Below are 57,193 nucleotides of genomic sequence, written 5' to 3' on the forward strand. Positions count from 1 at the left end.
GGTGGTCGACTGCCAGATGGATTTTACGCGTAACGGCACTTAGCCTTGGCCCAACTGTCTAGCACGCCTTGGTTTCAGGGAAGGAGTTGGCGATGGCCACCGCGCTCGATGTCGCTGCGTACATCACCGCCACTCATGGCGTCCAAGGTAAGGTCCGACTCCAGAAGCTCTGCTATCTAGCACAGGGTTGGCACTTGGCGTGGCAAGGCCGGCCCCTGTTCGATGATCCCCTGGAAGCCTGGGTGCATGGTCCGGTGTCCAAGGCAGTGTGGCGTTCGACCACTTATGGCGAAGGCAATGGTGAGCCGGCGTCGTTAAGTCCGCGCGAGAAGGAAGTCATCGACAGCGTGGCGGATTTCTATAAACATTTCAGTGTGGATGATCTAGTAGAATATAGTCATAATGACGCGTGGCGGGCGGCTCGCGGAGACCTTGGGCCCAAAGATCGGGGAAACCAGACGCTTAGCAATACTGACATCTACAGGTCTTTCGCCAAACGAGTGCTGCTTGGGTGTGAAGCTCCTAAGAAACCTCGGGTTATCAAACGTCTTGATGGCAGATCCTTTGCCGAGTCAATGGTAAGGGTTGATGAAGAACACAGGGAAATCCTGAACCTTCTGGCGACGGTTTAAGGAATGCTCAGTTCAGTAGATCTGGACGATCCTTCCTCGGTAACTGCCTTACTGATGGAAAAGTGCCTGGATGTCAATAGACGATGTGGAACTCGACTCACTCCGCAAGGTGCTGCCGAGAACTTTACCGGGCCCCATTGGTAAACCCCAACGGACTGGAATCTGCTGTATATTCGACACTCTTCCCTCCGTTCTCGGCGGCAGAGGATGAAAGGCTGCCCGTAGAGTTGGCCGCCGCGCTTTTCTACAAGATTTCCCGAGGCCATTTCTTCCTTGACGGTAATAAGAGGACGGCGTGGTTGGTCTCTGTCTCATTTCTCCGCGAAAAGGAGTAAGGGTCGTTCCTCCGGCGGCTAAGGATGCCAAGGACCTGGTTGAGCGAGTAATTCGCGATCCCAGACGGCCTCACGGGCGAGTCCGGCATATCGACGTCGATGACCGCCGACGGCCTCATCGAGGACCGCGACACGCTGCGCGATACTCCCCCGGACATCCTGCTCACCAACTACAAGATGCTCGACCAGCTGCTGCTGCGCGATGAGGACGTCGCGCCGTGACGTTGTTGCTGCGTCGGCTGAGGTCGACGCTGCGCCGGTGGCGATCTCTGCCACCTTGGGCCCGGACGAGGACGGGGACCTGTTGCTGGACTTTACCCGGACCATCTTCGGCGAGCAGCTGGACGCCTCGGCCGTCGTCGGCGAATCTCTGCTCACGGTCGATCAGTGACGAGAAACCATCGCCGTGCGCGACGGCGACCCCTGCCGCTGTCCTTTACTACTCGCGGCCTGGGCGAGCCGGAGAAGCGCGACGCCTTGCAGCGCGAACGGGCCTTGCTCTACGTAGCGTCGTCGCGCGCCCGCGAATCCCTGGTAGTGACTTCCAGCCCGGAGTCCTCGGAGCTGTCGACGAGCTAGCCGGCTAAAGGGGCTGGTCGGAAACCATAAGGTTGGACAAATTGGGAAGTGGAATAACTTATCAGGCGATAGGGTAAGGGCTATCAATCCCCCGTTCGCCTCCATAGAGGAGACCACCATGAAGAAGGTCCTGCGGAGCGCTGGTGTGCTCGCGGCGGCACTGATGCTGCTGCTCTCCGGCTGCTCCCCCGACGACTCCCCTCCGACCTCCCCCGACACGACCGCTGCACCCGGCGCCATCGGCGCCGTCGACCTGTCCAACCTCCACCCCTTCGGCGTCCCCGTCGAAGCCCCGGGCGTGACGCTGACCGTGACGTCCGTTACCCGCAGCCCGGAGCTTCAGCTATGGGCGGACGGCGTTCGACGCGGCTCGGCACCGCATGAAACCACGACCGCACAAGACGGCGCGGAGTTCTTCTCCGTGACCACGACGGTGGAAAACACCGGCCCCGCCCCGATGGATCTCAGCTGCGGCTACGCCATCGACGCTGCTCTGTTCAACGACAAGGCCCAGCGCTACGCGCCGGTGGAGGACCTCTCCCGGCTCATCGACACCCCCGAGTGCAACGCGGAGCTCAACCCGGGCATGTCCGCCACCATGACCTGGGCTTTTGAGATCCCCCGCGGGGTGACCATGCGTGCCTTCGGCTTCTTCCACCCGGAGCTGGCCTACGGCGACTACACTCTCGTGGACCTATCGAAAGCAAAAACCACCGCGACAACCACCGCGAAGGCGACGACAACCAAGACCCCGAAGACAGTCACGAAACGCTCCACGACGGTGAAGACCACGGTGACCACCACCGAGTCGGTTCCGGGCGAGTACCACGACCCCGAGGACATCGCCGACGCGGAACCGACGGACGTCGAGGACCCCTGGGGCTCCCCCGACGGACCTTCCGACCCCATTTATCCCAATGGCGGGTCGGAGATCGTCTCTTGTGGTGATCCGGCGGTGGTGCCACCGGGCACCACCTTCTACGCTGACGGCACCGCGGGGTGGACGCAGTACTGCGCGGATCTGATGGGAGGCTAAGCCAGCTCGACCCGGCAATACCGGTATGTGGCGGCACCCACCGCCACAATGATCATGCCCACGCTGCTAGCCACTGGCCACTGCCAAGTGATGTCGGTGACGCCTTGCGAAAAGCTGGTGATGACATAGGTTAGGCCCAGCGGCGAGGCATGACCTCGCTGGGTCCAGATCGCGGACACCAAAATCACGAGGTAGATGCTAAAACCGGCGGCCAATGGCGCACCGAGCCCCCGCAGCCCGGCCGAGGCCAGGAATTGGATCGCGTGAATCACCCCGATCTGCACCACCCACACCAGGCTCGCCAGGACGAAGGGGGCAAGCGGCGCCGATGGAAACACCACGACCGTGCCTACCCAGGCCACCATCGCGGCTCCGAGGGCTAACGCAAGCGCGAAAAACGCACTGGTCGCCGCGGAGCTGAGCAGGTAATGGCTGCGGCGTACGCTGCCGGGGAACATAAAGGGAATATCGCCGTGAGAACGAAGCGCGTGACAGCTAAAGGCGTTCGTGGCGATGAGCACCATGGTCAGCACCTGAGTGAGGTTCTTCACCCAACTGGCGGCGGCCTGGCGCCACGACGGATCGGGCAGCGTGGATTCGACGAGCGCCTGGACTTCCGCCCCGCCGAGTGCGCTGATGATCTGCGGCGTGTACAGCGCCAATACCCCTGGAGTTCCGGCCAGGACGATGACCACCGCGACGATCGCCCACGTGCCGCCGGAGCGCAGCAAGCGAATGAGGTGATAACGCCAGATCAAAGCGAATGCCGATGTGGTCATGATTTGCCGCCTGCTGTAGTCGTCAGTTCGGTGAATACGGCGTCGAGGCCGCGCCGGGTCGCCGTGATGCTCGCTGTGGGGTCGAGTCCTCGAATCGCTTGGGCCGCGGCTTCGGCGACATCGGCGCGCACCTGCACGGTCAGTTCGGAGTGTGTGGCCTCGGCATCGTCGAGCACCTCCGCTAAAGGCCCTTGAGCCAGCAATTCGCCGCGATGGAGGATACCGACGTGGGTGGAGACGCGGGCGACGTCGGCGAGGATGTGGGAGGAAAACACCACCGTGACCCGGCCGTGAAGCTCGCGCAGCAGGGCGAGGACATCGGCCCGCCCCATAGGATCAAGCGCACTGGTGGGTTCGTCCATGAGCAACAACCTGGGGGCGGTGACCAGTGACGCGGCGATCCCGAGGCGTTGCTTCATGCCTCGGGAGAAGGAACCGACCCGCCCCGGTGCGCGGTCGAGGTTGACGAGCCGGAGCAGGTCACCGGCACGCTCGGCGGCGAGGTCCGGGACTACCCCACCGAGCCGAGCCAGGGTAATGAGTGCATCCTTGGCCTGAAGCCATGGGCTGATATCGGGCACGTCGGGCAGATAGGACACCCCGGGTATCGGCGCCGTGGGAAAGGCGCCCCGCGGCCAGCCGAGTACCGTAGCGCTGCCCCCGCTGGCGGCGGCCAGGCCGGTGAGGATGCGTAGCGTGGTGCTCTTCCCGGCGCCGTTGGCCCCGACGAATCCGTAACAGGATCCGACGGGAACCTTAAGGTTTACGGCGCGTAGTACCTCCCGCGCCCCGTAGGTTTTGGACAGGTCTGTGGTAGCGATCGCCAGCTCCATGACCGTTATCCCTGGTAAAGGTTGTCGACGGCGGCAGCGACGCCGCGGGACGTGTCCGCGCTGCGGGTTCGGCGTTCGTATTCCCGCTGTGCGTTTCGCTCCCGGCGCTCACGGTGTGCCATGACGAGAAAGGCGACAGGCCCCACGAGCTGGCCGAAGACAATGGCGCACAACCAGATCGGCCGGCTCAGCCCCGCGATGACGGAGCGAGTATCCCGAAGCAGCACGATAAGCGCCCACACCATCGCCATCAGTTGGATGACGATGAGTACGCCAAGTCCCACCAACGCCGGCGTGGGCAGGCCAGCTAGCTCTTCGACGGTGTTCATGGGTTACTCCTTCGGATTGTTCAGGGCGGATTCGAGGCCGGACAGTGCCGTCTTGATGCAGGCCAGGTGTGTCGCGGCAGTGACCATTGGCCACAGCACGACGGCTCCGGCCACCCACGGTTGGCGGATTTCGGGCTTTTCGGCGGCGCGGTGCATGGCGGTCAGCCAGGCCAGGGCCATCGCCTCCACTCCGAGGAGATCCGCCTGGTTGGCCAGGTGGGTGGCGATTGCGGACTCAGGTTCGTCGCGCTCAAGGACTCGCGGGACGACGGCGACCATCGCCGCGAGCAGCACCGGCGGCAGGGCTCCGCGCCGCCCAGTAGTGAAGCCTTGAGCCACCCCGGATAGTGACCAGCGCACGGGTACCTGCTCTTTGGCGCTGAGACGAAGCGCACTGGCCGCCACCAACGCGCTGGCGACGACGCTGGCAGTATCCACTCCTCGGGTCAACCACGCCGGAACATGGGCGGCGAGATCCGGTAGTGAGTCATCTTCCCGGATGAGGCCGAGCTTCACTGCGACGGCGGCGATGTTGATGTCCCACCCTAACCCGTATTTTCGGGGTACAAGCCAGCGTGGATTTTCGGGTTCGAAGCCGTCGAGGGCGGCGTCGGTACGCCCTAGCCACATCCCGGAAACAGGTATGCCGACCGCGCGCCACTGCCCGTCGTCGTCCTTGCCCCACCACTTCATCGTTCTTGGTCCTTTCTTGTTGATTTCTCCACCGCTGAGTTGAGCACTGCCCACTCGGCCTTTAAGTCCTGTAGGCGGTTCCGGCCTTTGGCTGCGAGTTCGTAGATTTTCCGCGGCGGCCCCACGGGAGATTCCTGCCAGGATGTGGCGACCAGGCCCGTCTTGCGAAGCCGCGCCAGCAGCGGGTACAGGGTCCCCGAGGACACCTCCAGCCCCACTTCGTTGCGGAAGCGCTCCACGAGCTGCCCGCCGTAGGAGGGCTCGACTGCCAAAAGTCCGAGAGTGATGAGCTCGACGGCTCCCTTTCTCAGTTGCGACTCCGCCATCCATCCTCCTTAGTTAACCAGGTACCTTGTAAAACATACTACCGGACACGGCGGAGCTCCGCCAGCCCTAAAGCTTTATCTATCCCGGTAGCCGCTGGCCTTAAGCCAGCTCGACGATCTCCATGTACTCGTCACTCCACAGGTCTTCATCACCCTCCGGCATGATGATGACCCGCTCGGGCTCCAGGGCACGAACCGCACCCGGGTCGTGGGTGACGAGCACCACCGCGCCGGTGTAGGTCTTCAGCGCGTCGAGCACCTGCTCACGGGAGATAGGGTCGAGGTTGTTCGTCGGCTCGTCGAGCAGCAGCACATTCGCCCGGGAGCTCACCAAGGTAGCCAACGCCAGTCGGGTTTTCTCACCACCGGACAGCGTGCCAGCGCGCTGTTCCAGCTTGTCGCCAGAGAACATGAAGGCACCCAGCAAGGAGCGCAGGTTCTGCTCGTCGGCGTCGGGGCAGGCCGCGATGGTGTTCTCCCATACGCTGGCCGCGCCATCGATGGTGTCATGCTCCTGAGCGAAATAGCCGATCTTCAGCCCATGCCCGCTGACGATGCCGCCCTCTCCGTCGGTGCGCTCCACGCCGGCCAGAAGTTTGAGCAGCGTGGTTTTGCCGGCGCCGTTGTAACCCAGCACCACCACGCGCGAACCCTTATCGATGGCCAGGTCCACACCAGCAAACACCTCCAGCGAGCCGTACATCTTGGTCAGACCCTTGGCGTACATGGGGGTCTTGCCGCACGGCGCCGGCTCGGGGAAGGAGATGTGGGCCACCTTATCGGCCACGCGGACCTCGTCAAGGGAGTTCATCATGCGCTCCGCGCGGGCGAGCATCTGCTTAGCTGCGGCCGCCTTGGTGGCCTTCGCCCCCAGCTTGGCGGCCTGCTTCTGCAACGCCGACGCCTTCTTCTCGGCGTTGGCGCGCTCCCGGCGACGCCGCGCCTCGTCGAGCGCCCGAGCGTCTTTGTACTTGGCGAAGCCCATGTTGTACACGTCGGCCTCGGCGCGCACCGCGTCGAGGAACCACACCTTGTTGCACACGGCGTCCAACAGGTCCACGTCGTGGGAGATCATGATGAGCCCGCCGTCGTGCTTGGACAGGAAGCTGCGCAACCACGTCACGGAGTCAGCGTCCAAGTGGTTGGTGGGCTCGTCGAGCAGCAGCGTGGTCTGCGACTTTCCCGAACCGTTCGTGGCAGCGAAGAGGATCTGCGCGAGCTCAACACGCCGGCGCTGACCGCCCGACAGCGTCTTCAGCTGCTGGTCGAGCACCCGCGGCGGCAACCCCAGGTTGTCACAGATTTGGGCCAACTCAGCGTCGGCCTCGTAGCCGCCGAGCGCGTAGTAACGCTCCTCCATGCGGGAGTACTTCTCAATAGCTCTGTCGCGCTTAGCGCCCTCGCTGGCCGCCATGATCTGCTGCTGCTTGAGCATGGACCGCTTCAGCTCGTCCAGGCCCCGGGCAGAAAGGACCCGCTCGCGGGCGGTGATCTCGATGTTGCCCTCACGGGAATCCTGCGGCAGGTAGCCGATGTCGCCGCTACGCGTCACCGTCCCGCCGTAGGGTTCGGTCTCGCCGGCGAGGATACGCATCGTCGTGGTCTTGCCGGCACCGTTACGGCCCACCAGCCCGATTCGGTCGCCGGGCTGGACGCGCAGGTGTGCGCCCGGCGCCTCCAAGAGGGTGCGGGCGCCAACACGGACTTCGAGGTCGTTGGTGACAATCACTCTCGTGGAGTCTAGCCGGAAAGGCCGAAAAAGGCCTAGACGGAGAAGCCGAGGGCGCGCAGCTGCTCGCGGCCGTCCTCGGTGATGAGGTGCGGGCCCCACGGCGGCATCCACACCCAGTTGACCACGAGGTTATCCGCGCTGGTGTTACCCACGACGGCCGTGAGCGCCTGGTCCTCGATGACGTCGGTGAGCGGGCAGGCCGGGGACGTCAGCGTCATATTCACCACGACGGTGCTGCGTCCCGATTCCTCGGTCTCCACCCAGATGTCGTACACCAGGCCCAGGTCCACCACGTTGATCCCCAGCTCGGGGTCGATGACGTCGTGCAGGTACTCCTCGGCCTCGGCGGCGAGCTTGAGCTGCTCCTCGTTCTGCTCCGGGCGGGCCGTGACAGCGTCGAACGGCGCCGGCTCGTCGGCCTGCGGCGGCTGATTCGGCTCAGTCATCTATTTGGTCTCCTTATCTTCTAAGGCTTCGGCGGTGGCGGCCTGGTAGGCCTTCCACCCCAGCAGCGCGCACTTGACGCGGGCCGGGAACTTCGACACCCCGGCGAAGGCGACGCCATCGCCGATGAGCTCGGCGTCGCCCTCCTCGGTGCCGCGGGAGGTAATCATCTTCTCGAACTCGGCGAGCTTGCCCATCGCCTCCGGGATACCTAGGCCGATGATCTCGTCGGTCATCACCGACGTCGACGCCTGGGAGATGGAGCATCCTTGCGCATCGTAGGAGATGTCTTCGATGCGCTCGCCGTCGTCGGACAGGCGCACCCGCAGGGTCAGTTCGTCCCCGCAGGACGGGTTGACGTGGTGCACCTCGGCGTCGAAGGGTTCGCGCAACCCGGCGTGCTTCGGGTTTTTGTAGTGATCCAGGATGACCTCCTGGTACATGGCCTCCATGCTCATTTACTTCACCCCAAAGAAAGTCTGCGTGTAGTCGATGGCGTCGACGAGCGCATCCACCTCGTCGCGGGTGTTGTACAGGTAGAAGCTCGCCCGCGCCGTGGCCTGCGCGTCGAGGCCCCGGTGGGCCGGCCACGCGCAATGATGCCCGGTGCGCACGCTCACCCCGCGGGAGTCGAGCAACTGGCCGAGGTCGTGCGGGTGCACCCCCTCGACGGTAAAGGAGATGGCCGCACCGCGCTTCTCGGCCGTGGTAGGCCCGGCGATGCGCAACCCGTCGATCTCCCCCAGCCGCTCAAGCGCGTACGCAGTGAGCTCATGCTCGTGGGCGGCAATGGCCGCCATGCCGATCTCGGTGAGGAACTCCACCGCCGCGCCAAGGCCCACAACCTGGCTGGTCATCTGGGTTCCGGCCTCGAAGCGCTGCGGGGCCGGCGCATACGTGGAGCTGTCCATCTTCACGATCTCGATCATCGAACCGCCGGTAAGAAACGGCGGCAGTTCATCGAGCAGCCGTCCGCGGCCGTAGACCACGCCCACGCCCGAAGGCCCGCACATCTTGTGCCCGGAGAACGCGGCAAAGTCCACGCCGAGAGCGTGAAAGTCCACCGGCATGTGGGGCACCGACTGGCAGGCGTCGAGCACCGTCAACGCGCCGACGGCCTTCGCCCGGCGCACGAGCTCCGCGACGTCCGTGATCGCGCCGGTGACATTCGACTGGTGGGTAAAGGCAACCACCTTGACGGTTTCATCGAGCTCTAGTGAATCAAGATCGATCCGGCCATCGTCCGTCATCCGGTACCACGCCAGGCGTGCGCCGGTGCGACGGCACAGTTCCTGCCACGGCACGAGATTGGCGTGATGCTCCAGCTCGGTGACGACGACGGTGTCGCCCTCGCCCACCCGAAGCCACCCGGAGCGGTCATCACCGAGCGTGTAAGCGACGAGGTTGAGGGCCTCGGTGGCATTCTTGGTGAAGGCGATCTCCGAGCTCCGCGCCCCCACGAAGGCGGCGATGGCGAAGCGGGCCGACTCGTACGCGTCGGTCGCCTCTTCCGCAAGCTGGTAGGAACCTCGGTGCACCGGCGCGTTCGTTCCCAGCACGAAGGCCTCCTCGGCACGCCACACCCGCTCGGGGCGCTGCGAGGTCGCCCCGGAGTCGAGGTACACGAGCGGGCGCTCGTCGCGCACCGTGCGCGACAGGATCGGAAACTCGGCGCGGACCGCCTCGACGTCGAGACGACCGTCAGCGCGGACGTAGCCAGCCATTAGACGAGGAACTGCTCGTAGCCGTCGGATTCCAGGCGGTCAGCCAGGTCAGCGCCGCCGGTGGTGACGATCTTGCCACCGGCGAACACGTGGACGAAGTCCGGCTTCACGTAGTTGAGGATGCGCTGGTAGTGGGTGATGAGCAGGATGCCGCCATTGGTCTGCTCCTGGTAGCGGTTGACCCCCTCGGAGACGATGCGCAGCGCATCAACGTCGAGGCCGGAGTCCGTCTCGTCGAGCACCGCAAACTTCGGCTTGAGCAGCCCCAGCTGCATGATCTCGTGGCGCTTCTTCTCACCGCCGGAGAAGCCCTCGTTGACCGAGCGCTCGCCGAAGGAGGCGTCGATGTCGAGCTGCTCGCGGGCCTCGCGCAGCTCCTTGATCCAGTCGCGCAGGGCAGGGGCCTCGCCACGGACGTGGGACACGGCTGTGCGGATGAAGTTCGACGAGCTCACGCCCGGGACCTCGGTCGGGTACTGCATGGCCAGGAAGAGGCCGGCGCGGGCGCGCTCGTCGACTTCCATGTCGAGGAGGTTCTCGCCGTCGAGCAGCACCTCACCGTCGGTCACCTCGTACTTCGGGTGGCCGGCGAGGGTGTAGGACAGGGTGGATTTGCCGGAGCCGTTCGGGCCCATGATGGCGTGGGTCTCACCCGAGTTGATGGTGAGGTTAACGCCCTTGAGGATCTGAATGGGCTCGGCGCCTTCCTGGGTGGAAGCGACCTGGGCGTGGAGGTTCTTGATTTCCAGAGTGGACATGGTGTGTAAAACGCTTTCTGCAGGCTTAAAGGGCGGTCTTCGCAAGCTCGTCGGTGACGCGCTGTTCAAGTTCCTCGCGGATGGTGGGCACCGGGACTCGGGAGATGACTTCCGAGAAGAAGCCGCGGATAATCATCCGGCGGGCGACGTCCTCGGGGATGCCACGAGAGCGCAGGTAGAACAGATGCTCATCGTCGAAGCGGCCGACGGTAGCGGCGTGGCCGGCTCCCACGATCTCGCCGGTCTCGATCTCCAGGTTCGGGATCGCGTCTGCCCGCGCGCCCTCGGTGAGCACGAGGTTGCGGTTGGTCTCGTAGGTGTCCGTCTGCAAGGCGTCGGCGCGGATGAGCACGTCGCCCACCCAGCAGGTCCGGGCCTCGTTGCGCGGGTTGGTCGGATCCGCTTGCAGCGCACCCTTGTACAGAACGTGCGAGCGGCAATGTGGCACGGAGTGGTCCACCAGCAGGCGGTTCTCGATGTACTGGCCAGCGTCGGCGAAGTACACGCCCAGCAGCTCGGCGTCGCCGCCGGGGGCGGAGTAGTTGACCCGCGGGACGATGCGCACGACCTCGCCGCCGAAGGTGGCCACGGTGTGGTGGAAGGTGGCGTCGCGGCCGAGCAGCGCCCGGTGCGCCGACAGGTGCACCGCGTCGCTCTCCCAGTCCGCGTCCACGATGACGGTGAGCTGGGCGTTGTCGCCTACCCGGAACTCCACATTGTCCGCATGCGTGCCGGAGCCGGTGTAGCGCAGCACGACGGTCGCCGAGGCCGACGCGGCGACGTCCACGGTGGTGATGCCGAAGGAGGTGACACCGTCACCGCGGCCGGTGACCTCGATGATGACGGGATCGGTGACCTCCGCCGCCTTCGCGACGGCGACGTAGGTGGCCTCCGTGGCCGAAGTCCACGCCTGGGCAGCGACCCGATCGTTGGGTGCGCTGACCGTGCCGATGCGGGCGTCGTCCTTAGCGACCGTCTCCACGGTCACCCCATCACCGCCGGTGACGGTGACGGCCTGCGTGACAGCCTCGGCGAAATCGCCGTTGTGCAGGCCGCGCAGCTTGCGCAGGGACACGAAGCGCCACACCTCGTCGCGGCCGTGGGGGACGTCGAAGTCATTGACGTCGAAGGAGGCGAAGATGTCGCCCTTGTTGTTGTGGACGGTGGCGTTGGTCACCGTCGCGGCAGGTGTAGTCACTGTTTAGCCCACCGATCCTTCCATCTGCAGTTCGATCAAGCGGTTGAGCTCCAGGGCGTATTCCATGGGCAGCTCCTTGGCGATCGGCTCGACGAAGCCGCGCACGATCATCGCCATAGCCTCCTCCTGCGGGATGCCGCGGGCCATGAGGTAGAACAGCTGCTCCTCGGACACCTGGGAGACCGTGGCCTCGTGGCCCAACGAGACCCGGTCATTGCGGATGTCGTTGTAGGGGTAGGTGTCCGATCGGGAGATGTTGTCCACGAGCAGGGCGTCACATTCCACGTTCGCGGTGCTGTGATGCGCGTTGGGATTGACCTGGATAAGACCCCGGTAGGCGGCCCGGCCGCCCGCGCGGGCGACGGACTTGGACACAATGTTCGACGACGTATGCGGCGCCATGTGCGTCATCTTCGCGCCGGTGTCCTGGAATTGCCCCTCGCCGGCGAACGCCACGGAAAGGACCTCACCCTTGGCGTACTCGCCGGTGAGCCACACGGCCGGGTACTTCATGGTCACCTTGGAGCCGATGTTGCCGTCAACCCACTCCATGGTGGCGCCGGCCTCGGCCTTAGCGCGCTTGGTGACCAGGTTGTAGACGTTGTTCGACCAGTTCTGGATGGTCGTGTAGCGGCAGCGCCCGCCCTTCTTGACGATGATCTCCACCACCGCAGAGTGCAGCGAATCCGACTTATAGATCGGGGCCGTGCAGCCTTCGACGTAGTGAACGTAAGCGTCTTCGTCGACGATGATGAGCGTGCGCTCGAACTGGCCCATGTTCTCCGTGTTGATGCGGAAGTAGGCCTGCAGCGGGATGTCCACGTGCACGCCCTTGGGCACGTAGATGAAGGAGCCGCCGGACCACACCGCGGAGTTGAGCGCGGAGAACTTATTGTCGCCTGCCGGGATAACGGAACCGAAGTACTCCTTGAATAGTTCCTCGTGCTCCCGCAGGGCGGTGTCCGTGTCCACGAAGATGACGCCCTTGGCCTCCAGGTCCTCGCGGATCTGGTGGTAGACCACCTCGGACTCGTACTGCGCGGCCACACCGGCGACCAGCCGCTGCTTCTCCGCTTCCGGGATGCCCAGCTTGTCGTAGGTGTTCTTGATATCTGCGGGCAGGTCGTCCCACGTCTGGGCCAGGCCTTCGGTGGAGCGAACGTAGTACTTAATCTGATCGAAGTCAATGCCCGAAAGGTCCGCGCCCCACGTGGGCATCGGCTGCTTTTCGAAGATGCGCAGGGCCTTGAGGCGCTGTTCCAGCATCCACTCTGGTTCGTTCTTGAGCCCAGAGATGTCCCGGACAACGTCCTCATTCAAGCCCCGACGGGCGGAAGCGCCCGCCACGTCGGAGTCGTGCCAACCATAGCTATAGGCGCCGATGGAATCGATGATCTCGTCATCGCTCATCGGGGATTCCAGGCCGGGGGCCGGTTTCGCCTGCGTCATGATTCGCTCCTTTCGTTCAAAGTCTGATCAAGCGCGTGAAGCGGAATGTTCGTCGTGCAAATTCCGTGGCCGTCCACGATGGACGCCAGCGGCTGAATGTGCAACCCCACTTTGGAGGAGATCACCTGATGCTCGGCCTCGCACAGCTCCGGGTTCTCGGCGGCTACCGAGGAGATCGGGCAATGGTGGTGGCACAGTTGAATGCCCTGCCCGGCCCGGGTCACCGTCACCGCGTAGCCGTGCTTATCGAACGCCTCGGCCAGCCGGCGGGTGGTCTCCTCGATGGACTCATCGGAGGCGTCGGCGGCGTCGATGCCGCCCACCACCTCCTCGATGCGTCGCTGCGCGAAGTTACGCACCGCGTCCGAGCCACCGACGTCGCGCAGCGCGTCGAGCGCAGCGCCGGCGAGGTGATCGTAGCCGTGTCCGAAGGTGGCGCGGCCGGCATCGGTGAGGCGAAAATACTTCGCCGGACGCCCGCGGCCACCGCCAGTCTTGCGTTTGGTGATCTCTGCGAGCCCCTCCTCAGTGAGGATGTCGAGGTGACGACGAACGCCCGCAGCCGACAAATTGAGACGTTCTGCAAGATCCGATGCCGTCACCGGACCGTACTTGAGAAGGATTTTCAGAATGTGACTTCGGGTATCGCCAAGGTCGTGGGTCATGGTCCTCCTTCGCGTCGTGTCCGGCCGCCGTCAGTGGCCAAGGCAGCGTCCCTATAAGTTGTCGTATCAGTTTGTCGGTCTTTTCACAACACTAGTGTTCGTTTAATCGCCGTGCACCAAAGGGTCACCTTTCCTGTTTCCGAGGCCCCCTATCCCGGAAGAACGATGGCCTAGACTGTCTCGGGTGACATCCCGCCTACCCGAGGTTCTCCCCCGCATCGGCGCCGCCGGTTCCCGCTCCGCCGGGCTCCACGGCAGCGACGACGCCCCCGCCTCCCCACCACGGCCGCGGGCCCTCCAGCAGTTTCTCGTCCTGCGCTGGATCGGCACGATGGGCGCGCTCCTCATGGGTGTCGGCGGCCTCGGCGCCGGGGCGCTGCCCGTCATCAACAGCCCCTTCCGGCTTGCCCCCGGGGGTGACCTCATGGCACGGATGCTCCAAGCCTCCTCGTCCATCGTCTTGATAGGGGTGGCGTTTATCGTCCTCGCCTGGGCGCTCATGTGGCGCTATGTCGGAGAAAGCGCAGTGACCACCGGCGCCCTCAAGCGCACCTTCGCCGCTTGGGCGCTGCCCATCGCCCTGACGGCCCCGCTGTTCACCCAGGACATCTACTCTTACCTGGCGCAGGGCTCCATCGTCGCCCAGGGGCTCGACCCCTACGAGGCCGGCCCGGTACAGCTTCTCGGCACCGAACACCACCTCGCCCGTTCGGTGCCGTTCATCTGGGCTAACTCTCCCTCCCCCTACGGTCCCGTCGCCCTCGGCATCGCCGCATTCATCAGCCGGGTGACCCAGGACTCCATCGTCTTTGGCGTCCTCGCCCATAGAGGGGTCAACCTGGCCGCCATCGTCCTCGCCGGCTGGGCCGTGTCCCACATGGCACGCCGCTGCGGGGTTCGCCCCGCTACCGCGCTGTGGCTGGGCCTGCTCAACCCACTCACCCTCCTGCACTTGGTCGGCGGTATCCACAACGAAGCCATCATGCTTGGCCTGGCACTGGCCGGGCTAGAGATCGGCTTCCGAGGCATTGACAGGCTCACCGCCGGGCGGGCCGTGCCGGGATACCTGATGCTCAGCGTGTCACTCTTCCTTATCTCCTGTGCGGGGATGGTCAAGGTCACTGGCTTTATCGGCTTGGGGTTCGTCGGGATGACCTACGCGCACCGGCTGCGTCTGCGTGGCCGCCCCCCTGCGTTGGCCGTGGGGCAGGCCATCGTCGTCGCCACCGTGGGCCTCATCGCCTCCGTCGCTCTCATGACCTGGGTCTCCGGGATCAATCTCGGCTGGGCCACTGGCCAGGGCGGAGCGGCCAGTATCCGGTCCTGGATGTCCATCACCACCGACATTGGGGTCATTTTCGGCTTTATCGGCGAGGCACTCGGACTCGGCGATCACAGCGAAGCGATGCTCATCATCACCCGTGGCGCCGGGCTCGTCGTTTCCCTGGCCTTCCTCGTGCGTATGCTCCTGGCCACCTTCGCCGGGCGCATCCACCCGGTCGGCGGACTGGGGGTGAGCACGTTCGTGCTCGTCATTCTCTTCCCCGTCGTGCACCCCTGGTACATGCTGTGGGCGATCCTGCCGCTCGCCACCTGGGCTAACCGGCCCTTCTTCCGCATCGCGGTGGTCGCCTACTCCACCCTCATGAGCTTTTTCGTCCTCCCCCGCGGCCTGGCGCTGTCGGCGCAGACGGTGCTCACCATTTACCTGCAGGGCGCCGTCGCCGCCGCCATCATCGGCGCCGGAGGGTGGTTCCTACTCAGGCGACTGAAGGTCATAGCCTAAGATCAACCACCGTGAGTACAACTTTCGACGGATCGGCCCTGGAGCTGCGAGATGTGGTGAAGACCTTCGGCGACACCACCGCCGTGGCGGGCCTGAACCTCACTGTTCAGCCCGGCACCGTGTTCGCCCTGCTCGGCCCCAATGGCGCCGGGAAGACGACCACCATTGAGATGTGCGAGGGTTTCCAAAAGCCCACGTCTGGGTCCATCCACGTCCTTGGGATGGATCCGTCGAAGGAACCGGAGCTCGTCCGCGAACGCATCGGCATCATGCTCCAGGGCGGCGGCAGCTACTCCGGGGTCAGCGTCCGGGAAATGCTCGCGCTGGCAGCGTCGTACTCGCGCAATCCTCATGACCCCCAGTGGCTCATCGAATTACTCGGCTTGGAATCAGTTCGCACCACTACTTATCGGCGGCTCTCGGGCGGGCAGAAGCAGCGCCTATCCCTGGCGCTGGCGCTCATTGGGCGACCGGAGCTGGTGTTCCTCGACGAGCCGACCGCCGGGATGGACGCCCAATCGCGGCTGATGGTGTGGGATCTCATCTCCGCGCTTCGGCGCGACGGCGTCACCGTGGTGCTCACCACGCACCTGATGGATGAGGCGGAATCACTGGCCGACGACGTCGCCATCATCAACCGCGGCGAACTCGTGGCCCAGGGAACCCCGGCCGAGCTCACGTCGCTGCACACCGCCCGGATGACCGTGGAAACCGCGGCTCCCCTGGCCATCGACGCAGTGCGCGGGCTGACCCTGCAACAAATCCGGCCCCTGCGGTATCAGGTGCTCGAAGACCCCACCCCCGAAGCCGTCGCGGCCCTTGCCGAAGCTGCCCGCGCCCAAGGAGTGCTCATTCGTTCGCTCGACGTCGATCACCGCAACCTTGAGGACACCTTCCTCGAATTGACCGGCCGCGACCTCACCGGCCTTACGGGCCGCGACGCCAAGGAGGCCACCCGATGACCACCCCCGAGCTGACGCCGGACCTGCCGGCAGGCACCTTCCGGCCCGCCCCGCACCGGGCGTCGCACGCCGCCATGGCGCTCGCCCAGGGCGTCATGGAGACGAAGCTGGTCCTGCGCCACGGTGAGCAGCAGCTACTCAACCTCGTCATGCCCATCGTCATCCTCGTGGCGGCGGTGACCATGCCGGTGCTCGGGGAAGACGCCACCGTGACCGAGATCTTCCCCATGGTGCTCGCCGTTGCGGCGACGAGCGCCGGGTTCACCGGGCAGGCCATCTCCCTGGCCTTCGACCGCCGCTACGGGGCGCTCAAGCGAGTCGGTGCCTCCGGGGTGCCGGCCGCCACGATCGTGGCCGGAAAGATCTTCGCCGTGCTCGCGGTCTCCCTCGTTCAGGTCATCGTGCTGGCCGGCGTCGCCTTCCTGCTGGGCTTTCGGACGTCCCCGGCAGGTGTCGCGCTCGGCGCGGGGATCCTGCTGCTGGGTATCGTCTGCTTCACCTCCCTGGGGCTCCTACTCGGCGGCACGCTGAGCTCCGAGCTGGTCTTAGGCCTGGCGAATCTGCTGTGGGTGGCCATCGTCGGCGTCGTCGGTTGGGTGCTCTTCGAGTTCGGGCTGGCCGCCGCCGGATGGTGGAATCTCGTGCCCTCCGTCGCGCTGGCTGCCGGGCTCGACGCGGCGTTTAGCGGGCACGTGCCGTGGCTCCAGGCCGTGGTCCTCACCGGTTGGTCCGCCGTGGTCTCGCTCGGCTGCGTGCGCTGGTTCCGATTCGACTAATTGACAACAACTTTTGAAGGTAGGAAACGTGTTAGACGCGCTTAAGTCCTGGTGGGCCAAGTTGCCCACCCTCGCCTCCCAGCGCCGGCTGGCGTTGATTCTGCTCATCAGCCAGGGCGCCATCACCGTCACTGGCTCCATCGTCCGCGTCACCGGATCGGGGCTCGGCTGCGATGGCTGGCCCAACTGCCACCCCGGCTCCCTGGTGCCCGTGCCCGGCGCCGCTCCGATCGTTCAGCAGTTCGTCGAGTTCGGCAACCGCCTGCTTACCTTCGTCCTCGCCGCCGTCGCCCTCCTCGTGGCGCTGTCCGTCCACCGCGCCCGGCGCCGCGACGAGATCCTCATCTACGCGTGGATCTCCGGCCTGGGCATCATCGCCCAGGCGGTCATCGGCGGTATCTCCGTCCACCTGGATCTGAAGTGGTGGGCCGTGGCGCTGCACTTCTTGCCGTCGATGATCCTCGTCTGGGTCGCCGCCCTGCTCTTCATGCGCATCAACGAGCCCGACGACGCCCGGCCGGCGCGCATCTTCCCCCACAACATCCGCGTCATCGCTCTCATCGCCGCTATCGCGCTGGCCTTCGTCCTGGTCACCGGCACCATGGTCACCGGCTCCGGCCCGCACTCCGGCGACGCCGGCATCGGTATGGAGGGCCGCCTCGAGGTCAACACCCGCATCATGGCCTACATTCACGCCTTCTGCATGTACTGCTACCTGGGGTTGACCGTGGTCACCGCCTTCCTGCTGCGCCGAGCGTCGGCCCCCCAGCCGGCGCAGCGCGCCGTCCAGGTCCTCATCGGCCTCATCGTTGTGCAATGGGCCATCGGCGTCGCCCAGTTCCACCTCGGAGTGCCGCGCTGGACCGTACCGGTCCACATCGGCATGTCCTCCGTGGTGACTACCTTCACGGCCTTCCTGTGGGTCCAGGGCTACCGTCGCCCCCGCGAAACCCGCGCCCCCCACACCCACTCCGTCGCCGGCGACCGCTCTCTGCTCAAACCCTTGAGCTAGCCGGCACCTGCCCCCGCGCCTACCGGCACAGGTAACGTGGTCGCCATGAAAGCGATTCTCGTCACCCAACCTGGTGGCCCGGAGGCCTTGACGCTTCACGACGTCGACGTCCCCACGCCCGCAGACCACGAAGTCCTCGTAGAGGTCATGGTCGCGGGCGTGAACTATATTGACACCTACTTCCGGGAGGGTATCTATCACGCCGCACCGCCGTTCACGCCCGGGCTGGAAGGCGTAGGCCGCATCGCCCACGACCCGCAGGGGATCCTCGCCGAGGGCACGAAAGTCGCCTGGAACAACGCGTTCGGTTCCTACGCCGAGTATGTGTGCGTGGACCGGGAGCGCCTCGTGGCCGTCCCGCAGGACATCGATGACACCGTGGCCGCCTCGATGCTGCTGCAGGGCATGACCGCGCACATGCTCGTGCACGACGTCTATGACCTCTCCGAGGGCCGCTCCTGCCTCATCACCGCCGGCGCCGGCGGCGTCGGGCTCCTGCTCACCCAGCTGGCGGCCGCGCGCGGGGCAACGGTTTTCTCTGTCGTGTCCTCCGATGAAAAGGAACAGCTCGCCTACGCCGCCGGCGCCACCGAGGTCTTCCGCTACTCGGACAACCTCGCTGAGATCGTGCGCCGCCGCAACGGCGGCCACGGCGTCGACGTCGTCTACGACGGAGTAGGCAAGGCCACCTTCCATGAGTCGCTGGAAGCCGTGCGCCCGCGCGGGCTCGTGTGCCTGTTCGGCGCCGCGTCGGGACCCGTGGAGCCCATCGACCCGCAGCGACTCAACACCCACGGCTCCATCTACCTGACCCGCCCATCGCTGGCCGCCTACACCCAGGACATCGAGGAGTTCACGGCCCGGGCGCAAGGCGTGGTCCAGGCTATCGTCGACGGCACCCTGTCCATCCGCATCTCCGGGGAGTATGCCCTCGCCGACGCTGTACAGGCACACCGCGATCTGCAGGCGCGCCACACGACGGGGTCGATTGTGCTACGTGTGCGCGACTAAAGCAGCGGGGCCCAGCCGACGACGGCATCGACCGACAGCGCCAAGAACAGCAGCGCCAGGTAGTTGTTGGAGAGGATGAACAGCTTGAGCGGCTTAACCTCCTCGCCACTGACAACACCACGGTGCAGCTGGGTGGCCCGCACAATGAACGCGGCCCCGCAGATGATTGCCGCCGCCAGGTAGATCCACGACGCGGCCGGCACCAAAGCCAGCGACACGGCCACCGTGCCCCAGGTGTAGAAGACGATCTGGCGCGTCGTCGCCTCCGGTGACGCGACGACGGGCAGCATCGGGACCTCAGCCTTGGCGTAGTCATCTCGATACTTCATGGCCAACGCCCACGTGTGCGGCGGTGTCCAGAAGAAGATGACGAGGAACATCACCACGGCCTGCCACCAGTTGTCCGGTGTTCCTTCCGGCGCGTGCGCCCGGATAGCGGCCCAGCCCACGAGAACCGGCATACACCCGGCGGCACCTCCCCAGATGACGTTCTGCCACGTCTTGCGCTTGAGCCACTTCGTGTAGACGAAGATATAGAACCAGTTGGTGAGCAGGATGAAGAACGCGGCCAACGGCGACCGGATAACAAAGAGGAACCACAGCAGGGAGAAGACCAAGAGCACCCAGGCGAAGATCGCCGCGCGCTGTTTGGTGACGGTGTGACGAACCAGCGGGCGGGCCCTGGTTCGGCCCATCTTCTGGTCGATATCGTGATCGGCAACCATGTTGAAGGCATTGGCCGCTCCGGCGCCCGCCCAGCCGCCGAGGAGAGTGCCCAGGATGAGCAACAGATGGACCTCGCCGCGCTCGGCTTGGAGCATCGCCGGAATTGCTGCCACCAGAAGCAGTTCGATGACCCGCGGCTTCGTCAAGGCAAAGTACGCCTTCAAGATGTCCAAGGATTCTCCTTTTCAATGCTGACGGCCAGCGGTGGGGTGGGTCTTCGATGGGCCATCTTAACCGTCGCTCCACGGGTATCGGAATTGCCCCTTGTACACCCCCACCGGTCTACCCCTCAATGTTTGATTTGCGCACGTTGATGAATCGCGATGCATCGGGGCGTTGACGGCGCGCGGTGACTAACAGCACAAGTTCCGCCCCGTTCGGGCTCAACATCACTAAAGTAGGTCTAGTATGCATCGAGCCGCCCTTAAGAAGGGGGCGGCAAACCAACCAAAGCGAGGATCGACGTGACCCTTTCTCCCGAACTGCAGGCCCTCACCGAGCGCCGCTACCCGTCCGATTGGACGGACCTCGACACCAAGGCAGTAGACACCACTCGTGTGCTTGCCGCTGATGCTGTCCAGAACGTCGGCTCCGGCCACCCCGGCACCGCCATGTCCCTGGCCCCCATCGCCTACACGCTGTTCCAGCGCGTCATGGATATCGACCCGGCTGATGATAAGTGGGTCGGCCGCGACCGCTTCATCCTCTCCCCCGGCCACAGCTCGCTGACCCTCTACCTTCAGCTCTTCCTGGCCGGGTACGGCCTGGAGATGGAGGACATCAAGGCGCTGCGCAGCCGCGGTTCCCTCACCCCGGGTCACCCGGAGTACGGCCACACCAAGGGCGTCGAGATCACCACTGGCCCGCTGGGCCAGGGCCTGGCCTCTTCGGTGGGCATGGCGATGGCGGCCCGCCGCGAGCGTGGTCTCTTCGACCCGGAGTCTCCGGCCGGTGAGTCCCCCTTCGATCACTTCGTCTACGTCATCTGCTCCGACGGCGACGTCCAGGAGGGCGTGACCAGCGAGACCTCCTCGCTGGCCGGCACGCAGAAGCTGGGCAACCTCATCGCCATTTACGATGACAACCACATCTCCATCGAGGATGACACCTCGATCGCCTTCACCGAGGACGTCGCGGCCCGTTACCGCGCCTACGGCTGGCACGTTCAGGAGATCGAGGGCGGCGAGGACGTCGCAGCCCTGGAGGCCGCCATCGAAGAAGCTAAGAAGGTCACCGATCAGCCGTCCTTCATCCGGGTGCGCACGGTCATCGCTTACCCGGCTCCGAACCTCGCCAACACCGGCGCGTCCCACGGCTCCGCCCTCGGCGAGGCCGAGGTTGCCGCCACCAAGGAGATCCTCGGCCTGGATCCGACCAAGTCCTTCTTCATCGAGGACGAGGTCCTGGCTCACACCCGCAAGGCCCTGGACCGCGGCGCCGAGAAGCACGCCGCGTGGCAGAAGAAGTTCGACGCGTGGGCCGAGGCCAACCCGGAGAAGAAGGCGCTGTTCGACCGCCTCTTCGCCGGCGAGCTGCCCGAGGGCTGGGACGCCGAGCTGCCGACCTGGGAGCCGGACGCCAAGGGCGTTGCCACCCGTAAGGCCTCCGAGGCCGTGCTGCAGGCCCTCGGCGCTACCCTGCCGGAACTGTGGGGCGGTTCGGCGGACCTGGCCGGCTCCACGAACACCATCATCAAGGGCTCGACCTCCTTCGGCCCGGCCGAGCGCTCCTCCGACAAGTTCACCATGGAGCCCTTCGGCCGCAACCTGCACTTCGGCATCCGTGAGCACGGCATGGGCTCGATCCTCAACGGCATCGCCCTGCACGGCCCGACGATCCCCTACGGCGCCACCTTCTTGCAGTTCGCCGACTACATGCGCCCGGCTGTCCGCCTCGCCGCGCTGATGAACGTCGGCCCGGTCTTCGTCTGGACGCACGACTCCATCGGCCTGGGCGAGGACGGCCCGACCCACCAGCCGGTCGAGCACCTCGCCGCCCTGCGCGCGATCCCGAACCTGACCACCTTCCGCCCCGCCGACGCCAACGAGACCGCCGCCGCGTGGGCCGCGATCATCGAAAACCGCAAGGCCCCGCAGGCGCTGGCTCTGTCCCGCCAGAACCTACCGGTCCTGGAAGGCACCAAGGACAAGGCCCGCGAAGGCGTCAAGCGTGGCGCCTACGTGTTGGTCGACGCCGAGAACCCGGACGTGGTGCTGCTCGCCACCGGCTCTGAGGTCCAGCACGCCGTCGGCGCCGCCGCCCTGCTGGCCGAGGAGAACATCTCCGCCCGCGTCGTGTCTGTCCCGAGCCTGGATCTCTTCCTTGAGCAGGATCAGGCCTACCGCGACGAGGTTCTGCCGCCGTCGGTCAAGGCCCGCGTCTCCGTCGAGGCCGGCATTGCCATGCCGTGGCACCAGGTGATCGGTGACGCCGGTCGCGCCGTCTCTATCGAGACCTGGGGCGAGTCCGCTTCCGCCGAGGAACTGTTCGAGGCCTTCGGCTTCACCGCGGAGAACGTGGCGGCCACCGCCAAGCAGTCCATCGAAGCCGCCAAGTAAGACCCACACACAAAGAAAGAGGATCCCCGCATGACTGTCATTGACGATCTCTACTCAGTCGGTACCTCCACCTGGCTGGATGATCTCTCCCGCGAGCGCATCACCTCCGGCAACCTGGAAGAAGTTATCAAGAACAAGTCCGTCGTCGGCGTGACCACCAACCCGGCCATCTTCGCCGCTGCCATGAGCAAGGGCGAGGCCTACGACGCGCAGATCGCGGAGCTCAAGGAAGCCGGCGTCGCCGTCGACGAAGCCGTCTACGCCATGAGCATCGACGATGTTCGCGACGCCTGCGACATCTTCGCCGACATCTACAAGACCTCCGGCGGCAAGGACGGCCGCGTGTCCATCGAGGTTGATCCCCGGATCTCCGCGGACCGCGAAGCCACCATCGCTCAGGCCCGCGAGCTGTGGGCCAAGGTTGACCGCCCGAACGTCATGATTAAGATCCCGGCGACCGACGAGTCCATCCCGGCGATCTCCGACGCGCTGGCCGAGGGCATCTCTGTCAACGTCACCCTCATCTTCTCCGTGGACCGCTACCAGCAGGTGCTCGACGCCTTCGTGGATGGCGTCAAGCGCGCCGCCGAGAACGGCGTGGACGTCTCCACCATCCACTCCGTGGCGTCCTTCTTCGTGTCCCGCATGGACTCCGAGGTCGACAAGCGCCTCGAAGCGATCGGCACCGACGAGGCCCTGGCGCTTCGCGGCAAGGCCGGCGTGGCCAACGCCCGCCTCGCCTACGCCCGCTTCCTGGAGTTCTCGGACAAGATCGATGTCCCGGAGGGCACCAACTTCCAGCGCCCGCTGTGGGCCTCGACCGGTGTGAAGAACCCGGACTACCCCTCCGACATGTACGTCGTGGAGCTGGCCGGCCCGAACACCGTCAACACCATGCCGGAAGCCACCATCGACGCGGCCCTCAACGGCTCCGGCGTCACCGGTGACACCCTGACCGGCACCGCCGCCGAGGCGCAGCGCGTGTTCGACTCCCTCGTAGGCGTGGGCATCGACCTCGACGACGTTGTCGCCGTCCTGGAGAAGGAAGGCGTGGACAAGTTCGTCGCCGCGTGGTCTGACCTGCTCAAGACCATGCAGGCCAACCTGTCGTAATAGCCGCTGACGCTTAAGCCAGCAGGAACCCGCCGGAATAACTCCGGCGGGTTTCGCGTTTCTCCGGGTAACGTAGGTGATACTAACAACCGCGCAGTGTGGAAGGACTATGTGACTATGGGGTCAGAAGAGAAGAAGTGGCGCAATCCCCTTCGCAGTGAGCACGATAAGCGACTGCCGCGCATCGCCGGACCCTCCGGCATGGTGATCTTCGGCGTCACGGGCGACCTAGCACGAAAGAAGCTATTGCCCGCCATCTACGATCTCGCGAACCGCGGACTTCTGCCTGCCGGCTTCGCCCTCGTGGGTTACGGCCGCCGCGAGTGGTCCAAGGAAGAGTTCCAGAACTACGTCCGGGAGGCGGTCGACGCCGGGGCTCGCACGGTATTCAACGAAGAGGTATGGGAGCGCCTCGCCGAAGGAATGGCCTTCGTTACCGGCAACTTCGACGACGATGACGCCTTCGATACCCTCGCGGAAACAGTCCAGGAGATCGACGCCACCCGCGGCACCGGCGGCAACTGGGCGTTCTACTTGTCTATCCCGCCGAATTTCTTCGCCGACGTGTGCCACCAGCTACAGCGCTCCGGGCTGGCCGAGGCGCCGGAGGAGTCCTGGCGCCGCGTCATCATCGAGAAGCCTTTCGGCCACGATCAAGAGTCCGCTCACCGGCTCAACGAGATCGTCAACTCGGTGTTCCCCGAAAACGCCGTCTTCCGCATCGACCACTACCTCGGTAAGGAGACGGTGCAGAACATCCTCGCGATGCGCTTCGCTAACCAGTTGTTCGACCCGCTGTGGAACTCTCACTACATCGACCATGTGCAGATCACCATGGCGGAAGACATCGGCCTCGGCGGGCGCGCCGGCTACTACGACGGCATCGGCGCCGCTCGTGACGTCATCCAGAACCACCTCCTGCAGCTCCTCGCGCTCATCGCGTTGGAGGAGCCGTCTGCCTTCGACCCGCAGGAACTACGGGCGGAGAAGGTGAAGATCCTGCGCGCCACCAAGGCAGTGGAGCCTTTCGACAAGACCACCGCCCGCGGCCAGTACACCGCCGGTTGGCAGGGTTCGGAAAAGGTCGTCGGCCTGCGGGAGGAGAAGAATTTCGACCCCAACTCGAACACCGAAACCTACGCGGCGCTGACCCTGGAGATCAAGAACCGCCGCTGGGCTGGGGTGCCCTTCTACCTGCGCACTGGCAAGCGCCTCGGGCGCCGGGTGACGGAGATCGCGCTCGTGTTCAAGCACGCCCCGCACCAGCCCTTCGACGCCAGCGACATCCGCTCCATGGGCAAGAACGCCGTGGTCATCCGCGTTCAGCCGGATGAGGGTGTGCTCATGCGCTTCGGTTCCAAGGTGCCCGGCTATTCCATGGAGGTGCGCGACGTCAACATGGACTTCTCCTACTCGGAGGCATTCACCGAGGAATCCCCCGAGGCCTACGAGCGGCTCATCCTTGACGCGCTGCTCGACGAGTCCAGCCTCTTCCCCACCAACAAGGAAGTGGAACTGTCCTGGAAGATTCTCGACCCCGTGTTGAAGTACTGGGCGGATCACGGACGCCCCGACGAGTACAAATCCGGCACCTGGGGCCCGGAGAGCGCCGACGCCATGCTCGAGCGCAACGGCCACCACTGGCGTCGTCCCTAAACCTGGATCCGCGACAAAGAACGAAGGCCTGACCTGCGATGATTATCGAACTATCAGATACCAACACCAAAGAGATCGCCGACGAACTGCTCAGCGACCAGGAGGCCAACTCCATGGCCACCGGGCGTGTGCTGACGCTCATCGTCGTCGCCTCGGCCACCGACGACGTCGAATGCATCCTCGACACCGTCCGCGAAGCATCGCACGAGCACCCCGCGCGCGTGCTCGTCATGCTCACCGACAAGGATCGCAAGGAATCCCGGCTCGACGCCCGCGTCATCGTGGGCCGTGACTCCGGAGCCTCCGAGCTGGTGGTGATGCGCCTATCCGGCGAGATGGCAGACCACCTGGGTTCCGTCGTCACACCGCTGCTCCTGCCGGACACCCCGATCGTGGCCTGGTGGCCGGTCTCGGCGCCTGCCCGGCCGTCGGACCATTACGTCGGCCGCATTGCCCAGCGCCGAGTGACCAACGCGCGCCACAACGTTTCCGGCAACGCCCTGCTGCGTCTGACCTCCGGATACGCGCCGGGTGACTCGGACATGATGTGGTCGCGGATCACGACGTGGCGCGGCATCGTCGCCTCCGCCCTCGACCGCTACCCCCACGAGCGCGTGGAAAGCGCCGTGGTCTCCGGCCCGGCCGATAACCCGAGCGTGGACATTGCGGCCGGTTGGCTGGCTCACCGCCTGGGGGTGACAGTCGAGCGCCGCATCAACACCCCGGAGGATTACCCACAAACCCGTGTTGAAGGGGCGAACCTCTTCCCTATTCACTCGCTGGTTCTCAACCGCGCATCTGGGCCTATTAGCATTAGCGTCCAGGACGAATCCACGGTCCGCATTTCCCTCCCGGACAGCCCCGACGCCCAGGTGGCGATGTCGGTGCGAACCGAGTCGGATTGCCTTTCGGAGGAGCTGCGTCACCTCGACGCGGACGTCGCCTACGCGGCGGCCCTCCAGGGCCTTGGGCTCGTGACCGTCGACTAACGTACCCTGGCCTACCCGAAGGAGTTCCCCGACATGGTTCACGTCTACCGCATCCGCGATCTTGACGCCCTCGTCCTCGCCGCCGCCCAGCGTTTCGTGGACGTTGTGTCCGGTATCCAGTCCACCGGACGCGGCGTTCACCACGACGGCATCGCGCGGGTGGTACTCACCGGCGGCACCGCGGGTATCCGCACGCTGGACAAGCTGCGTGAGTTCGACGAGGCCGTCCGTGCCTACGACGGGGACTACCCCGGCCAGGTCGTCGACTGGTCCCGGGTTCATGTCTTCTTCGGCGACGAGCGCAACGTCGCTCTCACCGATGCTGACTCCAATGAGGGCCAGGCCCGCCGGGCGTTGTTGGATCACGTGGACATTCCGGCGGATCATATCCACGGCTACGGTCTCGGCGACCGCGATCTAGACGAGGCCGTCGAGGCCTATGCTTTAGCGCTGGACCGTTTCGCCCCGGAGGGCTTTGACCTGCACCTGCTCGGTATGGGCGGGGAAGGCCATATCAATACCCTCTTCCCCGGCACTGATGCGGTGAAGGAGACGAAGCGGCTGGTGGTGGCGGAGTACGCCTCCCCGAAGCCGCCGGCCCAGCGTGGCACCCTCACCCTGCCAGCGGTGGCACGAGCGCAACGGGTGTGGCTGCTTGTTTCCGGTGCCGAGAAGGCCGAGGCCGCGGGCCACGTAGCCGCCGGGGCAGATCCGGTTGAGTGGCCGGCCGCGGGCGCTCGTGGCCACGCCGAGACGGTGCTGTTCGTCACCGAGGATGCATCCCGGGACATTGCGCTGACTGCCACCAGCTAGGCGCCGGTTTCACCCGCGTCGCTCTTCTTTTCCGAGTCGCGCTTTAGTGCGACTCGCTGCTTTCCCGCGTCGCTCTTCTTTCCCGCGTCGCGCTTTAGCGCGACGCGCTCCTACGACAGCGCCGTGATGAGGTTCAGGGCGATGATGCACGCGATCCAGATGATGACCATCACCACCGTGTACCGGTTGAGGTTCTTTTCCACCACGGTGGAGCCGGACAGGTTCGACTGAACGCCGCCACCGAAGAGGCTGGACAGGCCGCCGCCCTTGCCCTTGTGAAGAAGGACGAACACGGTCAGCAGCAAGGAGGTGATGACCAGCACAATCTGGAGCGTGAGAACCATGGAGTCAGCGGGCCCTTTCGGGAATAGACGAAGTGTGAAACCGCCCCGGGCCACGGGACCCAGGATGCCTGGTGGCCATCCTACACCACCGCCTCCCGCTGCCGGCACTACCTCAGGCCCGCGTAGGCGGGACGTCGGACAGTGCCTCGGCAAGGGGAGGCGGATGACGCTAGCTGCTTAGACGGCCTGGGCTGCCGCGGCGGCGAGCTTGGCGAAGCCTTCGCCGTCCAGGGAAGCGCCGCCGACGAGACCACCGTCGACGTCGGGCTGGCTGACGAGCTCGCCGACGGTCTCGGTCTTCACCGAACCGCCGTAGAGGATGCGGATGCCGGCGGCAACCTCGTCACCGGCAATGTCGGCGATGAGAGCGCGGATCGCGGCGCACACTTCCTGCGCGTCGGCGGCGGAGGCCACCTTGCCGGTGCCGATGGCCCACACGGGCTCGTAGGCGATGACCGTCTTGCTGATGTCCTCCGAGTCGAGGCCCGCCAGGGAGTTGCGGGTCTGCTCCACGACGTAGTCGACGTGGGTGCCGGCCTCGCGGATCTCCAGGGGTTCGCCGACGCACACGATGGGGCTGATGCCCTGGCCGAGGGCGGCCTTCGCCTTTGCGGCGACCTGCTCGTCGGTCTCGTTGTGGTACTGGCGACGCTCGGAGTGGCCAACGACCACCCAGGTGCAGCCGAGCTTGGCGAGCATGGGTGCGGACACCTCACCGGTGTAGGCGCCCTTCTCGTGCTCGGACACGTCCTGCGCGCCGTAGGTCACGAGGTACTTTTCCGCCTCAACGAGGGTCTGCACGGAGCGCAGATCGGTGAAGGGGACGGTGACGGCGACGTCGACCTTCTCGTAGTACTCCTTGGGAAGGGCGAAGGCTAGCTTCTGCACGGTGGCGATGGCCTCAAGGTGGTCGAGGTTCATCTTCCAGTTGCCGGCAATCAGCGGGGTACGAGCCATGGTGTTGTGAATCCTTTCAGGTTAAGCCTGGACGACGGAAATGCCCGGGAGTTCCTTGCCCTCAAGCAGCTCAAGGGAGGCGCCACCGCCGGTGGAGATGTGGGAGAAGCCATCCTCGTCGAGGCCGAGGGTACGCACGGAGGCAGCGGAGTCGCCGCCGCCAACGACGGTGAAGGAGCCGTTGTCGCGGGTCGCATCGATGATGGCCTGAGCAACGCCGGCGGTGCCCTTGGAGTAGGCCTCCTGCTCGAAGACGCCCATCGGGCCGTTCCAGAACACGGTCTTGGAGGTGGCGAGCACCTCGGCGTACTTCTTCACGGTCTCCGGGCCGATGTCGAGGGACATCCAGCCCTCGGGGATGCCGTCGAGCTCGACGATCTTGATCTCGGCCTTGGAGGAATCGAAGTCGCTGGCAGCGAGGAGGTCCACCGGCAGGACGATCTTCTCACCGTAGGTCTCGATGAGGCCCTTGCAGGTCTCGATCATGTCTTCCTGCAGAAGGGACTCACGCACGTCGTAGCCCTGGGCGGCCAGGAAGGTGTAGCACATGCCGCCGCCGATGATGAGCTTGTCGGCCTTGCCAGCCAGTGCCTCGATGACGCCGAGCTTGTCGGAAACCTTGGAACCGCCGAGCACCACGACGTAGGGGTGCTCCGGGGCCTCGGCCACCTTGCTCAGGGTCTTGACCTCGTTCTCCACGAGGTAGCCAGCGTAGGCCGGGAGGCGCTTGGCAACGTCGTAGACGGAGGCCTGGGCGCGGTGGACCACGCCGAAGCCGTCAGAGACGAAGGCGCCGTTGTCGGCCGCCAGGGCGACGAGCTGATCGGCGAATTCGCCGCGCTCAGCCTCATCCTTGGAGGTCTCACGCGGATCGAAGCGAACGTTCTCCACGAGGAGGATCTCGCCGTCGGTGAGGCCGTTGGCGCGCTCGTGGGCATCCTCGCCGACGACGTCGCCGGCCAGCGCCACATACTGGCCCAGCGCCTCGGAGAGCGCCTCGGCCACCGGGGCGAGGGAGTACTTCGGGTTGACCTCGCCCTTCGGGCGGCCGAGGTGGGCAGTGACGACGACCTTGGCGCCGCCTTCGATGAGCGCCTTCAGCGTGGGCAGGGAGGCGGTGATGCGGCCCGGGTCGGTGATCTCACCGGCGTCGTTGAGCGGCACGTTGAAGTCAGAGCGGACGAGGACGTGACGGCCCGCGACGCCTTCGGCGAGCAGGTCCTTGAGGGTCTTAACAGCCATGAGGTTTCCTTTTGAGTTCGTGTTCGGGAGACGATGAAAGGGGCAGACAGGCGACGAGGCCCGGGGTACGTGCCCAAGAAAGACAGGCACCCCGGGCCACGCGGAGATTATTCGATCCCTACCGCTGACTTAGAGCTTGGAGGCAACCAGCTCGGTCAGACGCAGCAGCTGGCAGGTGTAGCCCCACTCGTTGTCGTACCAGGAGACAACCTTGACCAGGTTGCCGTTGACCTTGGTCAGGCCGGAGTCGAAGATGGAGCCGTGGGAGTCGGTGACGATGTCGGAAGACACCAGCGGATCCTCGGTGTAGGCCAGGGTGTCGCCGAACTCGCCGGTGGCGGCCTTCTTGATGATCTCGTTGACCTCTTCAACGGTGGTCTCACGGGCGGCCTCGAAGGTGAGGTCGGTGGCGGAACCGGTGATGGTCGGGACGCGCAGAGCGTAGCCGTCGAGCTTGCCCTTCAGCTCCGGCAGAACCAGGGCCACGGCCTTGGCGGCACCGGTGGAGGTCGGAACGATGTTCTGGGCAGCGGCGCGGGCGCGGCGCAGGTCGCGGTGCGGGGCGTCGTGCAGACGCTGGTCACCGGTGTAGGCGTGGACGGTGGTCATGAGGCCCTTGACGATGCCGAGCTCGTCGTTGAGGACCTTGGCCATCGGAGCCAGGCAGTTGGTGGTGCAGGACGCGCCGGAGATGACGTTGTGGTTCTCGGGATCGTAGTCCTCGTGGTTGACGCCGTAAACGAAGGTGGCATCCTCGTTCTTCGCCGGAGCGGAGATGATGACCTTCTTGGCGCCGGCCTCGATGTGAGCCTTGGCGGCGTTCGCATCGGTGAAGAAGCCGGTGGACTCGACGACGATGTCGACCTCGTGCTTGGCCCAGTCCAGGTTCTTCGGGTCACGCTCGGCGTAGACGGCGATGCGCTTGCCGTCGACGGTGATGGACTCATCGTCGAACTCAACCTCGCGACCGAGGCGGCCAAGGATGGTGTCGTACTTCAGGAGAGTCGACAGGGTCTTGTTGTCGGTCAGATCGTTGACGGCGACGACCTCAATGTCGTTGCTGTACTGCAGGATCGCACGGAACAGGTTGCGACCGATGCGGCCGAAGCCGTTAATGCCAACGCGAGTGGTCACTGGTAAGTCTCCTCAAATGGTTGAGTGTTACAAGCCTGGACTTAATGAGCTGTGGGGTAATCCCACCGGTTTAAGTCCTTCGACGGTGAGTCTACTCCCCTTTTGAGGACCATGCAGCCGAGTTTGTGCCGGAGAATGTCCGAGCGGTCATGTGCGGTTCCGCTTATACCCACAAATGCGGTAATCCGCGCGTCATACCCACTGGGGCTTTCGCCCGCATGTGCCACCACCTTCGGGTACCCCTTGCCCCATCCCCCGAGAGCAGGCGGTTCAAACGCGTCCGCGAAGGACACGGTGGTGATTTAGGTCATATCGACGTCATCGGCCACCACGGTCAGAGTGGAATCGATGCCCAGCTCCTCGGCGCGCTTATCCGCCATGGACAACAGCCGCCGAATCCGGCCTGCTACCGCGTCTTTTGTCATCTGTGGGTCGGCCAGTCGCCCGAGCTCTTCCAACGACGCCTGACGATGTGTCACTCGCAGCTGGCCAGCCTCGGCGAGCTGTTCGGGAATGTCATCGCCAAGAATGTCCATAGCCCGTTCGACGCGCGCGGCAGCCACGACCGCCGCCCGTGCAGAGCGGCGCAGGTTCGCATCGTCGAAGTTCGCCAGGCGGTTCTCCGAGTTGCGAGCCTCGCGGCGCAGGCGCTCGGCGTCCCACTCCAACCGAACCCGGTGCGCCCCCATTCGGGTGAGTAGCGCGGCGACGGCGTCGCCATCCTTGATCGACGTCCGATCCACACCACGGCTCATCTTCGTTTTCGCCGTGATCCCGAGCCGGCGCGCACACCCCACCATCGCCATCGCTGCCTCCGGGCCAGGGCAGCTCACTTCGAGCAACGTCGGCCGGCCGGGATCGTTAAGGTGGCCGCGGGCTAGAAACGCCCCCCGCCACGCCCCTTCGGCATCGAGGGGTCCGCCGGCAATAACCTTCGGCGGCAGGCCCACGACGGGTGTCCCCGACCTGGTCACCAGGCCCAGCCGACGAATGACGTCGACGGCACCGTCGTCGCACCGCACCAGGGTCGACGAGGGCTTGGCGGGGCTAGTCGACGCGGTCTGGACATCAACGTCAACCCCAAAGGCGTCGTTGAGCAGGAAGGCCAACCGGTCGGCGACGGCTCGTTCGGCGAACTCCGCTTCCACCACCAGGCGGCGCTCCACCACCCCGAGACGGCCGGCCATGCGTAGCATCGCGGCCATTTCCGCCCACCGCGCCGACGCTAGCGGCACCGCTACCTCGACAAGTTCAGCCTTGGCCTTCTGAGTCAGCGACACCACTCCCGCTATCCTTTCGTCAGTCTCGGGCAAGTCCTCCCAGTCTAGCCGGCAGCGTAGACCCGCCCGAGCGCCGCCGAAAGCTTGGCAGCGTCGTGCACCGCGCAGGGCTGGCCATCGGCATCGACGCCTTGCACGTCGTCGTACACCACCACCCCGCCAAGCTGGGCCACGGCCTTGTTGAGGAACTCCCTCTCCCCGGCGTTGCTCAGCACCGAGGCGTCCACGAGCACCCGGTCCACCTTCAGCGTCGGCGCGTGCTGCGCCAGCATGTGGATGTGCCTTTCGTGCGAGAAGCCTGTGGTCTCCCCCATCTCAGCGCTGAGGTTGAGCACCACCACCCGCAGCGCCGACGAGGAGTTGATGGCGTCCGCGATGCCGGGAACGAGCAGGTGCGGGATGACCGAAGAGAACCACGAGCCGGGGCCAATCGTCACCAAGTCCGCGGATCGGATAGCGGCGACCGCATCCGGATTGGCCGGCGGGTGATCGGGAATCAGCCGCACCCGTCGCACCGTGCCAGGGGTAGTGGCCACCGCCACCTGCCCGCGAACGGTCCGCACGATCCGGGGGTCGTCATCAAGGCCTGTGACATCTGCCTCGATGTCCAAGGGCTGGCTGGACATGGGCACCACGCGGCCGGCGGAGCGGGTAAGGCGGGCAACCGTGTCGAGGGCCGCCTGCTCCCTACCGAGCAGCTCCGTCAACCCGGCGAGCATGAGGTTCCCCACGGCGTGACCAGCCAGCGCGCCGTTGCCGCCGAAACGGTGCTGCAGGGCCCGAGCCCACAACGCAGAGTCGGGATCGGTGGTGTCCGCCAATGCGGCCAGCGCCATGCGCAGGTCACCGGGCGGAATCTGGCCCAGTTCTTTACGCAGACGGCCCGAGGACCCGCCGTCGTCCGCCACCGTGACGATGCCGGTAATCGACGCGGGTTCGGCCAGTTTTGCGGCGCTCAGCGTCTGGTACAGCCCGTGACCGCCGCCTAGGCACGCCAGGGATGCTTCTGCGAGAGGGTGGTTCATCAGAGATACTGTCCTTTCCTATCGCTTTAGTGGCGATCAAAATCCCGGTGGATGACGTTGACCTCCAGGCCATCGCGCAGACGCAGACGCCGGGCGAATTCCTCCGCCACCGCCACGGAGCGGTGATGGCCGCCGGTGCACCCCACCGCGACGGTGACGAAGTTCTTGCCCTCGTGGCGGTAACCGGCGAGCATTGAGGCGAACATCGCCTCAAAATTGTCGATGAACTCTCCCGCCGACGGCTGCCGCAGCACATAGTCGGCCACCGGCTGATCCGTGCCGCGGAATGCCCGCAGCTCCGGCACCCAATACGGATTGGGCAGGAAACGAACATCCACCATGATGTCGGCGTCTCGCGGGGCGCCGTGTTTGAAACCAAAAGACTGTACGGTGACGTGCTGTCGGTCGGCCGCCATGGTGCCCAAGCTGACCTCGATGGCGCGCCGGAGATCATGAACCGAAAGCCCGGAAGTGTCGATAACTAGGTCGGCCTCCGCGAGAACGTTCTTCACGGCTTCCCGCTCCCGTTCGATGCCCAGGCTGAGAGTGTCTCCTTCCTGCAACGGGTGGGTGCGGCGCACGCTGTCGAACCGGCGGATCAGCACGTCGTCGCGCGCGTCCATGAACAGCACGACGGGCTTGAGCCCGCGGCTATCGAGCTCTGTGATGACTTCCAACAGGGAGCCGGGGAACATGCGTGTGCGCACATCGGCCACCACGCCGAGCTTGTCCACCGGGGAGTCCTCGGCGGCGCATTGCTCGAAGAGGTCGACCATGACTCGGGACGGAATATTGTGGGCCACGTAGTAGCCCTTGTCTTCCAGGACCTTGGCCGCGGAGCTCAGCCCCGCGCCGGACATCCCCGTGATGAGCACGGGTGGGGTGGCGAACCGCTGACTGACGTCACTCATACGCCCGATTCTAGCGGGGAAAAAGGCTCAGCGGCTCAGATGTTCAGCCACTACGGCGGCGAGTTTTGGCCCAAATCCCTTAACCTGGGCGATCTCCTCAACAGACGCGGCCTTAAGCCGCTTGACGCTGCCGAAGTGCTTGACCAGCTCGGAGCGTCGAGCCGGGCCTAAGCCCGGGATCGCGTCCAATTCGCTGCTTCGCATGCGCTTCGATCGCTGTTGCCGGTGATACGTAATGGCGAACCGGTGTGCTTCGTCTCGGATCTGCTGCAGCAGGAACAACCCGGCGGAACTCCGCGGCAGGATGACCGGCTCGTCGTCGCCGGGAACCCAGATCTCCTCCAGTCGCTTGGCTAGGCCGACGAGGGTGACGTCGACGATTCCCAGCTCGTCAAACACCTGCTGAGCCGCGTTGACCTGTGGCAACCCGCCGTCGACGATGAACAGTTGCGGCGGGTAAGCGAAGCGCCGACTGTCGGTGGATTCCTCCACCACGTGCTCGTCGGAGAACACCGTGTCGTCTTCCTCGGGGTGGGACAACCGGTCCTCGTGGTAGCGACGGAAGCGTCGGCCGGTCACCTCGGCGATGGAGGCGACGTCGTCGGAGTGCCCATCGCCGGCCGCCTCCTTGATGCGGTACCGGCGATAGTCTGCCTTCTTCGGTAGGCCATCCTCGAACACCACCAGCGACGCGACCACATCCGTGCCCTGGATGTGTGAAATGTCCGTGCACTCGATGCGCAGCGGGGATTGTTCCATCCCAAGCGCCTCTTGAATGTCTTGCAGCGCCGCCGAGCGCGCACTGAGGTCACCGATGCGTTTGAGGGCGTGCTGCCGAAGCGCCTCCTTGGCATTTTTCGCCACCGTATCCAGCAGTGCGCGCTTGTCCCCACGCTGCGGCACGCGAATATCGACGTGCGCGCCGCGCAGTTGGGCTAGCAGCCGCGTGACGTCCTCCACCTCGGAGGGCAGTTCGGGGACCAGGATCTCCCGCGGAATGGTGGCAAGGGCTCGTCGGCGCGGCGAAGGCTCAACGGCAGAAGGCTCGGAAAGCTCGGATGACTCGGCGGCCGTGGCGGCGTCAGCGGCATCGGAATAAAACTGCACGAGGAAGTCCTGGACCAACTCGGCGACGCTATAGTCCTCGGGCTTTTCCACCACCCAGCCGCGCTGGCCGCGGATTCGCCCGCCACGGACGTGGAAGACCTGGACGGCGGCCTCCAATTCGTCGGTGTGGAAGGCCACCACGTCGGCGTCAGTCGCGTCGCCGAGGACCACCGCCTGCTGCTCCATGACCTTGTCGATGGCGCCGAGGTCATCACGCAGCTTCGCAGCCCGCTCAAACTCCAGGGCTTCGGACGCCTCCATCATCTCCTGGGTGAGCCGGCGAACGACGGCGTCGGTGTTCCCCGCAAGGAAGGACACGAAGCCGCGCACGATTTCCCGGTGATCGGCCTCGCTCACCCGCCCCACGCATGGCGCCGAGCACTTATCGATGTAGCCCATTAGGCATGGCCGGCCCAGCTGGGTATGCCGGTTGAACACACCCTTCGTGCAGGTGCGCAGCGGAAACACCCGGGTCAGCGACTCCAGGGTTTCGCGCACCGCCCACGCGTGCGCATAGGGCCCGAAGTAGCGCACACCCGACCGGCGCGGGCCGCGGTAGAAAAACGCTCGGGGAAAGCGTTCGCCAGTGGACACGGCAAGCACGGGGTAGCTTTTGTCGTCGCGGTACTTAACGTTGAAGCGGGGGTCAAAGCGCTTGATCCACGTGTATTCCAGCTGGAGGGCTTCCACCTCACTGGACACGACGGTCCACTCGACGCCGGCGGCGGTGAGCACCATCTGCCGGGTACGCGGATGAAGCTGCGTGAGATCCTGAAAATAGTTGCTCAGCCGCGCCCGGAGGTTCTTGGCCTTTCCGACGTAGATGACGCGGGAGTGTTCGTCTCGAAACTTATACACTCCCGGATCCGTGGGAATGGTTCCGGGAGCGGGACGGTAAGTGGACGGGTCCGCCATCGGCACTAGTCCTTCGGCATGTAGGCGGCTTCCAGCTCGCGGAACTTCGCGACCGCGTCCAACGCCTTGTCACCGTCGGCGGACTGAATAGCCCACAGCGGAACGAACTCAAACTCCGGCAGCTCCAGCCGCGCCATGCGCGAGCCCTGCGGGAAGGACAGTCCGTAGATCACGAGCCACGGGTAGAAGCGGGTGCCGATGATGTTGCGTACCTCCACGCCGTCGGCATTCGCCCGAACGCGGGGGCGGTTGAAGGCGAACCACGCCAGAATGGAAATCACGGCCCCCACGCCGGGGAAGGCGAGCTTGTCGATGAGGGTGATGGTGGCGCCGGTGTACTCCACGTCCACGGTCGCCCCCACCCAGATGTGGATGGCCATGACGACGACGACCACGCCGATCGCCACCCACCGCAGGAACGACGAGCGGACCTCGAACTCCCACGGTTTCGTGCTCACCACGGCGTGCGGGTCGAGAGCGTTGAAGTAGGCGATCTCTTCGTCGCTCAGTCCCACCCGCGCAGGGTGGTCTTTGTTTTCATCAGCCACGGGAAACCGATCTCCTCACGTCATCGAACGATGGTCGTTGCCTATTTTCCGCCTTAGTCTAGCCGTGGGCCCGCCGCAGCCGCGACAGGGTCAACGCCGTCGCCACGGCGGCGTGCATCGCCTCGGCGCCTTTGTCCTCCACGCTGCCGGGCATCCCCGAACGTTCCACGGCCTGCTCGTGGGAGTTGACGGTGAGCACCCCGTTGCCGATGGGAGTGGATTCATCGAGGCTGACCCGCGTGAGCCCCTCGGTCACGGAGTCGCACACGTAGTCAAAGTGCGGGGTGCCGCCGCGCACGACGCACCCGAGGGCGACGACGGCGTCGTAGTGCCGGGCTGCCTCCTGCACCACTACCGGCAGCTCTAGGGCGCCGACGACCCGATACTCGTCCACCTCCGCGCCCAGTGCGCGACCGGTCGCGACCGCTCGCGCGTGGAGCACGTCGCAAATGTCCGCATTCCACGTCGCCGTCACCACGGCCACCCGCAGTCCAGTGGCGTCAACGTCGCTCACCGTTGGCAGTCCTTCTTTAGCCACGGTTGGCCTCCTCGTGCTGGGCGTCCCATTCCGCGACGGCGGGCAGGTCGTGGCCCATCCGGTCGCGCTTGGTGCGCAGATACGTGATGTTGTGGGTATTGGGGACGATGGCCACGGGCGCCCGCCCCGCGATCTCCACTCCGTAGCCCTCCAGTGCTCGGTGCTTGTTCGGATTGTTCGTCAAGATCCGCGCCGTTCGGACCCCGAGCTGGCGCAGAATGTCGCCGGCCGCGGAGTACTCGCGGGCGTCTTCGGGCAGCCCCTGATCGAGGTTCGCATCGACGGTATCCCGCCCGTCGTCTTGCAACTGGTACGCGCGCAGCTTAGCGGCCAGACCAATGCCGCGCCCCTCTTGGTCGCGCAGGTAGATAACGACGCCGGCGCCTGCGGCCTGGATCTCTCGCATCGACTGGTGCAACTGCGGGCCGCAGTCGCAACGCTGGGAGGCAAACACATCACCGGTGAGGCATTCGGAGTGGACGCGAACGAGGACCTCCGACTCGGTGAGCTCACCGACGGTGAGAACGATGTGCTCGACGCCGCCGACGAGCGTTGTCGCGCTGCGGGCAGTGAACTCGCCGAACTCGGTCGGCAGGCGGGTGGGTTCGCCGAGTTCGACGACCTGGTCATGACGGCGACGGTACTCGACGAGATCGGCGATTGACACCATGGTCAGCCCATGGGTATCGGCAAAGCGGCGCAGCTCCGGTCCGCGTGCCATGTCCGTGGGGTTGTCGACGGAGACGACCTCGCACAGAGCGCCGGCCGGGCGCAACCCCGCCAGCCGCGCCAGGTCGATGGCCGCTTCGGTGTGGCCGCCTCGCTCCAGCACGCCGCCGCGGCGGGCGCGCAGCGGGTTGATGTGCCCCGGCCGGGTGAAGCTGTCTCGCGTCGATGCCGGGTCGGCCAGCCGGCGAATGGTCTCCGCGCGGGAGGCCGCAGAAATGCCGGTGGTGCCCGTGGCCGCGTCGACGGTAACCGTGTACGCGGTGCTGCGGGCGTCCTCGTTGCGAGCAACCATGGGCGGCAGGTCGAGGCGATCGGCGGTCTCATCGGTTACGGGCACGCATATGTAACCGGAAGAATGCCGGACCATGAAGGCCACCATTTCGGGGGTGGCGGCCTCGGCGGCAAAGATGAGGTCGCCTTCGTTTTCTCGGTCTTCATCGTCCACCACGAGCACCATTCGGCCTCGACGAATATCGTCGATTGCCTGCTCAATGGGGTCTAGGAGAATCGTGTCATCCTCGTTCATAGGGCCTAATGGTAGACCGCCGAGGCCTGGATTTAGGCACCCGGTGCTGTGACCATGTTCTCGACGTACTTGGCAACGATGTCCACTTCGAGGTTGACAGTCTCCCCCACGTCCACCGCCCCGAGTGTGGTGTCTCGCAACGTCGCGGGGATGAGCGAGACCTCGAAAAAGTCCGGCCCAACGGCACTTACGGTCAAGGACGTGCCGTTGACGGCAATGGAGCCTTTAGTCACCACGTAGCGGCGCAGGTCCGCCGGAAGGCCCACTCGGACTACCTCCCAATGCTCGGAGGGCTGCCGCGACACCACCTGCGCGGTGCCGTCGACGTGCCCCTGCACGATATGGCCGCCTAAGCGGTCACCGACCGCGACGGCACGCTCCAGGTTCACCGGCGATCCCACCTCAAGCGCCCCCAAGCTGGAGCGGTTGAGGGACTCCTGCATGACGTCGGCGGCAAAACCGGCGTCGTCATAATCGGTCACAGTCAAGCACACCCCGTTGACGCTGATGGAGTCACCCGCCGACACGCCCTCGATCACCCGGGCCGCGGCAATCCGCAACCGGATTGCGTCGGCCAGCGGCTCCAGCGCCGCCACGGTGCCGATCTCCTCCACCAAACCGGTAAACACTCTCAATCTCCTTTACGTACGAAATCCAGCACAAGGTCCTCGCCGACCTCGCCTACGGCTATCCGACGCCACGCAACCGCCTCACTCAACGTAGCGGCGAGCCCACCACCGATGATGCTGCGGCCCTCGCCGAGCAGCAGTGGCGCAAGATAGCAGCGCAGCGCATCCACTTTCCCCGCCCGGAGGAAAGCCCCAGCGAGTGTAGGTCCACCCTCGACGAGGACGTCCACCGCGCCGTCGGCCTGCAACGCGGCCAGCGCCTCGTCGATGCTCGGGTACTGCTCGAAACCGAGCCGAACGAGGTTGCTCGCGACACCGGTGATGTCCCGGGTACCCACCACCACGCGGCGCGGCTGCCGAGTCGCACCCACATCCCGGGCGGTGAGCGAAGGGTTATCAGCCAAGGCAGTCCCGGTTCCGACCACGATGGCGTCGCGCCGGGCGCGGTCGGCATGAACATGGTGCCTGGCCTCCGGCCCGGTGATCCACTGGCTGGTGCCGTCGGCGGCGGCGCTGAACCCGTCGAGGGTCTGTGCCACCTTGAGCGTGACGTGCGGGCGTCCCAGGCGCACGGACGTCAACCACGGGCGCAATGCCGCCACCTCAACGTCGTGGTAGCGCACGTCGACGCCGCGCTGTCGTAACCACGCGGCGCCGCCCGCGGCCTTCGGGTTCGGGTCCGGGGTCAGATAGATGACGCGGGCTATGCCCGCCGAGAGCAACGCCTGCGTACACGGGCCGGTCCGCCCCTGGTGGTTGCACGGTTCCAAGGTGACGACCGCGGTGGCCCCGCGGGCCCGGGGACCGGCGTCGGCCAAGGCCATGATCTCGGCGTGCGGCCCACCCGGCGGCTGGGTGTGGCCCTCACCGACGATGCGCCCGTCGCTATCGACGACGACGGCCCCGACCGGCGGGTTGGGCGACGTGGTACCTCGGGCGGCCTCGCCCAAAGACAGGGCTCGGGCGAGGACGGCGTCGAGAATCATGCGCGTCCGGAGTGGTTAACGGGCGCCGGCGGCCAGCTCGCGCAGCTGGTCCACGGCCGCCGCCGGGTCCTCCTTGCCGAACACAGCCGAGCCGGCAACGAAGGAATCGACACCGGCCGCGGCGGCATCCGCGATGGTATCGGCGTTGATTCCGCCGTCGATCTCAATGACCACGTCAAGGCCGTTGCTGTCGATGTATTCCCGCAGGGTACGGACCTTATCCAGCTGCTCAGGCATGAAGGACTGGCCGCCGAAGCCCGGCTCCACGCTCATGATGAGCACCTGATCGTACTCGTTGAGAGTCTCCAGGTAGGGCTCGATCGGGGTTCCGGGGCGAACCGAGAAGCCCGCCTTGACGCCCTTGCCGCGAATCTCCCGCGCGAGGGCGACGTGGTCCTCTACCGCCTCAACGTGGAAAATGATCGCGTCGGCGCCGGCCGCTACGTACGTATCGAGCCACTTGCCGGGCTCTTCGATCATGAGGTGGACGTTGAGCTCCTGGTCGGTGAGCTTGTCCACCGTCTTCATGATGTCAGCGCCGAAGGAGAGATTGGGAACGAAGTGGCCGTCCATGATGTCAACATGGAGCCAGTCGGCGTTCGCGGCCTGGCGGAGGTGCTCGCCGAGGCGAGAGAAATCAGCGGCAAGGATGGACGGGGCAATAATAGGTGCAGTCATACCCTCCACGATACCCTGCCTCGAGCCGATGTCTTAGCTCCTTCGCAGCACCGCGAAGAACATCGCGTCCGTGCCGTGGCGATGCGGCCACATCTGCACGCTCAACCCATCGCCGGATCCGGGCAGGTCAGGAATCAAAGCGTGAGCGTCCTCCTCGATGGCCCCGCACTCGGCGACGGCGCGATCCACCACCTGCCGCGTCTCCCGCACATCCGGAGAACACGTCGAATAGATCACCACCCCACCCGGGCGCACGAGCGACAGCGCGGAAGCCAACAGCTCAAACTGCAAGGCGGTGAGCTCGGCGATATCCCGCTCCGACTTCCGCCACCGGGCCTCCGGCCGCCGGCGCAGCGCACCAAGACCGGAGCAGGGAGCGTCGACGAGCACCCGATCGAAGCCGGGCTCCAGGCCGGGGTTACGGCCATCGGCCACGTGCACCGTCACCGGGGCGTCGCCCACCGCCTTTTCGATGAGGCCGGCGCGGTGCTCAGAGACCTCGACGGCGTCCACGTGAGCGTTTTCCGCGCGAGCGAGCGAGCCCACGAGCGCGGCCTTGCCGCCCGGGCCCGCGCACAGGTCCAGCCAGCGGCCCTGGTCCTGGGCGACCTCGGCTTCCACGAGGGCGCGGGCGATGAGCTGCGAGCCCTCGTCTTGGACGCCGGCGAGGCGCTGGCGGACCGGTTCGAGCTTGCCGGGATCGCCAGACTCCAGGTACACCGCATAGGGGCTGTAGGCGCCTTGCTCACCGCCGGTGATGAGCGCGAGTTCCTCGGCTGAGATCTCACCCGGGCGAGCAACTAAGTGCACGACGGGGCGCTGCGAGTCCGCAGCCAGTGCCCGTGCTAGCTCCGGGTCGTCCGCCTCGACGCCGAGCGCGGTGGCAAACGAACGAGCAACCCATACCGGGTGGGCGGACTCCCAGGCCACTCGCGCGAGCGGATCCGTCGGGGCGAGTTTCTCTCGCCATTGCTCCGCCGGGGTGCGACCCACCGAGCGCAGCACGGCGTTGACGAATCCCTTAGCCCAGTCGAAGCCGGCGTGCTCAGCCAGGCGCACCGAGGTGTCCACGGCGGCGTGAGGCTCCACCCGCATGTTCAGCAGCTGATAGGTACCGAGGCGCAGGACGTCGAGCACACCCGGATCGATGTCATCGATCGGACGGGACGAGCACGCCGCGATGACGTTGTCGAGTACCCCCAGGGTGCGTAGCGTGCCATAGGTGAGCTCGGTGGCGAAGCCGGCGTCACGTTCGCTCAATTTACGTTGCCGCATGAGCCCGGGGAGGGTGAGGTTGGCGTAGGCGCCGTCCTCGGTGACCCGGCGCAGCGTATCGAAGGCGGCTTGGCGTGCCGGATCGGCGAATCCGGGCGTCGTGCGCTGCCGCCGGGGCTGCTGACCACGCTCTGAGCGAGGCTTCGACGCCCCGGTCCGCCGCGGCGAGCGCTTTTGCCCGCCGGAATTGGCGTTGGGCTTTTTCGGTGCGGGCCGATCCCCACCCGTCGAACGGGACCTAAATCCTCCGGTCACTGCACTCCCTGCTTCGTATCGTCGTCGGCAAGCCCGCGCGCCCAGTCGGCGGCCGGCATCTTCTTCTTACCCGGGGCCTGGATGAGCCCCAATTCCACCGCCGTGGATCCGGTGCCTACGAGCACGCGCTGCTTCTCCACGCGGAGTTCGCCGGGTGTCAGCTCCACTGGCTCGTCGGCGTGCGTGACCGGCCCTACCTTGAGTCGAGCGTCACCGAGCATGGTCCACGCGCCCGGGCCCGGGGTGTGGGCCCGGATGTGGCGATCGATCTCGTGCGCCGACGCCCGCCAGTCAATGCGCGCGTCCTCGGTGGTGATCTTCGGCGCGTAGGTGGCCTCACCGACCTGGGGGCGGGGGGCGCTTGCTCCGGATGCTGCCTCCGTGCATGTGCGCACGAGCACGTCCGCACCGAGGTACGCCAGCCGGGTCAGTAAGTCATCGGCGGTGTCGCTGGGGCGCACGGGTTCCGTCGCCGTGGCGAGAATCGGCCCGGTGTCGAGTCCCTCGTCGATTCGAAATGTCGTGACACCCGTCACGTCGTCGCCGGCTCGGATGGCGGCCTGCACCGGCGCCGCGCCGCGCCAGGCCGGCAGCAGCGAAAAGTGCAGGTTGACCCACCCGTGCTGCGGCACGTCTAGCAGGTCCGACGGCACGAGGTTGCCGTAGGCCACCACCGGGATCATCTCCGGGGCCAGCTCCGCCAGCCGGGCACGAACGGCATCGCCGTCGTCGGTGTTCGCTTTGAGAGTGGCGGGCTTGAGGACCTCGATACCGTGCTGCTCGGCTAGAGCGGCCACGGGCGAGGGGTGCAGGCTGCGACCTCGGCCGCGACGGGCGTCCGGTCGGGTGAGCACCGCGACCACCTCATGCTCGGAATCGATGAGCGCCTGCAGCGCCACGACAGCCGGCTCGGGGGTGCCGGCAAAAACTACTCGCATGGTTGCTCACTCCCCTTCTAGTTGGTGAACCATGGCGCGGTGCGAATGTACGCCATGGCCCGTCGGCGTGCTTCGCGATCCAGACGCTTGAGGAAGAGGATCCCGTCAAGGTGATCGACCTCGTGCTGGATGCATCGGGCGAGCAGCTCCGTGGCGGAGATAGTCACCGGTCGGCCTTCCGCGTCCCTCCCGGAGGCACGAATCTCCCACGCCCGCTCCACGTCCTCAGTCACCCCGGGGATGGACAAGCAGCCCTCGCCGCCGACCTGCGTCTGCTCGCCGACAGCCTCCCACACGGGGTTGATGAGCTCTCCACGCAGCCCGCCCGACGCCGCGTCGCCGCCGGTGGTGTCGAAGACAATGACGCGGTTGAGCAGGCCGATCTGGTTGGCGGCCAGACCCACCCCGCCGGCGTCATCCATGGTGTCCAGCATGTCGGCCACCTGGGTGCGTAGCTTCTCAGTGCCGAAGGCGGATTCGGGGACCTCGCGGGCACGGCTGGTCAAAACGGGGTCACCAAAGAGGCGGATTGGTCTTATGGCCACGGGTGCGTTAACTCCTTAGGTCGAGGGATCACGTGGGGTAAGCGTCGCGGTTATTTACTATCGCGGTCGTGCACACAGCCTAGCCGCGCCCTGCCACCTGGGCCTAGCCGATGTTGATGGGATCCACCTGCACCCGCAACGGCAGGTCATCCTTGCGCAGTGCCTTGAGCGTCAGCGCCTGGCGCAGGGCCCGACCGAGGCTGTCCCGCGACGTCAACGGGGAACGGATGAGCAGCCGCTGCGCGGGGCCGTGCCGGGTGATGTCATACTCACCCGCCAGCTTCTCTCCGGCGGGCAGCTCGACGGGCCCGAGCACGTCGGAGCCCTCCGGTAGCTCCGCCACTGCGAGGAAACTGTCGAGCCCGTCGCGGGCCCCGTCGACGGCTGCCATGTGCACGGTGGGCGGGAACCCGACCTCCGCACGCTCGGCGAGCTCGCGCTGCGCGGCGCCGACGGCGTCGAAGCGAATAAGCTCCTGCACCACCGGCGCCTCCGGTGGCGCCATGATGACTACCTCCCCGCCGTCGCGGTGAGGCGCCACGTGCGCCACTACCTCCGCCCAGGTGGCGAAGGCCTGCTCCGTGGCCCGCAGGTCGGAACGCCCCAGACTGATCCAGGTATCCAGAATCAGCGCCGCCCCGTAGCACCCGCCGCCGGCGATACGCGGGTGAGCACCGGCCGTCGCGACGACGATACAGGCCGCATCCGGGATCTCGTCGACCATCCGGTCCCCGTTGGAGGTCACCACCCGCACCTGCGGAAAAGCCCTGCCGATTTCTTCGGCCGTGCGCTGAGCTCCGAGCACCACCGCGCGCAGAGCCTGGGAGCCGCACGTAGCGCAGCGGAAGTGGGTCTCCGGGCGCCCGCACCAACGGCACGTGGGGGTTCCGCCATGGCCGTCGTCCGACGGCGGAATGCCGAGCGGTCCGTTGCAGGCCCGGCAGCGCGCCGGGGTGCGGCACGATCCGCACGCCAAGGCGGGCACGTAACCGGCGCGAGGCACATGCACGAGCACTGGCCGCCCTCGTGTCAGCGCCCCGCGCACGGCGTCGAACGCCTGCGAGGGCACGCGCGACGACCGGGCACGGGGGTCTCGGTGCATCGCGAAGTCGCTGTCTCCCGCGGCGCGGATGAGCGGCGACCGCGTCCGAATAATGTCCCGCGGCGCCACGAGATCGTGCGCCCACCCGGAATTGACCAACAGCTGCGCTTCCGCCGTGCGGGAATACCCGCCGATAATGAGACCGCAGCCCTCGATACTCGACCGCGCGGTGAGTACCTCCCGGGCGTGATGGTACGGCGCCCGTGGCTCGACGAGGTTATCGTCGCCGTCGTGGATGATGACCGCCAGGCCCAGCCGGGCTACCGGGGCGAAGGCCGCCGAGCGCGTCCCGATGACGATTCGCGCCTGGCCTCGCAGAATAGAGAGGTAACGCCGGTACCGAGCCTGCGGCCCGAGGCTCGCGGTGAGCGTCGTAATCTGACGCGCGGCGACGACGCAGCGCAGCCGAGCCTCCAGAGCGTCGACGTCGCGTTGATCCGGTACGACGATGAGCACCCCGCTTCCACCCAGCGCGACCTTCACGGCGAGCATCGCTAGGGGTTCAGCCCAGTCCTCCCCCGGGGTGACCTGCCACACAGCGCGGGCGGCGTGCCCGGCGACGATGGCGTCCACGAAGGACTCCCCAAATTGGTAGGAGGACCACGCTGACAGGTCGGGTTCTTCCGCTTTACCCAACTCCTCCCAATCGGTGTCCATGTCTGCGGCCTCCGCGCCGGCGTGACGAGGGGGGATGGCGGAGCGGATCACGTCGGAGCGAACGGCCGCATAGCGCTGGGCTAGGTCCTCCACCAGGCGCGCGATCTGCGGCGGGTACACCACGTCGGCGGACACCACGCGCTCGATGAACCTCAAGGAACCGCCATGGTCGGACGTCGCCAGGCGCTCCAACACAATGGCGTCCTTGAGCTGGCCGCCGAAACGGATCCGAACCCTCACTCCCGGCTGGGCGGCCGCCGAGTCAGCCTCGGGAACCAGGTAGTCGAACCCCCGGTCCAGGTGCGCGAGCCCGAGCAGGGGCAGCACGCGAGCCACGGGCAATTCCGCAGCGGCGTCCGAAGCGGTCCGGGAGGCCATGGCCGCTCTCTAGAGGCCGAGGGCTCGGCGCAGCTCTTCAGCCTTGGACACGCTCTCCCACGGCAGGTCAATATCGGTGCGACCGAAGTGCCCGTAGGCGGCGGTCTGCGCGTAGATCGGACGCTTGAGATCGAGATCACGGATGATCGCGGCTGGGCGCAAGTCAAACACCTGCTCCACGGCCGCCTGAATCTCGGCGTCGCTCAGACCCTCCGCCGCGGTCCCGAAGGTCTCCACGTACAGGCCCACCGGCTTGGCGCGACCAATGGCGTAGGCCACCTGCACTTCAGCGCGATCCGCCAGCCCCGCGGCGACGATGTTCTTTGCCACCCAGCGCATGGCATAGGCGCCAGAGCGGTCCACCTTCGACGGGTCCTTGCCCGAGAACGCGCCGCCGCCGTGGCGAGCCATGCCGCCGTAGGTATCCACGATGATCTTGCGGCCGGTGAGGCCGGCGTCGCCCATGGGTCCGCCGAGGACGAAAGACCCGGAGGGGTTGATGAGGACGGTGAACTCCGTGGTGATAAATCGTTCCAGGCCGGCATCGGCGATGACCCAGTCGATGACATGGGTGCGCAGCTGCTCGGTGAGCCACTCCTGAGTGACCTCCGGGTCATGCTGAGTGGAGATGACCACGGTGTCAAGGTAGGTGGGGGTATCGCCGTCGTAGGCGAACGTCACCTGCGTCTTGCCGTCCGGTCGCAGATGATCGACGATGCCCTCTTTGCGGACCTGCGTGAGCCGACGCGACAGTCGGTGCGCCAGAGCGATAGGAAGTGGCATGTACTCCGGGGTTTCATTCGTGGCATAGCCGAACATGAGCCCCTGGTCCCCGGCGCCGCCGCGGTCGTTCTCATCGTCGCTGGCACCGCCGCGGCTTTCCAGGGCGGTGTCTACCCCGTGGCCGATCTCCTGGGACTGTTCACCAATGGCGATATTCACGCCACAGGTGTGACCGTCGAAGCCGACGTCGGAGGACGTAAACCCGATCTCGACGAGCTTGCCGCGCACGAGGGAGGCGATGTCCACATAGGACTCCGTACGCACCTCACCGACAACGTGTACCTGGCCGGTGGTGACGAGCGTCTCGACGGCGACGTGCGCCTGCGGGTCCTGCGCGAGCATGGCATCGAGCACCGTATCGGAGATGGCGTCGCAGATTTTATCCGGGTGCCCCTCGGTGACGGATTCGCTCGTGAACAGCCTCACGGCGCGGGCCCGGCCCTCGGCGCGGGACTCGGTGGATAGGGACGCTTCAGCACTCACGACGGTCTTCCTTCGTTGTTACGGGGTGGCGCGGCTCTTACTCCGAATCAATATAGACCAAGCGGTCTAATCGTTCAATATGCGCTCCCCCGCGACGTGAGTGAGAATCTCCATCGCCACATCCAGCTTAGAACCGTCCGCAATGACCGTCTCTCTCCCGTCCGCCGCCAGCAACCAGCCCGAGTTGCGATCCTGGCCGAACACCGCACCGCCCGAAACGTCGTTGCACATAAGGAAGTCACACCCCTTACGCTGGAGTTTCTTGCGCGCCAACTCTCTCACGCTGGCGCCCGGCTGCTCGGTTTCCGCAGCGAACCCGACGATGATCGTCCCCGCGGGCACCACCCCCGCTCGACGCCAATCGACCAGGTCCCGCAGAATGTCAGGATTTTCTACCAAGTCCACGTGACGCAGCGCGTCGTCGGCGCTGCCCTTCTTCAGCTTGCTGTCTGCCTCGTTCAGCGGCCGGAAATCCGCCACCGCGGCCGCCATGATGATGAGGTCCGACGCCGCCGCGCGTTCCTGCACCGCTGCGTGCATCTGCCGGGTGGACCGCACGCGCACCACTTCCGCTCCGGCGGGTGTCGACAGCGCATCCGTGTCACCCACCACCATTGTCACCCGCGCACCGGCCTGGGCTGCGACCTCGCCGAGAGCGAAACCCTGCCGACCAGACGAGCGATTGCCGATGTAACGCACCGGGTCGATATTCTCCTGCGTCCCGCCGGCGGTAATAAGGACTCGCCGGCCGGCCAGCGATCGCGGCGGCCGGTGCCCGCGGGCGACGCTACGCGCAAAATCCGCGATCTGTGCAGGGTCCGGAAGACGGCCCGGCCCCGAATCGGCACCCGTCAGACGGCCGTGAGCCGGCTCCATGACGACGTAGCCAAACTCGCGCAGCAGCTCGACGTTGCGCCGCACCGCCGGGTTCTTCCACATCTCGGTATGCATCGCCGGCACGATCACAACCGGACACGTGGCCACAAGCACCGACGCGGTGAGCAGATCGTCCGCCCGGCCGGCCGCCAGGCGAGCCAGCAGATCAGCGGTCGCCGGGGCGACGACGACGAGGTCAGCTTCCTGGCCAATGCGGACATGCTGCACCTCATCCACCGCGTCAAACACCGTCGTGGACACCGGGTGCCCGCTCAGCGCTTCAAAGGTGGCCGAGCCGACGAAGTTGAGGGCGGCGGGCGTGGGGACCACGCGGACGTCGTCGCCGGCCTCCGTGAAATCTCGCACCACCTGGCACGCCTTATAAGCGGCGATACCGCCACCCACCCCGAGGACAACCTTCAGCCCCATAACGATTGCTCCCACGCTCTAAAGAACTGCAATGAATGCCCCAGTGTAGCCATCCCCACGCGTCGTGACTCTTCGTCCTCAGGGTTCACCCGGATTTTTCCCGGATGTCCTACCCCGCACTATTGTTCAATCGGCTAAAAAGGACAGAATGGATACGGAGTCAGCTCCGACGCGCCGCAATTCAGCACCGAATGGGGAACCTATGAGCAGTACCGCAACGGAAACCGGCAAGCACCGCTTCGCCCCGAAGTCCAAAAAGGGGTGGTTCGTCATCGCCGGTGTCGCCGCCTTCGTCCTACTCGTGGCCATCACTGCGTGGTCACTCTTGCGGCCTGTTTCCTCCGGAGGTAGCGGCATTCCCGCCTCGGACTACATCACCGTGGCCAAAGAAGACGTGATCGACGACATCAGCGTCGACGCCACCGTCACCGGCGCCCGCGTGACCACCATCACCACCGCGCTGACCGGTCCCGTTACTGCCCTCCCCATCTCCATGGGCGAGCAAATCCAATCCGGCGCGCACGTCGCCACCATCGACGCCTCCGCGCAACAGGCGGAACTCGACGCACTCCGGGCCCAGGTCTCTTCGGGTAAGGCCGAGCGCCAGGTCGCGCTCGATCAGGCCCAGGCCGCCGTCAACGAGAATTACGCACGCATCAACGATCCGGCTACCCCGCCCGAAGAGGTCGCCGCGCTGAAGACCCAAACCAACGCTCTGGTGTCCGCCCGGGATGCCGCGCGCAACGCCCTCAATAACGGCGACGGAGCCACCTCTGCCCAGATCAACCAACTCGTCAACGCCGTCAACAGTGCCTACATCACGGCCCCGCACGCAGGCATCGTCTCCCAGGTGCTCGTATCCGAAGGCCAGCCCGCCACCGGCGGCATCGCCACCATCGCCGATAACTCCACGCTGCACCTCAAGGCCACCGTGGGCGAGGCCGACGTAGACCGCGTAAAGCCCGGGCAGAAAGTGCGCTTCACCGCCGGGACTTCCGGCGACCGCAAGTACACCGGCAAGGTAGTCCGCGTCTCCCCCATCGTCGAAGGCGCCGGGGTCGGTGCCGCTCCAAGCGCCAGCGACAGCAGCGGTGCCGGTGCGGCCATGTCCTTCGGTATGGGCGACACTGGCGGCAGCTCGTCGCCGCAGTTCCCCGTCGACATCGAAGTCACTGGCGACCAGTCTGGCCTGCGAATCGGGGGCACCGCCAAGGCCGAGATCATCGTGTCTGAGCACCTCAACGCGCTGGCCCTGCCCAACGAAGCCCTGCTCAAGGGCGACAAGACCGAGGTCCTCGTGGCGGTGCCGGAAGGTGGCGCCTACCGCGTCGAGCGCCGCACCGTCACCACCGGCGACAAGAACGACCTCGACACCATCATCACCGGCGGCGATCTTAAAGCCGGCGACATCGTCCTCACTCCGGCCGAGGAATACCAGGGCCTCGAAGGCACCACCGTCGAGCTCTCCGACAGCTTCGGGCCCGGCATGGACGCTTTCACCCCGGGCGGAACCACGCCCGAGGGGGAGAGCACCGAGGAGACCAAGTGAGCGAACGCATCGTCACGATGACCAACATCGTCCGTACCTTCAATCTAGGCAAGGACCACGAGGTCCAGGTCCTCAAAGGATGCGACTTCCACATGGACCGCGGCGAGTTCGTCAGCATCATCGGCCAATCCGGCTCGGGAAAGTCCACCCTGATGAACATCATCGGGCTCCTGGACACGCCCACCGCCGGCACCTATGAGCTCGAAGGCACCGACGTCCTGCGCCTCGACGACGACGAAGCCGCCACCTATCGCAGCCTCAACATCGGCTTCGTCTTCCAGAACTTCAACCTCATCGGCCGCTCCAGTGCCCTCAGCAACGTCGAAATCCCCATGATGTACGCGGGCGTCGGGCGCCGGGAACGCCGGGAACGCGCCGAGGCCTTACTCGAACTGGTCGACATGGGCGACCGCATGCACCACCAGCCCAACGAACTCTCCGGCGGGCAGAAGCAACGCGTCGCCATCGCCCGTGCCCTCGCCAACGAACCGACGCTGCTCCTCGCCGACGAGCCGACCGGTGCCTTGGACTCGTCGACCGGACGCATGGTCATGGACATGTTCCATGCACTCAACCAGGAACGCGGGACCTCGATCATCTTCATTACCCACAACCCAGACCTAGCCGGCGAAACCTCCCGCATCGTCGAGATGAAAGACGGGTTCATCGTCCACACCGAGGAGGCTGACTCATGACCCTGCGCGAATCCATGCTCCTCGCCCTCGTGAGCCTTCGAGCCAACAAGATGCGCACCCTGCTCACGCTGCTTGGCATCATCGTGGGCATCACCTCGGTCATTACCATCCTCACCCTTGGGCAATCCCTCAAAATCCAAAACGCCGAAAGCCTGGCGGACTCTGGCATCTTCGACGTCAACGTCGCCGTCACCCAGCGCACGGACGAAGAGAGCGACGATCCCTACGCCTACCTCTACTCCGGACAAATGCCGGGACCAGCCGATCAGCTGCCCATCGAGGTCCTTGAGGACGCCGCCGAGCGCTTCGACGACTCCATCGCCGCCCTCATGATTAGCTCCAGCGTCATGGGCGGTGGACAGGCCAGCTTCTCCGACGACTCCAAGCCGGTGGACCTATCCATCTTTCCCGTCGGCACCAACGAGATGGAAGCGAGCAAGGTCAACATCCTCGTTGGTCGCGGACTCAACGAGGCCGACTTCGATTCCGAACGCCGGGTAGCAGTCATCGCCGACACCTTCGTCAACGAACACTTCAACGGCGATCCCCGTAAAGCCCTCGGCGCCAAGATCGATATCTCCTCAAGCATGGGAACCGGCCGCTCTACCGTTTTCCGAGTAGTGGGCATCTACGAAACCGACAAATCCGGCGGTGGGCTGTTTTCCTTCTCAGCAGCACCGGGCGTATACATCCCCTATACCGTGAACAAGCTGGTGGGCCAGGACATCTCAAAGGTCCAGAGCATAACCATCCGCCCAGAACAAGGCGCGGACGTGGAAGTACTCAAGGCCGAGCTCGAAGAGTATCTCAACCGGGAATACCGCAACAACGAGAAATTCCAGGTGCGAGTCTTTGACTTCAGCTCCGAGATGGACACCTTCAACACGTTCATGAATACCCTGAGCCTGGCGATCTCCGCCATCGCGGGAATCTCACTGCTCGTGGGCGGCATCGGCGTCATGAACATCATGCTCGTCTCGGTTACCGAACGCACAAGAGAGATTGGCGTGCGAAAAGCCCTTGGTGCGCGCCGCCGAGATATTCGCCTCCAATTCGTCGTCGAGTCCATGATGGTGTGCCTGCTCGGCGGTCTCCTCGGCCTCCTCCTTGGCGGGGTGTTCGGAGGAATTGGCTCATCCCTCATGGGCAGATTCGTCCTGCCGCCCATCGGCGGCGTGCTCTTCGCCGTTCTGTTCTCCCTCGCTATCGGCCTCTTCTTCGGCTACTACCCGGCCAATAAGGCTGCCAAGCTCGACCCCATCGACGCACTGCGCTACGAATAGCGGGCGAGCCGTACGGCGGTTGTGGAGTGGCCGTCCGGGGTTTCGTCCTACGCGGGCACTGCTTGCGGGTGCGTTGGTTTGAGGGACTATTGCCGGCATGGTCGGCAGTTCAGGCAGCGCAGCTTTGAGCTGCGGCCCGGGCTGGCGGCAACTGCGACGGGCTGGTGGGGTGCCGGGTATTGGCACGGGGTCTGGTGGGATGCTGGGAGCGATTCGCCCTTCACGCTCACCGGGAGCATCGCCTGCCGCGACACCCTCCTCCCGGTGACAGCGAAGGGCGAAACCCACCGGCTACACGTGTAGCCACTATTGCTGTACCCTTATGGATCCGCCGGTCCGGCTACTTGCTGGCTGATTACTGTGAGTGACTATGCCGGGTGAAGCGAGCCGCGCTGCTTTGGACAGCGGCCCGGACTGTCGGCGAATGCGGCGGGCTCATGTTGGGGTCCGATGCTGGGGGCGAGCGAGACTTGATTCGCCCTTCACGCTCACCAGAAGCATCGCCTCGCGCGACACCTTCCTCCCGGTGACAGCGAAGGGCGAAACCCACCGGCTACACGTGTAGCCACTATCGCCGTACCTTAATGGATCCTTTGATTGCGCTGCTTACTGGGTGAATGCTGTAAGGGACTATGCCGGGCATAGTCGGCGGTGCAGCGACGCTTCCAGCAACGTTTCGGGTTGCCGACGAAGCCGACGAGCTCGTGCTGGGTTCTGGCACCGGAGTCGGGTGGGGCGATTCGCCCTTTAGTCTCACCGGAGCCGCCGTTTTCCGCAGGAGCCTCCTCTCGGTGACAGCGAAGGGCGAAACCCACCGGCTACACGTGTAGCCACTAACAAGGTCTCTGCCGCTCAGTCCTCCCGAGGGGTCGCTGTTGCTCAGCGGCGAAGCGCTCCAAGTGCGACAATGGGCTCAGACACGCAAAAGCCGCCCGGAAGAACCGTCACAAGGCGGGAACCGATCGGGGACGAAGCGGGTCTAACGAGAGTGTGCCAACCATACTCACCCGGGGGAACATCATGAGATCACCAATTACCATGCTGCGAAGAAACCAAGCCTCGGGCCAACGACGAGCCCACCGAGCACGTCAGGGTATCGCCGCCTGCCTGTTAGCAGCATCCCTGCTGCCGCTCTCAAGCTGCTCGGACGCGTCCTACACCAGGGTCACCAACACTAAACTCCCGCCTGGGTTCTACCTCAGCGGCGAATTCGTCGAACTCGGACCACGTGACCCCAACGCCCCCGACCCGGAATGGATCGACCCCTGCAACGAAATCCCCGAAGAGATTCTCGCAGACATCGGCATGAAACGAGGAACCCGAGCAGGAGGCGAAATGTTCGGGATGCTTGGATGCTCGGGCCCCGTCAGTAAAAAACTCACAAACGGCGTCGAGTACCCCATCTACAAGATGGACCAGGGTCTGACAGCAGGTCCTACTTTTAACTGGCAGCTCATAGCAGAACAAGATGTCGATAACCAAGACTATCTGGATGATATCCCTGGGGTCATTGTTCGGAAGCGAGAACGGGATTGCAATCTGTCAGTGGACACAGAAAGAGGGCTATTTTCGGTAGCAGTTGCTGGAGCAAAAGGCGAGATCAACGGTGATGAAGCTTGTGAGATCGCAACCAAGAGCTTCTACCGAATCTACAACCAGCTCAGGGAGCAGAAATGAACTTCATCATCGAACCCGAATCATTCAACGCCGCCGCCAGGGGACTCCTTGGCAACAGCTCGGTTGCAACGAACTCTTCATGGTCCGCACAATCGGCACTGATCGGCTCGACTTACTCCACCGCCTCGGGTTACGACCAACTCGGCACCATCCACGGCCTATCCCTGAACACCACGCCCGGGTCCGCCGAGACAGTCCTGCGCCAAGTGGCGGATGAGCTTGACGCCCTCGCCGACAACCTCATCACCACCCGTCGTGCCTACGAAGACCAAGACGACCTCTTCGCCCGAATCCTGCGCAGAGCCGACACCGGCGATGCTGGTACCGCCTCCCTCGGGGTGTTCACCCACGGTGGGCTAGAGCAGGTGGCGGGCATGCACCACCAAGAAGTACTCGTCACCCCCGCCGCCAGCCTCGATCAGTTGATTGCCGCCTTGGCCGCGTCGAATGCTGGCGCGGTTGCCCAATCGCTACCCATCTGGGCGGACATCACTCTGGCCGCCACAAACATCGGCGAAGGCCTCATCGACGTCTCCAACTACATCGGCGCCAACAACTACGGCGAGACGACGGATGCGATCATCAACCGGCTCCAACGCTCCGCCACCGCGAGTACCACCATCGCTACCAACGCCACCCACTTTGAAACCACCCTCGCCGAGCTAGAGCCCGCACGTCTAGCCAACCTCACAGCCATGCAAGCACTGAAGGCAGAGCTGACGGCTATGGCCGCCGGTGGCCCGGAAGCTGCCGGGGTCGCGGACATGATCGAACGAGTCGCACTGGCACATAATGCGGTGACCACCCAGGCAACCCTGTCAGCGATCACCCCGAGGGTGTTAAGTCTCACGTCCCCGGTGTGGTCGAGCATGCCGTCCCCGACAACGTCGTTTACGAGTGCTGATGGGGCTGGGGTGGGGTTTGATGGCACGAGGTTTCTCGCTCCGCAGGGATTGGTGGATGCGGTGTTGGGTTTTGCTGATGCTCACCCTGAGAAGGTGGCGGGGGTGAATGCGATTAGTAGGGAGATGGCTCGCCACGCAGGACTCGGCGACACGGTAGGCGTGGTGTCCCCGGAGGTGTTAGGCACGCATCCGTCAACGGTGTCGGTGTGGGACCCACCCGCCCCGGTCACGGCCACGACCACCCCCGCCACCACGGGACGTGGCGCGTCGATGACTTCGCCGGGTGGGGTGTTGGTCAATGGGCGCAGTATTGATGCTGGTGGGTTGTCTCCGGCGGCGAGGATGCTAACGAGTGGTGTTCCTCGTGTGGGTGGGCCTTTGACGGATGGCACGGGGGTGATTGGTCGTGGGGTGACCAGGGTAAGAGGCGCCCGGGGTGCCGGCGGCGGCGCCGGTCGGGCTGGTGGGTCGTGGGCGTCGCCTGATGGCACCGGCCGTGGTGTGGGGTCGGGGCGCGCCCCGTCGGCTCCGTATTCTTCGGGCGGTCCGCGTTCGGGCTATGGTGCTCCTGCTGGCCCGGGTGGCTCGTCGCTATCCGGTTCCCCGACACCAGGTTCCACAGGCTCTCCGGCCTTACAGTCTTCTTCACCCATGTTTGGCGGCATGGGCGCCGGCGCGGGCCGTGGGCAGGGGCGGAAGAAGCGTCCGCCGAAGATCATGATTACTGAGGTGGAGCGGGATGCGAATCGTTTGGCGTTGTTGGGTGAGCCGCGCAAGGTGTTGCCTGGGGTGATTGGAGAGTGGATTTATGAGGATCCGGATGACCCGAACGGCACCTATCCCAACAAGATCTAGGCAAAAGAGTGGCCCGCAAGACAGCCCGCTTCCCTACTGCATGCCGAAAGACCCAAAAACCGCACGTCCCTGCCTTGTCTCAGGCACGGTCGTGCGGTCGTCAGATATGACTCAGTGAGCCACGGGGTAGCCCAGGGGCCTACTTACCTTCGTCGTAGGTCACAACGCCGGCTTCGATCTCTCGCAGCGCGATCGACAGCGGCTTCTCCCCTGCTTCCGGGGTGACAAGCGGTCCGATGTACTCGAAGACGCCGTCTTCCGGCTGCTGGTAGTAGCTGTTGATTTGGCGGGCGCGCTTGGCGGCGAAGATAGCGAGGGCGTACTTCGAGGACACCTTGTCCAGGAGCACGTCGATCGCGGGCCCGGTGATCCCTGAGGGCGGGTCGTAGATCGCCTCGGGCTTCGGCTCGTTAATCGGGTTGGTCACAGGTACCTTTTCCTAGGTTGTTAGTGTGTTCCAGTGGTCTAGTTGTCGGCTCGGCCTTCAAGAAGGTCCTTGATGGCGCTGACGGCCTCCGTCAGGTCTCGGTTCACAACTACGTGGTCGAATTCGCTTTGGCACGCAAGCTCGTTCTTGGCGGTTTCCAGCCGCCGAGCGATGACGTCCTCCGATTCGGTGCCACGGCCGGTCAGGCGGTCAACAAGCTCTTCCCACGACGGCGGGGCAAGGAACACCGTTTCCGCTTCGGGGCGGAGTTTCTTGATGTTCCGGGCGCCGGCGAGGTCTACCTCAACGAGGACGGGCCGCCCGGCGTTGAGCGCGTCTTCCACCGGTCCCGCCGGTGTGCCGGAGCGCTGCAGTCCGCCGTGGATCTCGGCCCACTCCAGCATCTCTCCGTTGTCCACATGGGTTTGGAAGTCTTCCGCGGACACGAAGAAGTAATCGATGCCGTCCGTCTCACCGGGGCGCGGGTCCCGCGTGGTCATGGAGACGCTGAAATACAGCCCGTCGACGTCGCTCTTAAGCTGGGAGACGACGGTCGATTTACCGACGGCTGAGGGCCCGGCCAGTACCACCAGGCGCCCCCGAGAGACGTCCGAAGTCATCGATTAGTCCTCCGAGAAGCCGAAGCGCTCCAGCAGGGCGCGGCGCTGACGCTCGCCGAGGCCGCGCAGACGACGGGTCTGGGCGATCTCGAGTTCATCCATGATTTCCTTAGCCTTGACCTTGCCCACCTTCGGCAGGGCCTCGAGGATAGCGGAAACCTTGGTCTTGCCGATGATCTCATCGGTCTCGGCCTTGCCCAAGACCTCCTTGAGGTCGGTTCCTCCGCGCTTGAGCTCGGCCTTGAGCTCGGCGCGGGCCTTCCGTGCTTCGGCAGCCTTGGCGAGTGCAGCCTTGCGCTGCTCATCGGTCAACTTGGGAAGGGCCACAGGTTCCTCCAATTTCGTTTCTTGACGTGAAAACGTGAAGTTTCACAATTTCATGGTGGGCGCGCCAGCTTGAGCGACGCACCCAGCTGAAGCGACAGTCTAGCACCACGGAGTCATATTCCATGATCCTAAACCACCACGTCAGCGGCTTGCCCAGTTCAAACTACCAGCTCATGCACGAAAACCTTCAACTGGCCCGGCCTGGAAACTTCGCAGCCTCCAAAAAGAGACATTTCTGCAGGTCACGCGGGTCCGGTCCGGCGGCGAGGATGGCACGCGACACGTTGGGGAACGCAAGATGTCCGACGTTTCCGGCAATTCGTTCCACGTCCTCCGCGCTGGCTCCCTGAGCGCCAACGCCCGGCATGAGTACCGGACCGTTGAGGTCATCCAGGTTCGGCGGGTTAGTAACAGTCGCTCCGACCACGACGCCAATGCTCCCGGCGGACGCGCCGACGTTGAGTCGAGCGCATTCGTCGACGACGCGCTGGGCGACCGTCGTCCCGCGATCATCTACGGACTGTTGCAGCGCGGGGGCTTCGGGGTTCGACGTCGCCGCGAGGACGAAGACGCCTCCTCCCTTCCGCTGGGCCATGTCGAAAACCGGCGCTAGTGCGCCGACGCCGAGGTAGGGCGAGACAGTGACCGCGTCGGCCCGCAGCGGGGAGTCC

Annotated in this window: 59 protein-coding genes (1 of these 59 cut by a window edge); 21 read left to right on the plus strand and 38 right to left on the minus strand. The window is 65.4% G+C overall.

Features of this window, described 5'->3' with window-relative positions:
• Positions 1–92: 92 nt before the first annotated feature.
• The 6 genes from CUTER_RS11055 (at position 93) to CUTER_RS05590 (ending at position 2,582) form a co-directional block, all read left to right on the plus strand.
• A complete protein-coding gene (locus CUTER_RS11055; protein WP_052844049.1) occupies positions 93–632 on the plus strand; it encodes a Panacea domain-containing protein in 540 nt (179 codons plus the stop codon).
• Between the two features lie 83 nt (positions 633–715).
• Positions 716–967 (plus strand): Fic family protein, encoded by a 252-nt coding sequence (locus CUTER_RS12060; RefSeq protein WP_082121283.1) that lies wholly within the window; start codon positions 716–718, stop codon positions 965–967.
• 99 nt (positions 968–1,066) lie between these two features.
• A complete protein-coding gene (locus CUTER_RS11960) occupies positions 1,067–1,189 on the plus strand; it encodes a hypothetical protein (RefSeq protein ID WP_269079424.1) in 123 nt (40 codons plus the stop codon).
• Positions 1,170–1,358: a hypothetical protein gene (locus CUTER_RS05585; RefSeq protein WP_047259594.1), complete on the plus strand. Its 189-nt coding sequence runs from the start codon at positions 1,170–1,172 to the stop codon at positions 1,356–1,358. The genes CUTER_RS11960 and CUTER_RS05585 overlap by 20 nt, the downstream gene beginning before the upstream one ends.
• Positions 1,355–1,546 carry a hypothetical protein gene (locus tag CUTER_RS11600; RefSeq protein WP_144412271.1) on the plus strand — a complete coding sequence of 64 codons (192 nt, stop codon included), beginning with the start codon at positions 1,355–1,357 and terminating at the stop codon, positions 1,544–1,546. The genes CUTER_RS05585 and CUTER_RS11600 overlap by 4 nt, the downstream gene beginning before the upstream one ends.
• A gap of 118 nt (positions 1,547–1,664) precedes the next feature.
• Positions 1,665–2,582, plus strand: coding sequence for a DUF4352 domain-containing protein (locus CUTER_RS05590; protein ID WP_047259595.1), 918 nt, complete (start codon positions 1,665–1,667; stop codon positions 2,580–2,582).
• Here the strand turns inward: CUTER_RS05590 and CUTER_RS05595 are convergent.
• From CUTER_RS05595 to CUTER_RS05655, 13 genes are all read right to left on the minus strand, one after another.
• Complete coding sequence (locus CUTER_RS05595) at positions 2,579–3,361, minus strand: ABC transporter permease (protein WP_047259596.1); 783 nt, start codon at positions 3,359–3,361, stop codon at positions 2,579–2,581. The two genes, CUTER_RS05590 and CUTER_RS05595, sit on opposite strands and share 4 nt — an antisense overlap.
• Positions 3,358–4,194, minus strand: a complete 837-nt coding sequence (locus tag CUTER_RS05600) for an ABC transporter ATP-binding protein (RefSeq protein ID WP_047259597.1) — start codon at positions 4,192–4,194, stop codon at positions 3,358–3,360. Before CUTER_RS05600 ends, CUTER_RS05595 begins: the two co-directional genes overlap by 4 nt.
• Positions 4,195–4,199: 5 nt before the next feature.
• Positions 4,200–4,523, minus strand: a complete 324-nt coding sequence (locus CUTER_RS05605) for a PLDc N-terminal domain-containing protein (RefSeq protein ID WP_047259598.1) — start codon at positions 4,521–4,523, stop codon at positions 4,200–4,202.
• Positions 4,524–4,526: 3 nt separating this feature from the next.
• Entirely contained in the window at positions 4,527–5,216 is a 690-nt protein-coding gene (locus CUTER_RS05610) for a DUF5808 domain-containing protein (RefSeq protein ID WP_047259599.1), read from the minus strand.
• A complete protein-coding gene (locus CUTER_RS05615) occupies positions 5,213–5,542 on the minus strand; it encodes a PadR family transcriptional regulator (protein WP_047259600.1) in 330 nt (109 codons plus the stop codon). The genes CUTER_RS05610 and CUTER_RS05615 overlap by 4 nt, the downstream gene beginning before the upstream one ends.
• A gap of 100 nt (positions 5,543–5,642) precedes the next feature.
• Positions 5,643–7,271: an ABC-F family ATP-binding cassette domain-containing protein gene (locus tag CUTER_RS05620; RefSeq protein ID WP_047259601.1), complete on the minus strand. Its 1,629-nt coding sequence runs from the start codon at positions 7,269–7,271 to the stop codon at positions 5,643–5,645.
• A 35-nt stretch (positions 7,272–7,306) separates the two neighbouring features.
• A complete protein-coding gene (locus tag CUTER_RS05625; RefSeq protein WP_047259602.1) occupies positions 7,307–7,720 on the minus strand; it encodes a metal-sulfur cluster assembly factor in 414 nt (137 codons plus the stop codon).
• On the minus strand, positions 7,721–8,176 hold the full coding sequence (sufU, locus tag CUTER_RS05630) for a Fe-S cluster assembly sulfur transfer protein SufU (RefSeq protein ID WP_047259603.1): 456 nt from the start codon (positions 8,174–8,176) through the stop codon (positions 7,721–7,723). It lies immediately after the preceding gene.
• Positions 8,177–9,442, minus strand: coding sequence for a cysteine desulfurase (locus tag CUTER_RS05635; RefSeq protein WP_047259604.1), 1,266 nt, complete (start codon positions 9,440–9,442; stop codon positions 8,177–8,179).
• A complete protein-coding gene (sufC, locus tag CUTER_RS05640) occupies positions 9,442–10,200 on the minus strand; it encodes a Fe-S cluster assembly ATPase SufC (protein ID WP_047259605.1) in 759 nt (252 codons plus the stop codon). Before sufC ends, CUTER_RS05635 begins: the two co-directional genes overlap by 1 nt.
• Positions 10,201–10,225: 25 nt before the next feature.
• On the minus strand, positions 10,226–11,398 hold the full coding sequence (sufD, locus tag CUTER_RS05645; RefSeq protein ID WP_047259606.1) for a Fe-S cluster assembly protein SufD: 1,173 nt from the start codon (positions 11,396–11,398) through the stop codon (positions 10,226–10,228).
• Between the two features lie 3 nt (positions 11,399–11,401).
• Positions 11,402–12,847, minus strand: a complete 1,446-nt coding sequence (gene sufB, locus CUTER_RS05650; RefSeq protein WP_047259607.1) for a Fe-S cluster assembly protein SufB — start codon at positions 12,845–12,847, stop codon at positions 11,402–11,404.
• Positions 12,844–13,512 carry a helix-turn-helix transcriptional regulator gene (locus CUTER_RS05655; protein ID WP_047259608.1) on the minus strand — a complete coding sequence of 223 codons (669 nt, stop codon included), beginning with the start codon at positions 13,510–13,512 and terminating at the stop codon, positions 12,844–12,846. The genes sufB and CUTER_RS05655 overlap by 4 nt, the downstream gene beginning before the upstream one ends.
• A gap of 184 nt (positions 13,513–13,696) precedes the next feature.
• Between CUTER_RS05655 and mptB the strand changes: the two genes are divergently transcribed.
• The 5 genes from mptB to CUTER_RS05680 are packed head-to-tail and all read left to right on the plus strand — an operon-like array spanning position 13,697 to position 19,059.
• Positions 13,697–15,298, plus strand: a complete 1,602-nt coding sequence (gene mptB, locus CUTER_RS05660; RefSeq protein ID WP_144412272.1) for a polyprenol phosphomannose-dependent alpha 1,6 mannosyltransferase MptB — start codon at positions 13,697–13,699, stop codon at positions 15,296–15,298.
• An 11-nt stretch (positions 15,299–15,309) separates the two neighbouring features.
• Complete coding sequence (locus tag CUTER_RS05665) at positions 15,310–16,260, plus strand: ABC transporter ATP-binding protein (protein WP_047259610.1); 951 nt, start codon at positions 15,310–15,312, stop codon at positions 16,258–16,260.
• Entirely contained in the window at positions 16,257–17,036 is a 780-nt protein-coding gene (locus CUTER_RS05670; protein WP_047259611.1) for an ABC transporter permease, read from the plus strand. Before CUTER_RS05665 ends, CUTER_RS05670 begins: the two co-directional genes overlap by 4 nt.
• 28 nt (positions 17,037–17,064) lie before the next feature.
• Complete coding sequence (locus CUTER_RS05675) at positions 17,065–18,048, plus strand: COX15/CtaA family protein (RefSeq protein ID WP_052844050.1); 984 nt, start codon at positions 17,065–17,067, stop codon at positions 18,046–18,048.
• 45 nt (positions 18,049–18,093) lie between these two features.
• Entirely contained in the window at positions 18,094–19,059 is a 966-nt protein-coding gene (locus CUTER_RS05680) for a quinone oxidoreductase family protein (protein ID WP_047259613.1), read from the plus strand.
• Here CUTER_RS05680 and CUTER_RS05685 read toward each other — a convergent pair.
• The gene (locus CUTER_RS05685) at positions 19,056–19,958 is read right to left on the minus strand and encodes a heme o synthase (RefSeq protein WP_047259614.1); all 903 of its coding nucleotides are present in this window, start codon (positions 19,956–19,958) and stop codon (positions 19,056–19,058) included. The two genes, CUTER_RS05680 and CUTER_RS05685, sit on opposite strands and share 4 nt — an antisense overlap.
• A 291-nt stretch (positions 19,959–20,249) precedes the next feature.
• Between CUTER_RS05685 and tkt the strand changes: the two genes are divergently transcribed.
• From tkt to pgl, 5 genes are all read left to right on the plus strand, one after another.
• On the plus strand, positions 20,250–22,343 hold the full coding sequence (gene tkt / locus CUTER_RS05690; RefSeq protein ID WP_047259615.1) for a transketolase: 2,094 nt from the start codon (positions 20,250–20,252) through the stop codon (positions 22,341–22,343).
• Positions 22,344–22,373: 30 nt separating this feature from the next.
• Entirely contained in the window at positions 22,374–23,456 is a 1,083-nt protein-coding gene (tal, locus tag CUTER_RS05695) for a transaldolase (RefSeq protein WP_047259616.1), read from the plus strand.
• Between the two features lie 117 nt (positions 23,457–23,573).
• A complete protein-coding gene (gene zwf / locus CUTER_RS05700; RefSeq protein WP_047259617.1) occupies positions 23,574–25,112 on the plus strand; it encodes a glucose-6-phosphate dehydrogenase in 1,539 nt (512 codons plus the stop codon).
• Between the two features lie 38 nt (positions 25,113–25,150).
• Positions 25,151–26,101 carry a glucose-6-phosphate dehydrogenase assembly protein OpcA gene (locus tag CUTER_RS05705; RefSeq protein ID WP_047259618.1) on the plus strand — a complete coding sequence of 317 codons (951 nt, stop codon included), beginning with the start codon at positions 25,151–25,153 and terminating at the stop codon, positions 26,099–26,101.
• Between the two features lie 33 nt (positions 26,102–26,134).
• A complete protein-coding gene (gene pgl, locus CUTER_RS05710) occupies positions 26,135–26,914 on the plus strand; it encodes a 6-phosphogluconolactonase (protein ID WP_047259619.1) in 780 nt (259 codons plus the stop codon).
• A gap of 110 nt (positions 26,915–27,024) precedes the next feature.
• Here the strand turns inward: pgl and secG are convergent, their stop codons facing one another.
• The 20 genes from secG to coaBC all read right to left on the minus strand — a co-directional run bounded on the left by secG (position 27,025) and on the right by coaBC (position 48,184).
• Positions 27,025–27,258, minus strand: coding sequence for a preprotein translocase subunit SecG (secG, locus tag CUTER_RS05715; RefSeq protein ID WP_047259620.1), 234 nt, complete (start codon positions 27,256–27,258; stop codon positions 27,025–27,027).
• 177 nt (positions 27,259–27,435) lie between these two features.
• Entirely contained in the window at positions 27,436–28,215 is a 780-nt protein-coding gene (tpiA, locus tag CUTER_RS11880) for a triose-phosphate isomerase (RefSeq protein WP_047259621.1), read from the minus strand.
• A 21-nt stretch (positions 28,216–28,236) separates the two neighbouring features.
• Positions 28,237–29,457, minus strand: coding sequence for a phosphoglycerate kinase (locus tag CUTER_RS11885; protein WP_047259622.1), 1,221 nt, complete (start codon positions 29,455–29,457; stop codon positions 28,237–28,239).
• Positions 29,458–29,586: 129 nt separating this feature from the next.
• Positions 29,587–30,591 (minus strand): type I glyceraldehyde-3-phosphate dehydrogenase, encoded by a 1,005-nt coding sequence (gap, locus tag CUTER_RS05730; RefSeq protein WP_047259623.1) that lies wholly within the window; start codon positions 30,589–30,591, stop codon positions 29,587–29,589.
• 302 nt (positions 30,592–30,893) lie between these two features.
• Positions 30,894–31,874: a DNA-binding protein WhiA gene (gene whiA / locus CUTER_RS05735; protein WP_047259624.1), complete on the minus strand. Its 981-nt coding sequence runs from the start codon at positions 31,872–31,874 to the stop codon at positions 30,894–30,896.
• A 41-nt stretch (positions 31,875–31,915) separates the two neighbouring features.
• Positions 31,916–32,896 (minus strand): gluconeogenesis factor YvcK family protein, encoded by a 981-nt coding sequence (locus tag CUTER_RS05740; protein ID WP_047259625.1) that lies wholly within the window; start codon positions 32,894–32,896, stop codon positions 31,916–31,918.
• 26 nt (positions 32,897–32,922) lie between these two features.
• On the minus strand, positions 32,923–33,807 hold the full coding sequence (rapZ, locus tag CUTER_RS05745) for an RNase adapter RapZ (protein WP_047259626.1): 885 nt from the start codon (positions 33,805–33,807) through the stop codon (positions 32,923–32,925).
• 27 nt (positions 33,808–33,834) lie between these two features.
• The gene (uvrC, locus tag CUTER_RS05750) at positions 33,835–35,829 is read right to left on the minus strand and encodes an excinuclease ABC subunit UvrC (RefSeq protein WP_047259627.1); all 1,995 of its coding nucleotides are present in this window, start codon (positions 35,827–35,829) and stop codon (positions 33,835–33,837) included.
• Positions 35,830–35,834: 5 nt separating this feature from the next.
• Positions 35,835–36,377, minus strand: a complete 543-nt coding sequence (locus CUTER_RS05755) for a PH domain-containing protein (RefSeq protein ID WP_047259628.1) — start codon at positions 36,375–36,377, stop codon at positions 35,835–35,837.
• 58 nt (positions 36,378–36,435) lie between these two features.
• Positions 36,436–36,915, minus strand: a complete 480-nt coding sequence (ribH, locus tag CUTER_RS05760; protein ID WP_047259629.1) for a 6,7-dimethyl-8-ribityllumazine synthase — start codon at positions 36,913–36,915, stop codon at positions 36,436–36,438.
• Positions 36,908–38,170, minus strand: coding sequence for a bifunctional 3,4-dihydroxy-2-butanone-4-phosphate synthase/GTP cyclohydrolase II (locus CUTER_RS05765; RefSeq protein ID WP_047259630.1), 1,263 nt, complete (start codon positions 38,168–38,170; stop codon positions 36,908–36,910). Before CUTER_RS05765 ends, ribH begins: the two co-directional genes overlap by 8 nt.
• Positions 38,171–38,202: 32 nt before the next feature.
• Positions 38,203–38,799, minus strand: coding sequence for a riboflavin synthase (locus CUTER_RS05770; protein ID WP_047259631.1), 597 nt, complete (start codon positions 38,797–38,799; stop codon positions 38,203–38,205).
• Between the two features lie 2 nt (positions 38,800–38,801).
• The gene (gene ribD, locus CUTER_RS05775) at positions 38,802–39,785 is read right to left on the minus strand and encodes a bifunctional diaminohydroxyphosphoribosylaminopyrimidine deaminase/5-amino-6-(5-phosphoribosylamino)uracil reductase RibD (protein WP_047259632.1); all 984 of its coding nucleotides are present in this window, start codon (positions 39,783–39,785) and stop codon (positions 38,802–38,804) included.
• Between the two features lie 15 nt (positions 39,786–39,800).
• On the minus strand, positions 39,801–40,463 hold the full coding sequence (gene rpe, locus CUTER_RS05780; protein WP_047260635.1) for a ribulose-phosphate 3-epimerase: 663 nt from the start codon (positions 40,461–40,463) through the stop codon (positions 39,801–39,803).
• 33 nt (positions 40,464–40,496) lie between these two features.
• Positions 40,497–41,993 carry an RsmB/NOP family class I SAM-dependent RNA methyltransferase gene (locus CUTER_RS05785; protein ID WP_047259633.1) on the minus strand — a complete coding sequence of 499 codons (1,497 nt, stop codon included), beginning with the start codon at positions 41,991–41,993 and terminating at the stop codon, positions 40,497–40,499.
• Positions 41,990–42,931, minus strand: coding sequence for a methionyl-tRNA formyltransferase (fmt, locus tag CUTER_RS05790; RefSeq protein WP_047259634.1), 942 nt, complete (start codon positions 42,929–42,931; stop codon positions 41,990–41,992). The genes CUTER_RS05785 and fmt overlap by 4 nt, the downstream gene beginning before the upstream one ends.
• Positions 42,932–42,948: 17 nt before the next feature.
• On the minus strand, positions 42,949–43,476 hold the full coding sequence (gene def / locus CUTER_RS05795; protein WP_047259635.1) for a peptide deformylase: 528 nt from the start codon (positions 43,474–43,476) through the stop codon (positions 42,949–42,951).
• Positions 43,477–43,579: 103 nt separating this feature from the next.
• Positions 43,580–45,613: a primosomal protein N' gene (locus CUTER_RS05800; protein WP_047259636.1), complete on the minus strand. Its 2,034-nt coding sequence runs from the start codon at positions 45,611–45,613 to the stop codon at positions 43,580–43,582.
• Positions 45,614–45,622: 9 nt separating this feature from the next.
• Positions 45,623–46,879 carry a methionine adenosyltransferase gene (metK, locus tag CUTER_RS05805; RefSeq protein WP_047259637.1) on the minus strand — a complete coding sequence of 419 codons (1,257 nt, stop codon included), beginning with the start codon at positions 46,877–46,879 and terminating at the stop codon, positions 45,623–45,625.
• A 66-nt stretch (positions 46,880–46,945) separates the two neighbouring features.
• Positions 46,946–48,184, minus strand: coding sequence for a bifunctional phosphopantothenoylcysteine decarboxylase/phosphopantothenate--cysteine ligase CoaBC (coaBC, locus tag CUTER_RS05810; protein ID WP_047259638.1), 1,239 nt, complete (start codon positions 48,182–48,184; stop codon positions 46,946–46,948).
• A gap of 202 nt (positions 48,185–48,386) precedes the next feature.
• Here coaBC and CUTER_RS05815 point away from each other — a divergent pair, with 202 nt between their 5' ends.
• The 5 genes from CUTER_RS05815 (at position 48,387) to CUTER_RS11605 (ending at position 55,148) form a co-directional block, all read left to right on the plus strand.
• Entirely contained in the window at positions 48,387–49,733 is a 1,347-nt protein-coding gene (locus tag CUTER_RS05815; protein ID WP_047259639.1) for an efflux RND transporter periplasmic adaptor subunit, read from the plus strand.
• Positions 49,730–50,428: an ABC transporter ATP-binding protein gene (locus CUTER_RS05820; RefSeq protein WP_330217677.1), complete on the plus strand. Its 699-nt coding sequence runs from the start codon at positions 49,730–49,732 to the stop codon at positions 50,426–50,428. The genes CUTER_RS05815 and CUTER_RS05820 overlap by 4 nt, the downstream gene beginning before the upstream one ends.
• Positions 50,425–51,711, plus strand: coding sequence for an ABC transporter permease (locus CUTER_RS05825; protein ID WP_047259640.1), 1,287 nt, complete (start codon positions 50,425–50,427; stop codon positions 51,709–51,711). Before CUTER_RS05820 ends, CUTER_RS05825 begins: the two co-directional genes overlap by 4 nt.
• 1,038 nt (positions 51,712–52,749) lie before the next feature.
• A complete protein-coding gene (locus CUTER_RS11315; protein ID WP_158408116.1) occupies positions 52,750–53,388 on the plus strand; it encodes a DUF3558 family protein in 639 nt (212 codons plus the stop codon).
• Entirely contained in the window at positions 53,385–55,148 is a 1,764-nt protein-coding gene (locus CUTER_RS11605; RefSeq protein ID WP_047259642.1) for a hypothetical protein, read from the plus strand. The genes CUTER_RS11315 and CUTER_RS11605 overlap by 4 nt, the downstream gene beginning before the upstream one ends.
• Before the next feature lie 139 nt (positions 55,149–55,287).
• Here CUTER_RS11605 and rpoZ read toward each other — a convergent pair whose 3' ends face one another.
• From rpoZ to pyrF, 4 genes are all read right to left on the minus strand, one after another.
• Positions 55,288–55,575 carry a DNA-directed RNA polymerase subunit omega gene (rpoZ, locus tag CUTER_RS05840; RefSeq protein WP_047259643.1) on the minus strand — a complete coding sequence of 96 codons (288 nt, stop codon included), beginning with the start codon at positions 55,573–55,575 and terminating at the stop codon, positions 55,288–55,290.
• A 38-nt stretch (positions 55,576–55,613) separates the two neighbouring features.
• Positions 55,614–56,195 (minus strand): guanylate kinase, encoded by a 582-nt coding sequence (gmk, locus tag CUTER_RS05845; protein WP_047259644.1) that lies wholly within the window; start codon positions 56,193–56,195, stop codon positions 55,614–55,616.
• A gap of 3 nt (positions 56,196–56,198) precedes the next feature.
• On the minus strand, positions 56,199–56,522 hold the full coding sequence (gene mihF / locus CUTER_RS05850; RefSeq protein ID WP_047259645.1) for an integration host factor, actinobacterial type: 324 nt from the start codon (positions 56,520–56,522) through the stop codon (positions 56,199–56,201).
• Positions 56,523–56,709: 187 nt separating this feature from the next.
• Positions 56,710–57,193, minus strand: the 3' portion of a protein-coding gene (gene pyrF / locus CUTER_RS05855; protein ID WP_047259646.1) for an orotidine-5'-phosphate decarboxylase. Its footprint extends 341 nt past the window's final position; 484 of the gene's 825 nt are visible here — the last part of the coding sequence; the start codon falls outside the window, past its right edge — the gene reads right to left on this strand; its stop codon occupies positions 56,710–56,712.

This window comes from Corynebacterium uterequi, assembly GCF_001021065.1.
GTDB lineage: Bacteria > Actinomycetota > Actinomycetes > Mycobacteriales > Mycobacteriaceae > Corynebacterium > Corynebacterium uterequi.

Coding starts and splice junctions, on each gene's coding strand:
- CUTER_RS05705 (WP_047259618.1), top strand. CDS start 25,151: ATGATTATCGAACTATCAGATACCAACACCAAAGAGATCGCCGACGAA.
- CUTER_RS05610 (WP_047259599.1), bottom strand. CDS start 5,216: ATGAAGTGGTGGGGCAAGGACGACGACGGGCAGTGGCGCGCGGTCGGC.
- uvrC (WP_047259627.1), bottom strand. CDS start 35,829: ATGGCGGACCCGTCCACTTACCGTCCCGCTCCCGGAACCATTCCCACG.
- fmt (WP_047259634.1), bottom strand. CDS start 42,931: ATGCGAGTAGTTTTTGCCGGCACCCCCGAGCCGGCTGTCGTGGCGCTG.
- zwf (WP_047259617.1), top strand. CDS start 23,574: ATGGGGTCAGAAGAGAAGAAGTGGCGCAATCCCCTTCGCAGTGAGCAC.
- sufB (WP_047259607.1), bottom strand. CDS start 12,847: ATGACGCAGGCGAAACCGGCCCCCGGCCTGGAATCCCCGATGAGCGAT.
- tpiA (WP_047259621.1), bottom strand. CDS start 28,215: ATGGCTCGTACCCCGCTGATTGCCGGCAACTGGAAGATGAACCTCGAC.
- CUTER_RS05825 (WP_047259640.1), top strand. CDS start 50,425: ATGACCCTGCGCGAATCCATGCTCCTCGCCCTCGTGAGCCTTCGAGCC.
- coaBC (WP_047259638.1), bottom strand. CDS start 48,184: ATGGGGCTGAAGGTTGTCCTCGGGGTGGGTGGCGGTATCGCCGCTTAT.
- CUTER_RS05680 (WP_047259613.1), top strand. CDS start 18,094: ATGAAAGCGATTCTCGTCACCCAACCTGGTGGCCCGGAGGCCTTGACG.
- CUTER_RS05670 (WP_047259611.1), top strand. CDS start 16,257: ATGACCACCCCCGAGCTGACGCCGGACCTGCCGGCAGGCACCTTCCGG.
- CUTER_RS05595 (WP_047259596.1), bottom strand. CDS start 3,361: ATGACCACATCGGCATTCGCTTTGATCTGGCGTTATCACCTCATTCGC.
- rapZ (WP_047259626.1), bottom strand. CDS start 33,807: ATGAGTGACGTCAGTCAGCGGTTCGCCACCCCACCCGTGCTCATCACG.
- secG (WP_047259620.1), bottom strand. CDS start 27,258: ATGGTTCTCACGCTCCAGATTGTGCTGGTCATCACCTCCTTGCTGCTG.
- CUTER_RS11315 (WP_158408116.1), top strand. CDS start 52,750: ATGCTGCGAAGAAACCAAGCCTCGGGCCAACGACGAGCCCACCGAGCA.
- CUTER_RS05765 (WP_047259630.1), bottom strand. CDS start 38,170: ATGAACGAGGATGACACGATTCTCCTAGACCCCATTGAGCAGGCAATC.
- CUTER_RS05585 (WP_047259594.1), top strand. CDS start 1,170: ATGAGGACGTCGCGCCGTGACGTTGTTGCTGCGTCGGCTGAGGTCGAC.
- sufC (WP_047259605.1), bottom strand. CDS start 10,200: ATGTCCACTCTGGAAATCAAGAACCTCCACGCCCAGGTCGCTTCCACC.
- CUTER_RS05590 (WP_047259595.1), top strand. CDS start 1,665: ATGAAGAAGGTCCTGCGGAGCGCTGGTGTGCTCGCGGCGGCACTGATG.
- CUTER_RS05800 (WP_047259636.1), bottom strand. CDS start 45,613: ATGGCCTCCCGGACCGCTTCGGACGCCGCTGCGGAATTGCCCGTGGCT.
- gmk (WP_047259644.1), bottom strand. CDS start 56,195: ATGACTTCGGACGTCTCTCGGGGGCGCCTGGTGGTACTGGCCGGGCCC.
- CUTER_RS05635 (WP_047259604.1), bottom strand. CDS start 9,442: ATGGCTGGCTACGTCCGCGCTGACGGTCGTCTCGACGTCGAGGCGGTC.
- CUTER_RS05600 (WP_047259597.1), bottom strand. CDS start 4,194: ATGGAGCTGGCGATCGCTACCACAGACCTGTCCAAAACCTACGGGGCG.
- CUTER_RS11885 (WP_047259622.1), bottom strand. CDS start 29,457: ATGGCTGTTAAGACCCTCAAGGACCTGCTCGCCGAAGGCGTCGCGGGC.
- CUTER_RS05605 (WP_047259598.1), bottom strand. CDS start 4,523: ATGAACACCGTCGAAGAGCTAGCTGGCCTGCCCACGCCGGCGTTGGTG.
- CUTER_RS11960 (WP_269079424.1), top strand. CDS start 1,067: ATGACCGCCGACGGCCTCATCGAGGACCGCGACACGCTGCGCGATACT.
- tal (WP_047259616.1), top strand. CDS start 22,374: ATGACTGTCATTGACGATCTCTACTCAGTCGGTACCTCCACCTGGCTG.
- CUTER_RS05815 (WP_047259639.1), top strand. CDS start 48,387: ATGAGCAGTACCGCAACGGAAACCGGCAAGCACCGCTTCGCCCCGAAG.
- CUTER_RS05625 (WP_047259602.1), bottom strand. CDS start 7,720: ATGACTGAGCCGAATCAGCCGCCGCAGGCCGACGAGCCGGCGCCGTTC.
- CUTER_RS05615 (WP_047259600.1), bottom strand. CDS start 5,542: ATGGCGGAGTCGCAACTGAGAAAGGGAGCCGTCGAGCTCATCACTCTC.
- CUTER_RS11605 (WP_047259642.1), top strand. CDS start 53,385: ATGAACTTCATCATCGAACCCGAATCATTCAACGCCGCCGCCAGGGGA.
- ribD (WP_047259632.1), bottom strand. CDS start 39,785: ATGATTCTCGACGCCGTCCTCGCCCGAGCCCTGTCTTTGGGCGAGGCC.
- CUTER_RS05655 (WP_047259608.1), bottom strand. CDS start 13,512: ATGACCCACGACCTTGGCGATACCCGAAGTCACATTCTGAAAATCCTT.
- pgl (WP_047259619.1), top strand. CDS start 26,135: ATGGTTCACGTCTACCGCATCCGCGATCTTGACGCCCTCGTCCTCGCC.
- sufU (WP_047259603.1), bottom strand. CDS start 8,176: ATGAGCATGGAGGCCATGTACCAGGAGGTCATCCTGGATCACTACAAA.
- CUTER_RS11055 (WP_052844049.1), top strand. CDS start 93: ATGGCCACCGCGCTCGATGTCGCTGCGTACATCACCGCCACTCATGGC.
- rpe (WP_047260635.1), bottom strand. CDS start 40,463: ATGACTGCACCTATTATTGCCCCGTCCATCCTTGCCGCTGATTTCTCT.
- CUTER_RS12060 (WP_082121283.1), top strand. CDS start 716: ATGTGGAACTCGACTCACTCCGCAAGGTGCTGCCGAGAACTTTACCGG.
- CUTER_RS05740 (WP_047259625.1), bottom strand. CDS start 32,896: ATGAACCACCCTCTCGCAGAAGCATCCCTGGCGTGCCTAGGCGGCGGT.